Here is a 56,108-nt window from a genome sequence, read left to right on the forward strand (position 1 = left end):
GTCCAGGCGGCGAAGCGCTGTGCATCGCGCGAAGCCAGTTCCGCCTGCAGCGCGACGGCCGCCTTCGGCGCGTCCGACGCGGCTTGCACCAGGCGGTCGATTTCCGCGAGGGTCTGGCTGGCATGCGCCTGGGTCTGGGCCGAGATCTCGCGCACGCTCTGCGCCAGCGTCGTGCTGATCTCGTCCTGGCGGCTTACCGTATGCGCGTTCAGTTGCTCCCACTCCTGCCGCAACGCGGCCGTCATGGTGCCGAGCGTGTCGGTCCAGGCGGCGAAGCGCTGTGCATCGCGCGAAGCCAGTTCCGCCTGCAGCGCGACGGCCGCCTTCGGCGCGTCCGAAGCGGCTTGCACCAAGCGGTCGATCTCCGCAAGGGTCTGGCTGGCATGCGCCTGGGTCTGGGCCGAGATCTCGCGCACGCTCTGCGCCAGCGTCGTGCTGATCTCGTCCTGGCGGCTTACCGTGTGGGCGTTCAGTTGCTCCAACTCCTGGCGCAAGCCAGCCGTCATGGTGCCGAGAGTATCGGCCCAGGCCGACAGGCGCTGCGCGTCGTGCGCGGCCAGTTGCGTCTGCAGCCCGGCATGCGACTCGCCCACGGTGCGCACCAGTGTCGCAGCCTGTTCGCCGATCGCGACCGCGGCGGCCGTCAGGGCCTGCTGGTTGTCGCTGGCGAGCTTCTCGCCGGTACGCTCCTGGCGCGACAGCGCCTCGCGCCATGCGTCGGCAGCGCTGGCGGCAGCCGTGTCGAGACGGGTGGCGACACCGTCCAGCAGCCCGGCCGAACGTTGTTCGAAGGTCTGGGCAAAGCCGTCGAGGGACGTGCGCAGGTCCGCTGCCAGTGCCTCGCTCGCGCGTTGATGCCCGGCCAGCGCCTGGTTCCACGTATCCGCGACGCCCGCGGTGGCGCTCTCGAAGCGGCTCGATACCCCATCCAGATGCTGTTGCACGGCGTGGGTCACGGTGTCGCGCAAGGCCGTGGTTTCGCGTGCCAGGCCCGCCATGGTCGCGTCCACCGCAGGCTGGATCGCTGCGCTTGAGGCGCGGGCGCTGTCGGCAATGCTGTCCTTCAGCGATTGCTCCACCGAAGACGCCAGGCGCGTGTAGACCACTTCGGTCTTGCCGTGGAAGGCGTCCTGGCTGGCGGCCAGGCGCTCGGTCAGGGCCTGGTTCTGTTCCGCCATCGTGGTCATCATGGCCTGCATGCGCTCGACCAGTGCCGGCATCACGTCGGCTTGGCGCTGCAGCAGCCGGAACGCTTCATCACGCTGGTGGCCGCGCGAGTAGGGGCGCAGCGTGGTGGCGATGCGGGCGTCCAGCGCCTGCGCGGCCTGGATCCGCTCGCCCCGGCACAATGCCGACAACAGCCCCAGCATCGCGGACGTGGCCACGCCCGCGACCGAGGTGCCGAACGCAAAGCCCAGGCCCTTGACCGGTGCGGCCAGCGAGGCGCGGATGGCCTGCAGGTCGGTGGCGGTCTCCAGCGCGATGCCGGTGCCGCGCAGGGTCGCCACCATGCCCAGGAACGTGCCCAGCATGCCCAGCAGCACCAGCAGCCCGACCAGGTAGGGTGTCAGCGCGGGGCCGGGCAGGCCGACGCGCTCGCCTTCCACGCGCAGGCGGGCGCTGTCGCGCAGGCTGGGATGCAGCCGTTCCAGCCAGCTGCCAAGGCTGGCCGGCGCTTCGGACAGGCTGGCGACGGCTTGCGCCAGCGTGGCGGTGGCCTGCCGGTAGCGGTACAGCTCAAACGCCCCCGCCAGGTAGCAGCCGCCGATCAGCAGCGTCACGGCCAGCGCCAGGAAGTTCGTGCCTGCATAGCCGGCGGCGATCCAGCACACGATGGCCAGGCCCGCCAGGAAAGCGACAATATGGGTAAGGTATCGGGTCATGATGTTCTGGTTAGCTGTCTTGCAGCGCCGCCAGCAAGCCTTCAAGGGGCTGCCAGCGGATGTCGAGTTCGGCGAGCAATACGCTCTGCATATCCTTGCGGAATACCCCCAGCCATGCACCGGGCCTGGCCGTTGCGGGCTGTCCCGCGGCTTGGGCTTCGGCCAGCGCCGCGGCTTCGGCCTGGCGCAGGCGCTGGAAATGCGGCTCCAGCATCGTCGGCAAGGCGCCCAGCAGGCTCTGTTCGCGCGCGCCCAGCACGCGCTCCATCACGGCATCGACCATGGCCAGCTTGGCCATGCCGGGTGCGTGGCCGGACAACGCGCCGCGCAGGCGCCCGCGCAGGTCGCCGATCGCGGTCTCCATGGTCTGTTGCAGCGTCAGGTAGCGCTGGCGATAGACCGCGTAGTCGACCTGCGCATCCACGGGGTCGGGCAGCGCGGACGGCCGGGCCGGCCCGCGCCGCTTGCCGGCAAGCGTGGTGTCTTCCACGATGGCATCGGCAAGCGCGGCGCGCACGCGCGCGCATTCCCGTGCCTCAGTGCTGTCGGCAGCACGTGCGGCAGGCGGCGCTGCCGGCGCATTGGCCTTCAGCGCCGATGACAGCGCGATCGCATCCGCCCAGCCAAGCCATTGGCTCAGCTGGCTCGAGAGCGAGCTCGCAGGAGGAGGGGCATCGGCGTCAGTCAGGCGAGCCAGCAGGCGGACGAGCGTCGGGCCGCTGAAACCTGTGCGCCGGGGCACTTGTAACATTGCGCCGGATTCGAAAAATCCAGCAGTTTACACGCCCGGGCGGCGGCGCGGCCGATATCGGCCAGCGCTTGACTACCCGCATTTGAGGCATTGCCCTGCGCATGGACGGCAGGCAGTTGGTGTGCCGCCGGTGCGCCTACGGCGGTAGGGTGCCAATTGCAGGCATTCCGATGCAACATCAGTCCCCCTGTGAAACGCGATTTCAAGGGGAAGACATGAAGACCAAACTGCATCGCCTGAAAGTCCTGAGCGCAGTCCTCTGCGTGACCCTGGCCGCCTGCGGCGGGGGCGGTGACGGCAACGGCGGCGGCAGCGGCTCGTCGGGCGGCACTGGCAACAGCGGCAATACCAGCGGCACTGGTGGCACGGGTGGTACTGGTGGCACGGGCGGCACCGGCGGCAGCACCGCCACCAGGACGGTGATGTTCGAGGCCACGCCCGTGACCGGGACCAGCGCCGAGTTCCTGACCCAGCTGAATGGGCAGGGTGCACGTGGCTTCCGTTTCGTCAGCGGCTTCTATTTCCTCGGGAACCCGGCAGGTTCCGAGCAGAAAGGCGTCTACGTCAAGGACGCGCAGACAACCTATAGCTATGAGCTGCCGCAGGAACCGGGCGGCGCCGATGTCCAGGCGTGGGTCACCGCGTACGAGGCCTGGCTGAACAGCCATGGCGCGCGTGGCTTCGTCTGGGGCGGGCCCTACATGGTGGGCGGCCAGATCCATGCGCTGATGCGCAAGGACAACGGGTCGTCGTCGACTTTCTCGTACAAGGTTGTGGTGGTGGACACCAATGCCAGCCTGTCGGCCTTTGTGCAGAACCAGGCCAACCCGTTGGGCGCGGACGGCTACTACCTGGCGGTCCCCGCGTACCTGGGCCCGTTCGGCGTGAGCAGCACCGTAGCCATCTTCCGCAAGGACCTGCAGGGCAGCGCCCGCTATGGCTATGAGGTCCTGTCCAATCCGGCCAGCGACGGCGATCTCGTCGCCCAGATCAACACGGAGGGTGTGCGCGGCTATCGGTTCAAGGTGCCGTTCGTCAGCGGCGGCACGCAGGTCAACCTCTATGAGAAGGACCTGTCGCAGTCCAGCACCTTCCGCTTCTACGACTTCGCGTCGCAGCAGACCAGCGCGGGCTTCCTGACCCAGGCCAACGCCGAAGGGCAGAAGGGCTCTAGCCTGATGGGCGCCTATGGGTTGCCGAGCGGCACCATCCGGGACTTCTACTTCGAGCCGGCCAACTGCACCGGCTTCCTCTGCGATACGCGCAGCCTGTTCGGCCTGTAAGCGCCTGGCGCCGGGGTTTTCCCCCGGCACCGGCGTGCCCATGTGCAGTCAAGGTAATACAATCCACCTGACCAGGCGACGAGACCAATCGACAAGACCATACGCGCGAACCGGGGTGGGAAATCAATGACACGAAGTCAAGGCGCCGCAGAGAACAACAACGACGACAACATCGACGACAGCGGGTGCCGTAACTATGCCATCGTGGTGGATGACCACCCGCTGATGGCGCGCGGCATTGCCGGCTACCTTGCGGCGCATTGCGGGTTTGACGCTGCCCTGCATGCAGCCGATGCGAAGGAGTGCGCGGCGTTGACGGAGCGGGAGGGATGCCCGGCGCTGCTGGTGGTGGATTTCTGGCTGCCGGACGGCACCGCTGTCGGGGTGCTGCGTGAAGCCGCGGCGCGCCTGCCCGCCTGCAAGCTGCTGGTGATGAGCGCCGACGACGATGCGCGCGTTTGCATCAAGGCGCGCGAGGCCGGCGCGCACGGCTTTATCCTGAAGAACGAGCCCCCGGAGGTCTTCGCCACGGCGGTAGCGTCGCTGCGCCGGGGGCGGCGCTGGTTCCAGCAGGCGGGGCCGCCGTCGGCGCGGCGCGAGTTGCCGCTGGAGCCCAGCGAACTGGGCCTGACCGCGCGCCAGGCCGAGGTGCTTGGCATGATGCTGCGCGGCCTGCCGAACAAGCGCATCGCCCTGACCCTGTCGGTGTCGGAGCAGACCGTCAAGGAGCACGTCACCGCGATCCTCGGCAAGCTCGGCGTGCGCAACCGGATCGAGGCCATCGCCCTGCTGCACGGCCGCAGGCTGGAATCTTGAAGAAGGCCCTCGCCCGGCTGCTGGGCTTGTCGCGCCCGGATGCGGATGCCGACATCAGCCCGCGCGCGCGCGCGCGGCTGCTGGACATGACGTTCGGGCGCCTGGTGTTCAGCGTCAATGCGATTCCGTTCGTAGGGTTGCCTTTCGTCATTTGGCTGTATGTCCAGCAGCTGGACGGCGGCGCGCTGCTGGCCTGGACGCTGGGGTATGGCGTCGCGGCGGTGTGGATGCAGTTGCGGTTCCGTCGCTACAAGCAAGAGCGGGAAGACGATGACGCCCTGGTCCGGCGCTGGTTGCCGTTTGTGCAGCACGTGGCGCTGGTGCACGGCTTCTGCCTGTCGCTGGCCGCCGTCCTGACGGCCAGCCTGGGGGGCTTCGACTTCAAGCTGCTGCTGTATATCAGTATCGCCGCCATCGTGGCGGCCAATGCCACGCACCAGACGCCGATCCTCGGTGTATTCCAGCGCTTCTTCGTTGCCTGCTGGACCTTGCAGATCGTCAACACCCCGCGCAGCTTCCCCGAGCACTGGCCGTTCGTGCTGCCGCTGGCGCTGCTGTATGCGCTGGCCATCTACCGGCACGCGCTGATCGCCAACCAGTTTTTCCGGCAGCAGGTCCGGCTGGAGGATGACGGCATCCGCCTGGCCGAGCGCTACCGGCTGGCCAAGGAAGAGGCCGAGAAGGCCCTGCACGCCAAGAACCTGTTTCTCACCACCGCCAGCCACGACTTGCGCCAGCCCGTGCATGCCATGGGCTTCCTGATCGAAGCCATTGCGCGGCGCAACCGCGACCCGGCCCTGATCCCGCCGCTGGAAGACCTGCGGCGCAGCGTGCGCTCGGTGCACCTGATGTTCAATTCACTGCTCGATCTCTCCAGGATCGAAGGCGGCATTGCCAGCCCGCGCAATACCGCGGTGGCGTTTGCGCCGTTGGTCGAAGAGGTGGCGTCGCTGTTCCGGGAAGAGGCGCGCAGCCGCGGCCTGGACCTGCGCGTGCGCCTGCCCGCAGGCGCCGCCGCGGTGCTGGCCGATCCCGCACTGCTGCGCCAGTCGCTGGTCAACCTTGTGCACAACGCGCTGCGCTATACGAAGCGCGGCGGGGTGCTGGTGTCCGCGCGGCGGCGCGGCAGCCACTGGCTGCTGGAGGTCTGGGACACCGGCGTGGGAATTGCTAGCGAAGAGAAGGGGCGGGTCTACTCGCCGTTCTATCGCAACGAACATGCGTGGCGCATCGACAGCGCGGGCCATGGCCTGGGCCTGGCCGTGGTGGCGCGCTGCGCCACGCTGATGGGCGCCACCTACGGACTGGACTCGGTGGAGCGCCGCGGCTCCAGGTTCTGGCTGCGCTTTCCTGAAGCGAAGCCGCTGGCCCCGACGGCGATCGAACCGGTCTACGAGCCCGATGGCCTGTCGGCTTCCACCCTGCTGCAGGGCGTCTGCCTGATCGTCGAGGACGACCCGCTGGTGACCGCTGCGTGGACCAGCCTGATGGAGGCCTGGGGCGTGCAGGCGGCGTGCGCGGCGTCGGGGCAGGAAGCCCTGGCACTGGTCGATGCCGGCCTGCAGCCCCAGGCGATCCTGTGCGACCAGCGCCTGCGCTCCGGCGAGAGCGGCTTCGAGGTGCTCAAAGCGCTGTTCGAACGCTGCCCGGACGCAAGCGGCGCCATGGTCAGCGGCGAGTTCGATTCCGAGGCGCTCATGCAGGCCGAGCGCGAAGGCTACCTGGTCCTGCACAAGCCGCTGGAGCCATCGCAGCTGCATGCCTTGCTGTTCCAATGGCTCTGTGCTGCCTGACAGCATAGATGGATGGTTCTGCCTGCGGCTGTGGTGCCACTCAGGCATCTCTGGGGCGAAAGAAGTGTCCAGGTCGACTTTATTCAGATCACCTGAAGAATTTATTTAGTTCACTTTTTTCCACCTCTCAGCGACAGTCTAGCGACCGCAGATCGCGATACTGGAAAGAGAGGGCCCCATGTCTATCTCAAACCGCGCTGTCGCTGCCTCCATGCTGGCCGTTTCCATGTTGGCGGGCCTGGCCGGATGCCATAGCCCGTCGGCCGCGGCGTTGGCTGCGGCGTCGGCTGTCACGTCGCGCCCCGACCCGGCCGCGGTGTCGGAACAGGACATCAACGATGCCTACGTCTACCTGCTGGGCCGGCTGCTAGTCCTGCGCCAGCAGCAAATCGACTTCCAGAAGGAAGGCTTCCAGTGGAACCGGATCATTCATCGCGACGTCGGCGGTGTGTCGTGGGCCAACCCCAATCTGGATGTCGCCTACAGCGAGGCCTGGGTTGCAGTCGACGAAAAGACCTGCACGGTCTTCAGCGTGCCGGCCATCAAGGGGCGCTACTACACCATTCAGTTCCTGAACGGCTGGGGCGAAACCGTCGCCAATATCAACGAGCGCAACTATCCGGACCATCCAAGCGGCGAATTCGCGATGTGCCTGAAGGGCGCCACTGCGGCACTTTCGCCCAACGCCAGGCGCATCGACCTGCCGGCCAAGACCTCACGGGTGCTGGCCCGGGTGGAAATCGGTGCAGACAAGAAGCAGGCCATTGCGCTGCAGCATCAGATCACGACGCGGATCACTGGCACGCCGACGATTGCCCCGGTGCCTGCCACGCCCGCCTTCAGCAATGACAAGCTCCCCGGTGTCGAGGCCTTTGACTCGGCGGTCGTTGCGCTTCGCTCGGAGCCGGACATCAATCCGGGCATGGAGCCCATCCAGGCCAAGGTGCGCGCCGTGAGTGCCGCGGTGGCCAGCAGCCCCGCCGAACGCGCGCGGGTGGACAAGATCATCCGCGAGAAGACGCTGCCGGCGTTCTTCCAGTCGTTCTCCACCGCAGGTACCGTCAGGAACGGCTGGAACCGGCCCGCTACCATTGGCAAGTACGGCAGCGACTACCAGACCCGCACCCGCATCGACCTGGGCGGGATCTGGGCCAACAGCACGGATGAGGTCGTCTATTTCAAGACGGATACAGACGGGACCGGCACCAAGCTCGACGGCGGCAATGTCTACACCATCACCTTCCCGAAGGGCGAGCTGCCTGCCCGCCACGTCAAATACTTCTGGTCGGTGATCGCGGTGGATTCCAGGAACTTCCGCGTGATCCCGAATGCGAAGAACCGGTTCCTGATCAACAAACAGTCCAGGCTGAGCTATGGCACGGACGATTCGCTGACGCTGTACTTCGGGCCTGCCCGTCCGAAGGACGCGCCTGACGGCAACTGGCTGCCCACGCCCAAGGGAAAGAACTACAACCTGACGTTCCGTCTCTATGGGCCGGACCAGCCGGTCCTGTCCGGGGAGTGGTTCCCGGCGCCGCTGGTCAAGCGCAACTGAGCTGCAGGTGCGGACCTGGCGTCCCGTCCCGCAAACATACGGGACAGGACACTAATCCCCCGACACCTCGCAAAACCGCAGCCGGTTCCCGAACGGATCGGCCACCTGCAGCATCCGCCCCCAGCCCACATCCTCAACGCCGGGCCTGGCGTAAGGATAGGCCTTGGCAGACAGCTCCCGCTGCAGCGCATCGATATCCTCCACTGTCACGAACACCGTCGATCCGGGCGTGGCGTCGCCATGGTGCTCGCTCAGGTGCAGCGTCAGGCCGCTGCGCCTGACCTGCGCGTACAGCGGCAAGCCGTCCTCAAACCGATGCTCCCAGTCGAGCGTGAAGCCGAGGAAGTCCAGGTAGAACTCCTTGGCCTTGTCGACCGAGAAGATCCGGAGGATGGGGATGCCGGCAGACAGGTTCATTGTTTTCTGTTCGGTAGTTGCGCAGGAGTGCCAGATCATAACGCCGGCCAGCGGTGATTCGCGCAGCCGGCGCATAAGCATTCGCGACAATCTTCGTTGGCTTTGTGCGGGCCCATGACTAATCTGGCGCTCCTGATGAAATCCCGGAGTACCGTCATGAACCCGACCCACGACTCACGCCGCCGCCTGCTTCTGGCCGCAGCGGGCGCGGCAACTGCCGCCAGTGCGCTGCCAGGCGTCAGCTGGGGGCAGGGCCAGACCGCGCTGCGCATCGGCTACCAGAAGTCCTCCACGCTGATGATCCTGCTGAAATCGCGGCAGACGCTGGAGAAGGCGCTGCCGGCCAAGGGTGTGGCGGTGCAGTGGTACGAATTCACCTCGGGCTTGCCGCTGCTTGAAGCGCTGAACCTCGGCAATATCGACCTGAGCGCCGACGTGGCCGATGCGGTGCCGCCGTTTGCGCTGGCTGCGGGTGCCGCGCTGACCTACTACGCCAGCGAGACGCCTTCGCCGCAGGCACAGGCCATTGTCGTGCGCGGCGATTCGCCGATCCGCGAGGTGGCGCAACTCAAGGGGCAGCGGGTGGCGTTTGCCAAGGGCGCAGGCGCGCACTACCTGGTGCTGGAAGCGCTGGCGCGCGCGGGTCTGTCGATCCGCGATATTGAACCGGCATACCTGAGCCCGGCCGACGCGCGCGCGGCGTTCGAGCGCGGCAGCGTGGCCGCATGGGTGATCTGGGATCCGTTCCTCGCGGCGGTGCAGCGCCAGGCCAATGCGCGCGTGCTGCGCGATGGCGAGGGGCTGGCCAGCTATCGGCGCTTCTACCTGGCGGCGACGCCGTTCGCGCGCGCGCATGCCGAGGTGCTTGAGGTCGTGTTCGATGCGTTGCGCGACGCGGGCGACTGGGTCAAGCGCAATCCGGCCGAGGCAGCGCGCTGGCACGCGCCGCTGATCGGCCTGGATGCGGCCACGGTGGAAGCCGCGAATGCGCGGCGCAGCTACGCGGTGCGCACGGTCGACGCTGCCGCGCTGGCCGAGCAGCAGCGCATCGCCGATGCCTTCACCGCGCCGCAGATCCTGCCGCGCAAGGTAACGATCTCGGCGTCGCCGGTCTGGCGCAAGGCGTAGCCGGCGGGGCGCCGGCTACGCTTACGCGACTTGCTTCGCACAATCCGCCCGGGGGCTCAACGCGAGCCCCGGGGCATGCCGCATCAAACCACTCCCATCTCCGGATCGCTGACCGCGTCCTCGCCGGTCTCCATCCGCCCCGCAAAGCGCCGCGCGAACGACGGGCTGGCCTCGCAGGTCACGACGAAGTCGTACCAGTTGCCGCTGTCGGCCACCGGCCATTCCAGCGTTTCCACCTTGCCCCGCTTCACCCTTTGCGTCCACGGGCCGTCGTCGCGGTAGGCCAGCGCCGTGACGGTGAAGGTCACGTCGGCATCGCTGTCGTTATGCAGCTTCACCTGGATCGTGGGCTTCTTGCACGGGTTGTAGCAGACCTGGATTTCCGTCGACGTGGTCACCGCTTCGTTGATGTCGCCGGAGAACGCGCGGTGATAGCCGTTGGGCCCCAGCACCCACAGGTCGTACTTGCCGCCGTCGGCATTAATGTCCCACGCATCGTCCAGCGTCTTCCCGGCTTCAACCACGTAGCGGCGCGGAATGCGGTCGAGGTGCAGCTTGTCATAGACGTGGAACAGCGCGCCGGCCTGGTTGGTGCTGGCGTTGGCGAACAGCAGGCGCACGGCCTTGGATGCGGCATCGACGCGTGCACTGGTATGCAGTTCGTATGGCAGCTTGCGCGACGGACGCGTGCCGGTGTCCTGCTCCGGCAGCGCGGGCGTGGCCGGCACCGGGATCGCCGGCTGGGTCTGCTGCCAGGCGGTCAGGCTGGTGGCGTCGGCACGGGTGGTGCGGCCGGCCAGCGTGGGCAGGGTCTCGGTGTTGGGCGTGGCAAAGTTGAAGGCGCTGGTCAGGTCGCCGCAGATGGCACGACGGTAGGCACTGATCTGCGGCTCCATCACGCCGAAGCGCGCCTCCAGGAAGCGCAGCACCGAGGTGTGGTCGAACACTTCAGAGTTGACCCAGCCGCCGCGGCTCCACGGCGACACCACCCACATCGGCACGCGCGGGCCGGGGCCGAAGGGCTTGCCGTCCTGCGGCGGCTGCTTGGCCGTGGCGGGCTGGAAGTTGAAGTACTCGTACGCCATCTGCGCGTCGTCGAGGGTCGACTTGCCGGCTAGCGTACCGTCCAGGTTGCGCGACGGCGCGGTCGGCGGCGGGCTGTGGTCGAAGAAGCCGTCGTTCTCGTCGAAGTTAATCAGCAGCACGGTCTTGCTCCAGACCTCGGGCGATGCCGTCAGCGCGTCCAGGATGGCCTGCACGTACCAGCCGCCCTTGGCCGGGCTGGACGGGCCGGGGTGCTCGCTGAACTCGGCCGGCGGGATGATCCACGACACCTCAGGGAGCGTGCCGTTGAGCACGTCGTCACGCAGCGACTGCAGGAAGCCGCCGTCGGGCATGGTGTTGCAGAAGCCCTTGGCCAGCGGGCTGTACTGGTCGTCGATGTCCGGGTTGTAGGGCGGGTTGACGCCGGTGCCGGCGGTGTTGGAGAGCTTGCGCCCGACGGGCATCTTCTCCATCTCTGCGCGCCAGTACCGAAAGCTCATCATCTGGTTGCAGCCATAGTTGTCCGGCACGTTCTGGTAGACCTTCCAGCCCACGCCGGCGGCCTGCAGGCGGTCGGCGTAGGTCTTCCAGGTCCAGCCTTCGGTGGAGGGGCCCACATCCGCGCCCGCGTTGAACTCGTTAATCATCACCGCGACGTTGTCGCCGGTGGGACCATTGCTGCCGGTCCAGTAGAACAGGCGGTTGGGGATGGTGCCGGTGTGCATCGCGCAGTGGTAGGCATCGCACAACGTGAAGGCGTCAGCCAGCGCGCGCTGGAACGGGATCTCGGCGTCATCGTAGTAGCCCATCGACAGCGTCTTCTTGGCCACCGGCCAGCGGTCCATGCGGCCGTGGTCCCACGCGGCCTGCGCATCGGGCCAGGTGTGCGGCGTGCCGCCGGCACGCTGCGCGTTGCCCTGGGTTTCGTCGAGATGGTAGGGCGTCAGGAGATTGCCGTTGGCATCGGTCTGGTAGAACGCGTTCTTGCCATTGGGCAACGGGATCGCGAAGCGGTCACCGTAGCCGCGCACGCCCTTGAAGGTGCCGAAGTAGTTGTCGAACGAGCGGTTCTCCAGCATCACCATCACGACGTGCTTGACGTCCTGGATGGTGCCGGTGGCGTTGTTGGCCTCGATGGCGATCGCGCGGCGGATGCTGGGCGGAAAGCTGGCCAGCACCGCGGCGGCGGCGCCGGTGCCGAGGCTGGTCTTCAGGAACTGTCTTTTTGACGGGTTGAAGGTCATGGCTGTGGCTGGGTCGGTCTGTCGCTGGATCGAAAAAGGGCCCGCATCACGGGGCGCAACGCGTGGTGCAGGTGCCGGGCCGGTCAGGCTTGCCTGGCTGGTCCGGCTTGTTGCCATTGGCGGCGGTGGGCTGGAGGGTGCTGCCGCTCGCGCCCGGCGAGTCGTCGCCGCCGCAGGCGGTAAGCATCAGTGCGAGGGTGAGGGTGCCGGCCGCCAGCCATGGCCGGGCGGAACGCGACAGCAATGAAGGTCTCATTTGTGCATGCCCTGTAGTCGTTGAGGGGGATAACGATTGCCGAGCCCATGCGCCGACATCGGATGCAGGCCCATGGACGTCCGCCGCGCGGACGACAAGTGCGGGGAACTGGCCGGTTCGGGTGCGCTTGGCCTTGGCTTGTCGTGACAGTGAGCGATTGTTGATTGGTCAAATGTCAGATGTTTGACATCAAACACATTTGGCGATTTGGTTTTGTAACCAAAAGTGTCGCGCCGGTCATGTCGCCACGATCACGCTGCGCCGCCCGGAGGTGGCAAACCGCCTCGGGCCGGATGACCTGGCCGAGCCAACGGCATGTCGATGCCGTGAACGACAGCGACGTGCGCGTGCTGCGCCTGCGCGGCACCGGCAAGTACTTCTGCAGCGGCTTCGATATCGGCAGGCTCGCGGCCGGGCAGCGCGGTGCCGGCTTCGAGACCCTGGTCAACGCGGTGGAAGACTGCCGCGCGGTGACCATTGCCGAGATCCACGGCGGCGTCTATGGCGGCGGCACGGACCTGGCGCTGGCGTGCGATTTCCGGCTTGGCACCGCTGCGGTGGACATGTTCATGCCCGCGGCGCGGCTGGGGCTGCATTTCTACCAGCGCGGCATGGAACGCTATATCAGCCGGCTGGGCCTGAACCACGCCAAGCCCCTGTTCCTGACTGCGGAGCGCATCGACGCCGACGAGATGCTCCGCCGCGGCTTCCTGACCGAGCTGCTGCCGGCCGAGCGCCTGCGCGAGCGCGCCGACCAGCTCAGCGACACGGTGGCCGGGCTTGCACCGCTGGGGGTGCAAGGCATGAAGCGGCACCTGAACGCGATCGGGCGCGGCGCGCTGGATACTGAGGCGCTGGCTGGCGACATCAGCCGGGCTACCCAGTCGCAGGACATCCGCGAAGGCGCGCTGGCCTGGAAGGAAAAGCGCAGGCCGCAGTTCACCGGCACCTGATGCAGCTTACTGTCCCTGCCGCATCACCCATTCCACCACCCGCGCCAGGAACGGTGACGTGTCGCCTTCGCGATAGCTCATGATGACCGGCGACACGAAGCCCGGCGCGTCGATCGGGCAGTAGCGCACGTCGTCGCGATGCAGCCGCTGGATCGACGCTGGCACCAGCGTGATGCCTATGCCGGCCGCCACCAGCCCCAGCGCGGTCTGCAGTTCGTTGGCCTCCTGCGCCACACGCAATTGCAGGCCCTGCGCGCGGAACAGCGACAGCAGGTGGTCGGCATAGCTGGGCCGCGGCCGGGCCGGGTAAAGAATGAACGGCTGCGCCGCCAGCGCCTGTGGCGTCAGCGCCTTGCGGCGGGGCGCGGGCAGGCGTGCGGGCAGCGCTGCCACCAGTGGCTCGGCCATCACCACCTGCTGGCGGATGGCGGGATCATTCAGCGTGATGCGGCCGAAGCCCAGGTCGATGCGGCCGGCCTTGAGCGCCTCGATCTGCTCGACGGTGATCATCTCTGCCAGTCCTACCTCTACCTGCTGGTCGTGCCGGTCTGATTCACGCAGTTCGCGGATCAGTTCCGGCAGCACGCCATACAGCACCGACGGCACGAAGCCGATGCCGAACCAGCGCTTGTCCTGCCGCCCGATGCGGCGCGTGCCTTCGATGGTTTCTTCCAGCCGCTGCGTCAGCTGGGTGGACTGCTCCAGCAGGAAGCGGCCCGCCTCGGTCAGCCGCAGCCCGCGGCCGACGCGGTCGAACAGTGCCACGCCCACTTCCTCTTCCAACTGGCGGATCTGGCGCGACAGCGGCGGCTGCGCCATATGCAGCCGCTCGGCGGCGCGGGTGACGTTGAGTTCCTGGGCCACGACCTGGAAATAACGCAGGTGCCGGAGTTCCATTGGTGTCCTGCTCCCATACCTGTAGGGTATCGATTGAGACATCATCGGTCTTGGACGCCGGCAAAGTCAAGCCGCATACTTGACTTCAATTATCAATTTGCATCGACAAGGTATGACCACGACTATCACTTCAGTGGAAGCCATCCTGGTGGACCTGCCCACCATCCGGGCACACCAGCTGGCCATGGCCACCATGCAGCAGCAGACGCTGGTGATCGTGCGGCTGCGCTGCAGCGACGGCGTGGAGGGCATCGGCGAGGCCACCACCATCGGCGGCCTGTCCTATGGCGACGAAAGCCCGGAAGGCATCAAGCTGACCATCGACACCTACCTGGCCCCTGCGCTGGCCGGCCAGGATGCCACCAACGTGCATGGCGCGATGGCGCGCCTGGGCAAGGTCGCGCGCGGCAACCGCTTCGCCAAGTCCGCGCTGGAGACCGCGTTGCTGGATGCGCAGGGCAAGCGCCTGGGCGTGCCGCTGGCCACGCTGCTGGGGGGCGCGGTGCGGTCGACACTGCCGGTGCTGTGGACGCTTGCCAGCGGCGACACCGCCCGCGACATTGCCGAGGCCGAGCAACTGCTGGCCGAGCGCCGCCACCATACCTTCAAGCTGAAGATCGGCCGGCGCAGCGTGCGCGACGACGTGGCCCATGTGGCCGCGATCAAGCGCGCGCTGGGCGACCGGGCGCGCGTCACCGTCGACGTCAACCAGGCCTGGAACGAGGCCGACGCCGCCACCGGCATCGCCATGCTGGAAGCCGCGGGCATCGACCTGATCGAGCAGCCGACTCCGCGCGAGCAGCGCATGGCGCTGGCCCGGCTGGCCGCGCGCTTCGTGGTGCCGATCATGGCAGATGAAGCGGTGTGCGGCCCGGAAGACGCGATGGAACTGGCGCGCATCGGCGGTGCCGACGTGTTCGCGCTGAAGATCGCCAAGGCCGGCGGCATCTTCGGCATGCTGCGCACCGCCGCGGTGGGCGACGCCGCCGGCATCGCGCTGTACGGCGGCACCATGCTGGAGGGCAGCGTCGGCACCATTGCCGCGGCGCATGGCTTCTGCACGCTGCCGCAGCTGGCCTGGGGCACCGAGCTGTTCGGACCGCTGCTGCTCAAGGACGATATCGTGCAGCAGCGCCCCGAGTACCGCGACTTCAGCCTGCACCTGCCCGAAGGCCCCGGCCTGGGGCTGGCGCTGGACGAAGACAAGCTGGCGCACTACCGGCGCGGCTGAACTGGCAGGCAACTTCCCCGCATGACACGCCATATGCGCGGGGCGCATCAAGCAGTGAGGAGACTATGAAAACGTTATTCCAGCGGCTGGCAAGCACCGGCCGCGCAGGGGCGCTGGCACTGGCTGCCGGCCTGTCGTTCGCCGCGCCGGCCGCGCACGCGGCCTATCCCGACCATCCGATCCGCTGGATCGTGCCGTTCCCCGCGGGCGGTGCCATGGACAACATCGCGCGCACGCTGGGCGAAGACATGTCGCGCACGCTGGGCCAGGCCATCGTGGTCGAGAACCGGCCGGGCGCCGGCGGCAATATCGGCGCCGAACTGGTGGCGCGCGCGCCCGCCGACGGCTACACGCTGATCATCGTCGCCAACGGCATGGCCGTGAACCCGGCGCTGTACGGCCGGCTGAGCTACGACCCGGTCAAGGACTTCGCGCCGGTGTCGCTGCTGGCGGTGGTGCCCAACGTGCTGGTGGCCAGCAAGGCGCGGCGCCAGGAAAGCACCGTCAAGGATGTGGTGGCGCACGCCAAGGCGGCGCCGGGCAAGTACACCTATGCCTCCGCGGGCAACGGCACCTCGATCCACCTGGCGGGCGAGCTGTTCACCTCGATGGCTGGCGTCGACATGCTGCATATCCCCTACAAGGGCAGCGGCCCGGCGATGACGGACCTGCTGGGCGGCCAGGTCGACTACATGTTCGACAGCATCACCTCGGCCAGGCCGCATATCGAATCGGGCAAGCTGACGGCGATCGCGGTCACCACCAGCAAGCGCTCCAGTGCGCTGCCCAATGTGCCGACGGTGGCCGAAGCCGGCCTGCCGGGCTATGAACTGTCGCCGTGGTTCGCGGCCTTCGTGCCGGCGAAGACGCCGCAGCCGGTCATCGACACGCTCAACCGCGCCATGCTCGAGGCGCTGCGCAAGCCTGCGGTGCAGAAGCGGCTGGCGCAAATCGGCGCCGAGCCGATCGGCAGTTCGCCGGCGGTGCTGCGCGAGCACCTGGCGAAGGAAACCGAGAAGTGGGGTGTGCTGATCCGCCAGCGGGGTATCCGGGCGGATTGAGCGGCCTGGACCAGCGCGGTTCATAGGGGGAGTCCCCCCGAGATGCTCCGGGGGAATGTCATTACCCAGCCCCCCGTCTCCCTGGCACATAATGTGCGTAAGATGCCAGCCGAAAGGCACACTCGAGCGGATCACCCGCCGGCACTGAGGGGAGACAATGAGCAGTTCAACCGACAAGTTCTCGGCCACCATGCGCGATGGCCTGGCCGATCTTGCCCGCCGCCTGCGCTTTGCCATGGAGGAGGGCGCGATCTGGCTGGACGAGCAGCGCATGATCCTGATCCATACCGCCGCCCTGGGCGCGCTGCGCAAGGAACTGGTGGACACCCTGGGCATGGAGCGCGCGCGCGGCCTGTTCACCCGCATGGGCTTCCATTCGGGCATGCGCGATGCGGAGGTCGCGCGCAAGCTGCGCGCCGGCCACAGCGACTTCGGCCAGCTGGAGATCGGGCCCTGCCTGCATACCATCGAGGGGGTGGTGCGGGTCACGCCGGTCAAGGTCGACATCGATATCGCCGCCGGCATCTACGATGGCGAGTTCCTGTGGGAAGACTCCTTCGAGGGCGACGTCCACCGCCAGCTGTTCGGCATCGTCGACGAGCCTGCCTGCTGGATGCAGATCGGCTACGCCACCGGCTACACCTCGGCGCTGATGGGGCGCACCATCCTGTACCGCGAGGTCGAGTGCATCGCCTGCGGGCACCCGCACTGCCGCATCATCGGCAAGCCGGTGGAAGCCTGGGAAGACGGCGCGCAGGCACTGGCGCTGTACCAGCCCGATCCCGTGATCGAAACCATCATCGCCCTGCAGAGCGAGGTCGAGCACCTGCGCGCGCTGCAGGGCACCCCGGCCACGCCGGCCGACCTGGTCGGCACCTCGCCAGGCTTTCGCGCCGCCTGGAGCCTGCTGCAACGCGCCGCGGCCAGCAACGTGACGGTGCTGCTGCTGGGCGAGACCGGCGTGGGCAAGGAGCGGTTCGCGCAGGCATTGCACAGCGTGAGCGGGCGTGCCGACAAGCCCTTCATTGCCGTGAACTGCGCGGCGATTCCCGACGAGCTGATTGAGTCCGAGCTGTTCGGCGTGGAAAAGGGCGCCTTCACCGGCGCCAGCCAGTCGCGCCCCGGGCGCTTCGAGCGCGCGCACGGCGGCACCCTGTTCCTGGACGAGCTGGGCGAACTCTCCGCCTCGGCCCAGTCCAAGCTGCTGCGCGTGCTGCAGGAAGGCGAGGTCGAGCGCGTGGGCGGCACCGGCACGCGAAAGGTGGACGTGCGGCTGGTGGCCGCCACCAATGTCGACCTGGCCGAAGCCGTGAAGCAGGGCACTTTCCGCAAGGACCTGTACTACCGCCTCAATGTCTATCCGGTCACGATCCCGCCGCTGCGCGAGCGCCTGGACGATATCCGGCCGCTGGCCGAGCGCTTCGTGGCCCGCTACGGCGCGCGCCACGGCAAGCGCATCGTCGGCATCACCGACCGCGCGCTGGCCGAGCTGCGCCACTATGACTGGCCCGGCAACGTGCGCGAACTGGAGAACGTGATCGAGCGCGGCGTGATCCTGGCCAGCCAGGGCGGCCAGATCACCGCCGACCACCTGTTCCTGCCAGGCACCGTGGCACCGGTGGTGGATACCGCGCCGCGGCTGGGGGCGGGCGGCACCTTGCCAGACCTGCGCGAAGCCGCGGTCCATGCGCTGCTGGACCAGATGTCCGAGCAGCAGCTGGCGCTGGGCGAAGTCGAGACCGTGCTGATGGAGGCGGCCATGCAGCGCGCCGACGGCAATATGAGCCAGGCGGCGCGGTTGCTGGGTATTACGCGGCCGCAGCTGGCGTATCGGTGGAAGATGCGCGGCACGCGCGGGGGTAACGGCCACGGCAACGGTAACTGAGGCCGCTTCCAGGCTTCAAATGCCGAGGGTGTGCTCCCCTCTCGCGCAAGCGGGAGAGGGGAGCACACTCGCGTGGATCAAGCGCGTTCACACGATCCCCTGCGCCACCCATCTCCTCCGCTTCTCCCGGCCCCTCGCATTTCTCCACTTGATCATTTGATGCAGCCCCTCCGGGCCGCGCATCGGCCCGAAGTTGCCCGATGCTGCACCGCGCCAACGATTTTTCCCTGTCAGATCAAGTCTTCTCAACTAGGTTGCCCACGCACGCTGCTGCGCCGCAGGGCAATCCCATCCGCATCTGCTCGCTGCCCGCAAACGCCCGCCCGGCGCGGCTTTTGATCATTTGATCAAGGCCTGCGCGCAGCTTCATCAATTCATCGATGCGTTTCGCGCGGACCTTTCCGGGTTAACGCGCACGCTCGCCACCGCCAATTCCCCGCAACCCTTGTCCCACAACGCTTCGCGCTCGCTGGCACGGTCTTCGCAATAAGGCCTGCGTCCAGCCAACGCAATGGAGCGCGCCATGAACACCCCGTCGGTTCCCCTGTTCGAAGCCACGCCGCGCTATGTGCGGGTCGAGGGCCGCACCCCAGAAGGGTTTGTTCAGTTCGCCTTCAGCGTGGCCGACCCTGAGCTCAACGTCGAACTGATCATGCCGGAGCCGATGTTCGAAGCCTTCTGCTGCGTCAACCGCGTGCGCTTCCTGCCCCCGCTGGAAGCAGCGCCGCAGCCGCAAGCCGACGACTGACGCCGCAGCCACCGCATCACAAAGAGAGAAGGGATACAGGAGACCAAACGATGCAAGTCGATATCAAGACCCAGCAGATCCAGCCGCTGCGCCAGACCTACGGCCATGTCGCGCGCCGCTTCGGCGACAAGCCGGCGTCGCGCTACCAGGAGGCGACCTACGACGTGCAGTCGGAGGTGAACTTCCACTACCGCCCCACCTGGGACCCCAGCTTCGAGCTGTATGACAAGCGCCGCACGGCGATCGTGATGCAGGACTGGTACGCGCTGAAGGACCCGCGCCAGTTCTACTACGGCGCCTACGTTACCGCGCGCGGGCGCCAGCAGGATGCAACGGAGAAGAGCTTTGCCTTTGTCGAGAAGCGCGGGCTGCTGCAGGCGCTGCCGGCCGAATGGCAGGAACGCCTGGCCACAGGCCTGCTGCCGCTGCGCCATGTGGAGTGGGGCGCCAACATGAACAACTTCTACTGCGCCGACTATGGCTGGGGCACGGCCATCACGCAGGCCTGCACCTATTGCGCGATGGACCGCCTGGGTATCGCCCAATACCTGTCGCGCATCGGCATGCTGCTGGACGGCAATACCGGCGTGGCGCTGGAGCGGGCCAGGGTGGCGTGGCTGGAGAGCGCCGCATGGCAGCCGCTGCGCCGCTTTGTCGAGCATACCTTTGTCACCGAGGACTGGTTCGAGACCTTCATCGCCCAGAACCTGGTGCTCGACGGGCTGCTCTACCCGCTGGTCTACCAGCATGCCGACGCGGTGATCGCGCGCGCCTGCGGCACCGGGCTGGCGGTGCTGACCGAATTCATGAACGACTGGCGCGACGAGCACGCACGCTGGGTCGATGCCGTGATCCAGGCCGCCGCGGCCGAGTCCGAGGCCAACCGCGTGCTGCTGTCTGGCTGGGCGCGCGCCGCCTGCGCCGAGGTGGCGCAGGCGCTGGTGCCGGTGGCCGATGCGCTCACCGGCGAGGACGGCGCGCAGATGGTGGCGCTGTGCCGCGAGCAGTTCGAAGTCCGCCTGGGCAAGCTCGGCCTGGCTGCCTGATCCGCCCACAACGAACCCCACGGAGACACGCCATGTCAGCCACCCCAGCCAACGTCTACATCGCGCTGCAGAACAACGACGACACCCGACCCATCATCGACGCCATCACCGAGGCCAACCCGCATGCGGTGGTGTCGCAGTTTCCCGCCATGGTCAAGATTGACGCCCCCGGCCACCTGACCATCGTGCGCGAACTGGTGGCCGGCAAGCTCGGCCGCGACTGGGACCTGCAGGAGATCCAGCTGAACCTCATCTCGCTGTGCGGAAACATCGACGAAGACGAAGACGCCTTCACGCTGCGCTGGAATGCCTGACACCGCAGCGGCACACAGAACATCACGGAGACATCATGGACGCACGCAAGAAGCTCAACCTGCGCGAGAAGTACGCCTCGATGACGCGGGACCTGGCCTGGGAAACGACCTACGAGCCGATGGACAAGGTCTTCCCGTTCGACAAGTACGAGGGCATCCGCATCCACGACTGGGACAAATGGGAAGACCCGTTCCGCATGACCATGGATGCCTACTGGAAATACCAGTCGGAGAAGGAGCGCAAGCTGTACGCGATCATCGACTCGTTCGTGCAGAACAACGGCCACCTGAACGTATCCGATCCGCGCTACCTGAACGCGCTGCGGCTGTTCCTGACCGGCGTGACGCCGCTGGAATACGCTGCCCACCGCGGCTACGCGCACCTGGGCCGGCATTTCCGCGGCGCCGGCGCGCGCGTGGCGGCGCAGATGCAGTCGGTCGACGAACTGCGCCACGCCCAGACCCAGCTGCACACGCTGTCGGTCTACAACAAGTACTTCCACGGCTTTGGCGAATGGCGCCATATGCACGACCGGGTCTGGTACCTGTCGGTGCCCAAGTCCTACTTCGAGGACGCGATGAGCGCGGGGCCGTTCGAGTTCATCACCGCGATCTCGTTCTCGTTCGAGTATGTGCTGACCAACCTGCTGTTCATGCCGTTCATGTCGGGCGCCGCCTACAACGGCGACATGGCCACGGTGACCTTCGGCTTCTCCGCACAGTCCGACGAGTCGCGCCACATGACGCTGGGCCTGGAAGTGGTCAAGTTCCTGTGCGAGCAGGACCCCGGCAATATCCCGATCCTGCAGAAGTGGCTGGACAAGTGGTTCTGGCGCGGCTTCCGCCTGCTCACGCTGGTCGGCATGATGATGGACTACATGCTGCCCAAGCGCGTGATGTCGTGGGCCGAGGCCTGGGAGATGTACTTCGAGCAGGCGGGCGGGGCGCTGTTCAAGGACCTGGAGCGCTACGGCCTGCGCATGCCCAAGTACCACGAAGCGGCCACCAAGACCAAGGACCGCATCACGCACGAGGCCTGGGCCACCTTCTACAACTACGCGGGCGCGGCCGGCTTCCACACCTGGGTGCCCAAGGCGGACGAGATGGCGTGGCTGGCCGAGAAGTACCCGCAGACCTTCGAGCGCTACTACAAGCCGCGCCTGGACCACTGGCAGGAGCGCCAGCAGGCCGGCGACCGTTTCTACAACGCCACGCTGCCGATGCTGTGCCAGACCTGCCAGATCCCGATGGTGTTCTCGGAGCCGGACGATCCCACCCAGACCTGCTACCGCGAAAGCAGCTACCACGGCATGAAGTTCCATTTCTGCTCGGACGGCTGCAAGGACATCTTCGACGACGAGCCCGCCAAGTACGCGCAGGCCTGGCTGCCGGTGCACCAGATCTACCAGGGCAACTGCGGCGGCGCCACGCTGGAGGACGTGCTCAAGTGGTACCGGCTGAACCCGGGCGCTGACAACCTGGACTTCGATGGCTCGCAGGACCAGCGCAACTGGAACGCGTGGAAGGGCATCGGTCCTGCCGCCGACGCCGCCTGAAGCGGCCCCATCAAAAGACAAGGAGACAACCATGCCCGTCGTATCCATCGGCGACTACGCCTTCGAGGCGGCCGACCGCGAGGCCGTGTTCCACGGCAACCGCCTGCTCTATATCGGCTGGGACGGCCACCTGCTGTTCTGCGCCCCGCATTGCTTACCGTTCCCGCCGTCGATGCCGCTGCGCGAGGTGGTGGACAAGGTGCTGCCCGGCGTCTACGGCTACCACCCCGACTTTGCCCGCATCGACTGGGGCCAGGTGCAGTGGCTGCGCGGCGGCCAGCCCTGGCAGCCCGACCTGCACCGCTCGCTGGAAGAGAACGGCCTGGGCCACAAGGACGTGATCCGCTTCCGCACGCCGGGGCTGGACGGCATCGGCGGCAGCCGCAGTTGAGGCGCACGGGCGAACGCACCACCGGAAGGAGACCAAGATGTATTTGCTGACCATTGAACCGATCGGGCAGACCATCCCCATCGCTCCCGGGCAGACCGTGCTGGACGCCTGCCTGCGCAACGGCGTGTGGCTGCCCCATGCCTGTTGCCACGGCCTGTGCGCCACCTGCAAGGTGCAGGTGGTGGACGGCGAGGTCGAGCAGGGCGAGGCCTCCAGCTTCGCGCTGATGGACTTCGAGCGCGACAACGGCCAGTGCCTGGCCTGCTGCGCGACTGCGCAGTCGGACCTGGTGATCGAGGCCGACATTGAGGAAGATGCCGATGCGCTGGGCCTGCCGCTGGCCGACTATCGCGCCGAAGTTGTCGAGACGCGCGCCCTGACGCCCACCATCCTGGGCATCTGGCTGCGTGTGAAGGATGGCGGACGCACGGCATTCCAGGCCGGTCAGTACGTCAACCTGACCGTGCCGGGCTGCGATCAGCCGCGCGCGTTCTCGCTGGCCAACGCGCCGGGCGACGAGCTGGTCGAGCTGCACGTGCGCCGTGTGCCGGACGGGCAGGCCACTGGCTACCTGCACGACCAACTGGCGGTCGGCGATGAACTGTCGTTCTCAGCGCCCTATGGCCGCTTCTTCGTGCGCAAGTCGGCGCAGGTGCCGATGCTGTTCCTGGCGGGCGGCTCCGGCCTGTCCAGCCCGCGCGCGATGATCCTGGACCTGCTGGCCGCCGGCGAGACCCTGCCGATCACGCTGGTGCAGGGCGCACGCAACCGCGGCGAGCTGTACTACGGCGCCGAGTTCCAGGCGCTGGCGCAGGCCCACCCCAACTTCCGCTACGTGCCCGCGCTGTCGGACGAACCCGCCGACAGCGGCTGGAGCGGCGCGCGCGGCTACGTGCATGACGTGCTTCAGCAGCTCTACGCGCAGGACGGCAATGCCGACTTCCGCGGCCACAAGGCCTACCTGTGCGGGCCGCCGCCGATGATCGAGGCCTGCATCCGCACGCTGATGCAGGGCCGGCTGTTCGAGGCGGATATCCACACCGAGAAGTTCCTGTCCGCGGCCGATGCGCAGAACAGCGCGCGCAGTCCGCTGTTCAAGATCTGAGGAGGCCGGCCATGCATACCGTCGAGATCGCCGGCAGCGGGCTGCGCTACCCCTGCGCGCCGGAGCAGAACCTGCTGCGGGCCATGGAAGTGCTGGGCCAGCGCGGCATACCCGCCGGCTGCCGCGGCGGCGGCTGCGGCGTGTGCAAGGTCCGCATCGAGGCCGGCGACTACCACGCCGGCAAGATGAGCCGCGCCTGCCTGTCCGAAGCGGAGCAGCGCGACGGACTGGTGCTGGCCTGCAAGACCTACCCGGACAGCGATATCCGCCTGCGGCCGGTGGCCCTGCTGCAGCGCTGCCTGGAAAAGCAGCGGCAGCGCGAACAGGGCCGGTAGCAAGCGAACGAAGCACAAGCAAGGAAGGTGGCACCCACACAACGCCACCCCACCACACCAGGAGACCCACCATGGCATTGACAGGCGTATTGCGACCGGGGCACGTAGCCCTGCGCGTGCTGGAGCTGGAACCGGCGCTGAAACACTACACCGAGGTACTCGGCTTGATCGAAACCGCGCGCGATGCGCAGGGCCGGGTGTTCCTGAAGGCATGGGACGAGCACGACCACCACAGCGTGGTGCTGCGCGAGGCCGATAGTCCGGGCATGGACTACATGGGCTTCCGCGTCGACAGCGGCCACACGCTGGAGCGGCTGGCGCAGGAGGTGGAGCGATCCGGCCTGGCCATCGACTGCCAGTGGATCTCCGCCGGCGAGCACCCGCATACCGGCGCGCGCTTTCGCTTCACCATCCCCACCGGCCATGCGATCGAGCTCTTTGCCGACAAGGACAAGCCCGGCTGCAGGACCGGCGACCTCAACCCCGACCCCTGGCCGGACGACCTGCGCGGCATGGCGCCCAGCCGCTTCGACCACTGCCTGCTGTATGGCGATGATGTCGACGGCACCGTCAGGCTGTTCCGCGACGTGCTGGGCTTTTCCCTGGCCGAGCAGGTCGTGGCCGGCCCCGATGGCGAGATGCTGATCGGCGCCTTCCTGACCTGCTCGAACAAGGCGCACGACATCGCCTTTATCCGGCACCCGGAGAAGAACCGCTTCCACCATGCCTCGTTCCTGCTCGACAACTGGGGCGAGGTGCTGAAGGCGGCCGACATCATCTCCAAGAAGGATGTCTCGCTCGACATCGGCCCGACCCGCCACGGCATCACGCGCGGCGCGACGATCTACTTCTTCGATCCCTCGGGCAATCGCAACGAGGTCTTCTCCGGCGGCTATATCCACTACCCGGACAAGCCCACCATTACCTGGACCGACAACGAGCTGGGGCGCGCGATCTTCTATCACGACAGGAAGCTGAACGAAGCGTTTTTGAATGTGCTGACCTGAGCGCGAACACTCGCCTCCCGCTGATTTGCCCCCTCTCCCGCAAGCGGGAGAAGGGGCACCCAAACGATGAGCGGAGGATCGCAGTGCGCGATTGCTTCAACACCAGAGAACCAATATGAAAGACTTCAAGAACTTCATCAACGGCGAGTGGGTCGGCACCGCGCGGACCTTCGAGAACCGCAACCCGACCGACAACAGCCTGATCGGCCACGTGCACGAGGCCGGGCGGGCCGAGGTCGACGCCGCGGTGCAGGCCGCGCGCAGCGCGCTGCAGGGGCCGTGGGGCCGCATGACGGTGGCGCAGCGGGTCGAGCTGCTGCACGCGGTGGCTGACGGCATCAACCGCCACTTCGACGAATTCGTGCAGGCGGAGATCGCCGATACCGGCAAGCCCTTCGGGCTGGCCAGCCATATCGACATCCCGCGCGGCGCGGCCAACTTCAAGGTCTTTGCGGACCTGATCCGCAACGTGCCGACCGAAAGCTTTGCCATGGACACGCCCGATGGCGGCAAGGCCATCAACTACGCGGTGCGCAGCCCGCGCGGCGTGATCGGCGTGGTGTGCCCGTGGAACCTGCCACTGCTGCTGATGACGTGGAAGGTCGGGCCGGCGCTGGCCTGCGGCAATACGGTGGTGGTCAAGCCCTCGGAGGAGACCCCCGCCACCGCGACGCTGCTGGGCGAGGTGATGAACGAGGCCGGCGTGCCGCCCGGCGTCTACAACGTGGTGCATGGCTTTGGCCCGGATTCGGCCGGCGCCTTCCTGACCGCGCACCCGCAGGTCAACGGCATCACCTTCACCGGCGAGACCCGCACCGGCGAGGCCATCATGAAGGACGCGGCCAATGGCGTGCGGCCGGTGTCGTTCGAGCTGGGCGGCAAGAACGCGGGCATTGTGTTCGCCGATGCGGACTTCGACAAGGCCGTGGCCGGCATCACGCGCTCGGCGTTCGAGAACAGCGGGCAGGTGTGCCTGGGCACCGAGCGTGTCTATGTGCAGCGGCCGATCTTCGAGCGCTTTGTCGCCGCGCTGAAGGCGAAGGCCGAGGGCCTGAAGCTGGGGCGGCCCACCGAGCTCGGCGTGAACATGGGCCCACTGGTGTCGCACGAGCATCGCGACAAGGTGCTGTCCTACTACCGCAAGGCCGCCGAGGCCGGCGCCACCGTGGTCACCGGGGGCGGCGTGCCGCAGATGCCGGGGGCGCTGGCCGAAGGCGCCTGGGTGCAGCCCACCATCTGGACCGGCCTGCCGGAAAGCGCCGCCGTGATCCGCGAGGAGATCTTCGGGCCCTGCTGCCATATCGCCCCGTTCGACACCGAAGAGGAAGTCATCGCGCTGGCCAATGACACCCCGTACGGCCTGGCCGCCACGGTCTGGACCGGCGACCTCGGCACCGCGCACCGCATGGGCAGCGCGCTGGACGTTGGCATCTGCTGGATCAATGCCTGGTTCCTGCGCGACCTGCGCACCGCCTTTGGCGGCGCCAGGCAGTCCGGCATCGGCCGCGAGGGCGGTGTCCATTCGCTCGAGTTCTACACCGAGCTGCGCAACGTCTGCGTCCGCCTGTGAGGTCCCATCATGCATAGCGAACTTATCCTTGAGATCGGCGCCGGCCTGCACCATGCGCTGGCCTCCCGTCGCCCGGTGGCGCCGCTGACCGAATCGTGGCCGGAGTTGAGCATCGACGATGCCTACCGCATCCAGCTGGCGATGGTGCAGCACCGGCTCGATGCCGGCGAGCGCGTGGTCGGCAAGAAGATCGGCGTGACCAGCCGCGTGGTGATGGACATGCTCGACGTGCGCCAGCCCGACTTTGGCCACCTGCTGTCCGGCATGGTCTACCCCGACGGCGCGGCGATTCCCGCCGACACCCTGATCGCGCCCAAGGCCGAGGGTGAAATCGCCTTCGTGCTGAAGGAAGACCTGGAAGGGCCGGGCGTGACCAATGCCGACGTGCTGCGCGCCACCGCCTACGTGCTGCCTTGCTTCGAGATCGTCGACTCGCGCATCCGCGACTGGAAGATCCGCATCCAGGACACGGTGGCTGACAACGCATCGTCAGGCGTATTCGTGCTGGGCGACGCCGCGGTGGACCCGCGCAGCGTGGACCTGGGCACGGTCGGCATGACGCTGGAGAAAAACGGCGAGATCGTCGCCACCGGCGCCGGCGCGGCCGCGCTCGGGCATCCCGTCAACGCGGTGGCATGGCTGGCCAATACGCTTGGCCGGCTGGGCATTGGCCTGAAGCGGGGCGAGGTGATCCTGTCCGGCTCTCTTGCCGCGATGGTGCCCGTAACCGCTGGCGACCAGTTGCGCATCAGCCTGGGCGGTATCGGCTCGGCCGGCGTGTGCTTTGTCTGAGCCCGACCCCTTTTCCAATTCAGCGCAGGACAAGCCATGAACCTGACACAAGACACCATTGCCCGGCTCGCCGAGCACCTGGAGAACGCCGAGCTGCAGCGCGAGGCGGTGCGCAAGATCACCGATGAATACCCGGACATGGACTGGGACGACGCCTACGCCATCCAGGACGCCATCCGCGCGCGCAAGGAGGCGCGCGGCACCCGTATCGCCGGGCTCAAGATGGGCCTGACTTCGTTCGCCAAGATGCGCCAGATGGGCGTGAGCGACCCGGTGTACGGCTTCCTCACCGACTATGGCGCCTGCATGGACGGGGCCGCCATCGATACCGGCACGCTGATCCACCCCAAGGTGGAGGCCGAGATTGCCTTCGTGCTGAAGGCCCCGCTCAAGGGGCCTGGCTGCCATATCGGCGACGTGCTGGCCGCGACGGACTTCGTGGTGCCGGCGGTGGAGGTGATCGACTCGCGCTACGAGAACTTCCGCTTCGACCTGAAGAGCGTGATTGCCGACAACACTTCGTCGGCGCGCTTCGTCGTGGGCGGCACGCACCGCGGCGCCGAGGGGCTGGACCTGAAGAACCTGGGCGTTGTGCTTGAGAAGAACGGCGAGGTGGTGGCCACGGCGGCCGGCGCGGCGGTGCTGGGGCATCCGGCCAACAGCGTCGCCATGCTGGCCAACATGCTGGGGGCGCGCGGGCGCGAGCTGCCGGCGGGCACGTTCATCATGACCGGCGGCGTGACCGAGGCCATCGCGGTGGCGGCCGGCGACAACATCACCGTTCGCTACCAGCACCTGGGCACGGTATCGATGCGCTTCACCTGAACCGCGCACCAAGGAGACACACCATGCCAATCATGCAGGTCTTCCTGATCGAAGGCCGTACCGACGAACAGAAGGCGCGCCTGATCCGCGCCCTCACCGATGCCGCGGTCGAAGCGGTGGGCGCGCCGGTGGAAACCGTGCGCGTGATGATCACCGAGGTGCCGAAGGCGCAGTTCGGCATCGGCGGCAAGACCGCCAGGGAACTGGGCCGCTGACGCCCACGCGAAAAAGGACAACGACATGGACATGAAAGCAAGCGGCCGCCACAAGGTGGCCATCATCGGCTCCGGCAATATCGGCACCGACCTGATGATCAAGGTGATGCGCCACGGCCGGAGCCTGGAGATGGGCGCCATGGTGGGCATCGATGCCGCGTCGGACGGGCTGGCCCGCGCCGAGCGCCTGGGCGTGCCGACCACGGCCGAGGGCATCGACGGGCTGGTCGGCATGCCGGGCTTCGGCGATATCCGCATCGTCTTCGATGCCACCTCGGCCGGCGCCCATGCGTACCACAACCGCGTGCTGCAGCAGCACGGCGTGCGCGTGATCGACCTGACGCCGGCGTCGATCGGCCCGTACGTGGTGCCCGTGGTCAACCTGGACCAGCACCTGGACGCCCCCAACATCAATATGGTCACCTGCGGCGGCCAGGCCACCATTCCCATGGTGGCGGCGGTGTCGCGCGTGGCCAACGTGCACTACGCCGAGATCGTGGCGTCGATATCGAGCAGGTCGGCCGGGCCCGGCACGCGCGCCAATATCGACGAGTTCACCGAGACCACCAGCCAGGCGCTGTGCTCGGTGGGCGGCGCCGCGCGCGGCAAGGCCATCATCGTGCTCAACCCGGCGGAACCGCCGCTGATGATGCGCGACACGGTCTTCACCTTGTCGGAGGACGGTGATGAAGCGGAAATCGCGGCGAGCGTCGAAGCGATGGCGCAGGCAGTGCAGGGTTACGTACCGGGTTACCGGCTCAAGCAGCGCGTACAGTTCGAGCGTATCGCTGCGTCGGCGCCATTGAATATCCCCGGCCTGGGACCGATGAGCGGGATCAAGACCTCGATCTTCCTGGAAGTGGAGGGCGCCGCCCATTACCTGCCGGCCTATGCCGGCAACCTCGACATCATGACCAGCGCCGCACTGGCCTGCGCCGAGCGCCTGGCCGAGGCCCGGCTGTCCGCATGAGCCGCAGGGAGACAAAGATGACCGCACAACCTATCAGGAAGCTCTACATCTCCGACGTGACGCTGCGCGACGGCAGCCACGCCATCCGCCACCAGTACAGCCTGGACCACGTACGCCGCATCGCGGCCGCGCTCGACGCCGCGCGCGTGGATTCGATCGAGGTCGCGCACGGCGACGGGCTGTCGGGCTCCAGCTTCAACTATGGCTTTGGCGCCCATACCGACCTGGAATGGATCGCCGCCGTGGCCGAGACCGTGCGCCATGCCCGCGTGGCCACGCTGCTGCTGCCGGGCGTGGGCACCGTGCACGACCTGCGCGCCGCCTATGATGCCGGCGCGCGCGTGGTGCGCGTGGCCACGCACTGCACCGAAGCCGATGTCTCGCGCCAGCACATCGAATATGCGCGCGAACTCGGCATGGACACCGTCGGCTTCCTGATGATGAGCCACATGACCACGCCCGCGGCGCTGGCGCAGCAGGCGAAGCTGATGGAAAGCTACGGCGCCCAGTGCGTCTATGTGGTCGATTCCGGCGGCGCGCTGGGCATGCAGGACGTGCGCGAGCGCTTCCGCGCCTTCAAGGACGTGCTCAAGCCGGAAACCCAGACCGGCATGCACGCCCATCACAACCTGAGCCTGGGCGTGGCCAATTCCATCGTCGCGGCGGAAGAGGGCTGTGACCGCGTCGACGCCAGCCTGGCCGGCATGGGTGCCGGCGCCGGCAACGCCCCGCTGGAAGTCTTTATCGCCGCCGCCGAACGCCTGGGCTGGCAGCACGGCTGCGACCTCTACACGCTGATGGATGCCGCCGACGACATCGTGCGCCCGCTGCAGGACCGCCCGGTGCGCGTTGACCGCGAGACCCTGGCGCTGGGCTACGCGGGGGTCTATTCCAGCTTCCTGCGCCATGCCGAGGCCGCCGCGGCGCGCTACGGCCTGGGCACGGTCGACATCCTGGTCGAGCTGGGCCGGCGGCGCATGGTGGGCGGGCAGGAAGACATGATCGTGGATGTGGCGCTGGACTTGCTGGCGCGGCGCAGTGCGCAGGCGGAGCAGGGTGTGTCGTCGGCGGCGGTGGCCTGACCGTCGGCAGGCGCGGTCGGGGCGAGGCTCAGCACCTCGGCCGCGCCAGCGAGCGAAAATCGATCGCATCCGTGCTCACCGCGGCAATCTTCGGCCCGAAGCTCCTGATATTCGACAATGTCGCATTGTGATGCTCGCGAATGCGGGCCGCGTCGGCGTGCGGCTTGTCGTGCGTCGTGTGCGCGTCCGCGGCGATGGTCACCCCGTAGCCATTGGCTGCCGCGCGGCGCACTGTGGTGTCAACGCAGAACTCGGTGGCATAGCCGCACACGACCACATGCTTCACATCATGTTCAGCAAGGACCGTCTGGAGTTCAGTGCGCAGAAAGCTGTCGGGGGTGCGCTTGCCGATCCGGTAGTCACCCGGTTCGACCTGAAGTCCGGCGGACAGTTGCCACGCCGTTGAACCGTGCCGCAGGGCGTCCTCATTCTCGTGCTGGATGAAGATGACCGGCACGGCCGCCTGACGGGCTCGTGTACTCAGGGTGTTGATATTGGTGGCAACCGCGGCGGCATCGCCTGGCAACGGTGCGGAATCGAGCAGGCCGGCCTGGAAATCGATGATGAGCAGTGCGCAATTCATGTTGTGCTCCCGTGAAGGTGGTCGACTGTAGCTTGCCGGCGCTACGGCTGCACCCGCAATGCCAGGAACGTCCCGTTCGGCTGGAACAGCTTCAGTGCGTCCACGGCCTCTTGCGCCGGCGCGCGAAACTCCACGCGCCAGCCGGGCAGCTCCGCGATCTCGAAGGTCTGGCCCTCGGACGGCAGCAGGTGGTAGCGGGGTTGCCCCGTGATGGTCATGAGCAGGTGCCCGGCCGCATCCAGCGCGACTTCGATGCGCTGCACGCTGTGCCGGTACTCGCCGGCGCAGCGCGCGCGGAAGGCGGCCGTGGTCGCGTCGCCGCTTGCCATGCGGTGGAAGACAATATCGTCGACCAGCGGCTCCAGCGGTGCCGCAATGCTGTCGATGGTGCCTTCCCGGTTGTAGAGGAAGGTGAGGGCCAGGTTGTCGGGATGGATTTCGGCGGGCTTTTCGGCCGTGCTGAACACATCGTAGTGACGATGGGCGAGCTGGCCGGACATGCCGCGCCAGCGCCAGGAGAGTGCATCGCCATCCGCACCGATGGTGACTTGCCCGTAGGCGGGGTGCGAGTAGTCGCCTGCGTAATCGTGCAGCGGATGGCTGGGGCTGGTGCCGGTATGCTGCCGCGCTTGCCGTGCCGCCTGGTTGATCTGCAGTTGTGCGAGCATTTCGTGGCGCCGGGCCTGCATGCAGGTGAACCAGTCGATGGGCGGATGCCCGCACAACTGGTCCAGAGCCGCATAGGTCAGCAGCGCGGTCACCGCGCTGGGTGCCCGGTTGGTCAGCACCGCAATGCCGATACGCCTGGATGGCATCAGCGTCATCAGCGCCGCCCAGCCCAGCCAGCTGCCGGAGTGCGAGACCGTGCGCTCGCCGCGGTATTGCTCGACCGTGAGGCCAAGGCCGTAATGCTGATCGCCGACCTCCGGGAACTCCGACATGCCGATATGCACGCCCGGCGTCATCATGTCGCGCACGATCGCCGGCGATAGCAGCGCACGCCCGCCAACCTTGCCTTCATCCAGCAGGCAGCGCATCCATTTCGCCAGGTCCTCTACCGAGGTGGCGAGGCCACCGGCCGGCTTCACAATGGACGACAGGCTGGCTCGCAGGCGTTCGTCGCCAACCATCGTATGCGGGTGCGCGTGGTCGGGAGCGGCGGCCAGGGCCTCGGCGGAGAAACCGAAGCGTGAGAAGCCCAGCGGCCGCAGCAGGCGCTCCCCGGTGAAGTCCTCCCAGCGCTGGCCGCTGAGGCGCTCGGCCACATGGCCGGCGATTACGTAGCCAAGGTTCTGGTACTGCCAGCGTTCGCGCAGGTCACGGCTGGGCGCCAGGTAGCGCAGCCGTGCCAGCAGTTCGCTGGTATCAAGGTCGCCCGGTGTATGGAGCCAGTCGTGGCGCGGCATGCCGCTGTGGTGGCAGAGCAGGTCGCGCACCGTGATGCGCTCGGTGGTGACGGCATCGTGCAGCCGGAATCCCGGGATGAGGTCGCGCACGGGCGTGGTCCAGTTAAGCTTGCGCTCGTCCACCAGCAGGCCCAGGCCGGCGGCGGTGAAGGACTTGGTGATCGAGCACAGCATGAACTGCGTGGCGGTTGTCACCGGTGCTGATCCGACGCTGTCACGGACCCCGTAGCCCCGCATCAGGACGGGCTCGCCGTCGCGGATCACGGCCAGCGCAAGCCCGGGGATCTTCCAATCGGCCATCGACTCTTCGACCAGTGCATCGAATCCGTTCAGCATGAGGCGTTCCTGGGGGCATGGGCTCCGTATGCTGCCATGTCCTGGCGACGCAGTCGCCGCTTGCTCAAAGTGACTGTGCCTGGTTCGCGACATCTCCAGCGTTGTCACTGGCACATTTGTGATTATTGGTGCACTCCAGGCAGCCATTCCTCCTGCTGGCCAGGCCATGCCCCGCTCTCGTAGGGATCAGTTCGGCCCGTCGCAACCGTTAGCCAGCGCAATAAAGAGCACGGATACGCCAGAAAATCGCCAGGGCAAAGTACCCCGGCCGGATCGCGGACGCCGAGCCGACCAGCAGGAACGGGCGCGCAGTGTTGCATGCAGCAGTCGGGCATGCAGGGTTGGATTCAAAACAAACGAAGCGCATACGTCTTATTGGACGGTGAGGGGAGTGATCATGAATTTCAGGAGTCTGTCTATCCGCACGCGGCTGCTGGCCGGGTTCGGCACGCTGGCGGGCATGGTGCTGGTGGTGTCCGCGTATTCGCTGCATGCGCTCGGCGATGCGACCGCAGGTTTCAATGATTACCTGAACGGGCTGAATGCCCGCGCGGACATGGCCGCGCAAGTGCGCAGCGCGGTGGACCGGCGGGCCATCGCGGCGCGCAACCTGGTGCTGGTGACCGATGCGGCGGAACTGGAGCGCGAGAAGGCCGATGCCTTGCGCGCGCACCAGGACGTGCAGACCCGCCTGGCGCGGCTCAATGAGATGGTGCGCCAGCCCGGCATCAGCGATGAGGCGCGCAAGCTGGTGGAGGAGGTGGCGAAGGTCGAGGCGCAGTATGGCCCGGTCGCCACCGGCATCGTCGGCCTGGCGGTGGAGCGCAAGATCGAGGAAGCCGTCTCCCGTATCGACAAGCACTGCCGCCCGCTGCTGGCGGCGCTGATCAAGGCGACCGACGCCTATGCGGAGTTCACCAAGACGCGCCAGAAGGAGATGGAGCGCAGGCTGGAGGCGGATTATGAGCGCCAGCGCAACCTGCTGATCCTGATTTCCCTGGTATCGGCAGCGATCGCTATCGTTGGCGGGTTGCTGGTCACGCGTGCCATCACTCGGCCGATCCAGCGCGCCGTGGACGTGGCCGGCACCGTGGCCAGCGGCGACCTGGGCGCACGTATCGAGGTGGATCGCGATGACGAGACCGGTCGCCTGCTTGCCGCGCTGCGCGACATGAACGAGCGCCTCACCGCCACCGTCACCCAGGTGCGTGCAGGCAGCGGCAATATTGCCGTGAGCACCAGCGAGATCGCGCGCGGCAACGCTGACCTGAGCAGCCGCACCGAGGAACAGGCGGCGTCGCTGGAAGAAACCGCGGCGAGCATGGAAGAGCTGACCGAGACCGTGCGCCTGAATACCGACAACGCCCGCCAGGCCAGCGAGCTGGCGCGCAGCGCGGCCGACGTGGCGCAGCGCGGCAGCGCCACGGTGCAGCGCGTGGTCGGCACGATGCAGGACATCAGTGCCAGTTCGTCCAAGATCGCCGAGATTACCGGCATCATCGAAGGCATTGCCTTCCAGACCAACATCCTGGCGCTGAACGCGGCGGTGGAGGCGGCGCGTGCCGGTGAGCAGGGCCGCGGCTTTGCCGTGGTGGCCAGCGAGGTGCGCGGCCTGGCGCAGCGCTCCTCGAGCGCGGCCAAGGAGATCAAGGACCTGATCGAGGCGTCGGGACGCCAGGTGCACGACGGTGCGTCGCTGGCATCAGAGGCGGGCCAGACCATGGCCGAGGTGACCCAGGCGGTGGCGCGCGTGACCGGCATCGTGGAAGAGATTGCCACGGCGTCCGCCGAACAGACCCGCGGCATCGAGCAGGTCAGCCAGGCCATCGCGCAGATCGACCAGGTGACGCAGCAGAACGCGTCGCTGGTGAACGAAGCTGCCAACGCGTCGCGCGCGCTGGAAGAGCAGGGCCGCGAACTCACTGAGGTGGTGGCGTTCTTCCGCCTGCCGGGCGAAGGCGGCGCCTCGCACCTGGGTGCCGATACGCTGGCCACGCAGCGGCGCGCGGCGCACAGGCTGGCCGCGGCATAGCGCCACGCCGGGGCGGCGTGGCTGCAAGATGGCCCCGGGGCGGGTAAACTGGCCGGTCCCAGCCTCCTTGCCATCGCCATGACCGCCCTGCCTATCTCCTTCGACGACGTCGCCGCCGCCCACGAACGCATCCGCGCGGCGGCCCACCGCACCCCGGTGCTGACCTCCGCCACCGCGGACGCGGCCACCGGCGCGCAGCTGTTCTTCAAAGCCGAGAACTTCCAGCGCATCGGCGCCTTCAAGTTCCGCGGCGCCTACAACGCCATCGCCCAGTTCACGCCGCAGCAGAAGGCGGGCGGCGTGCTGGCGTTCTCTTCCGGCAACCATGCCCAGGCGATCGCGCTGTCGGCCCGGTTGCTGGGCGTGCAGGCGGTGATCGTGATGCCGCAGGACGCCCCCGCGATCAAGATCGAAGCCACGCGCGGCTATGGCGCCGAAGTGGTGCTGTATGACCGCTACCAGGACGATCGCGAGGCGCTGGGCCGGCGCATCGCCGCCGAGCGCGGCATGACGCTGATTCCGCCGTATGACCATCCGCATGTGATGGCGGGGCAGGGCACGGCCGCCAAGGAGCTGTTCGAGGAAACCGGCCCGCTGGACATGCTGGTGGTGTGCCTGGGCGGCGGCGGGCTGCTTTCTGGCTGCGCGGTGGCGGCCCAGGCGATGTCGCCCGGCTGCGCCGTGTACGGCGTCGAACCTGAGGCCGGCAACGATGGCCAGCGCAGCCTGCGCAGCGGCGAAATCGTCCGCATCGACACCCCGCGCACCATCGCCGACGGCGCGCAGACGCCGTTTCTGGGCAACCACACCTTTGCCGTGATCCGCGAGCTGGTGATGGACATCGCCACGGTGTCGGATGCCGAACTGGTCGACACCATGAAGTTCTTCGCCGGGCGCATGAAGATCGTGGTCGAGCCCACCGGCTGCCTGGCTGCCGCCGCGGTGCTGCACGGCAAGCTGGATGTGAAGGGCAAGCGCGTGGGGGTCATCATCTCGGGCGGCAATGTCGACCTGGGCGCCTTTGGCAGCTTCCTGCTGGGTTGAGTCGGGCGGCAGGGAATCCTGGACTGGCCCCGGCCGTCTAACCTGCAATCCGCGACGACAATGCCAGGAGTGGCCATGACGGACAAGCGCCACTATGACGTGCTGGACACCGGCGCCGGCAAGCCGGTCAAGCTGTGGACGCGCGGCGTCCCGGTGGAAAGCGCTGCCCGCGAGCAACTGCTGAACACGGCGCGGATGCCGTTTATCTTCCGCCATCTCGCGGTGATGCCGGATGTACATCTGGGCAAGGGCTCGACCATCGGCTCGGTGATCCCGACCGTGGGCGCGGTGATTCCCGCCGCGGTGGGCGTGGACATCGGCTGCGGCATGATGGCCGTGAAGACTTCGCTCACCGCCGCTGACCTGCCCGACAACCTCGGGCCGCTGCGCAGCGCGATCGAGCACGCCGTTCCGCACGGCCGCACCGCGCAAGGCGGACGGCGCGACCAGGGTGCCTGGGGCTCGGCCCCGGCGCCCGTTGACGCGGCATGGGCCGAAATGGCGCCGGGCTTTCGTCGCATCACCGACAAGTATCCGCACCTGGCGCGTACCAACCATCGCAATCACCTGGGCACGCTCGGCACCGGCAATCACTTTATCGAGGTGTGCCTGGACGAGGCCCAGTCAGTCTGGTTCATGCTGCACAGCGGCTCGCGCGGCGTCGGCAATGCCATCGGCACGACCTTCATTTCGCTGGCGCAGCAGGACATGCGCAAGCACCTCGCCAACCTGCCGGACCGCGACCTGGCCTACCTGGTCGAAGGCTCCGAGCATTATGAGGACTACATCTTCGCCGTGTCGTGGGCTCAGGCCTACGCGCGCCGCAACCGCGAGCTGATGATGGAGGCGGTGCTGGCAGCGGCGCAGCGCGTGCTGCGCAGGCCGTTCCAGGCGCGGCTGGAGGCGGTCAACTGCCATCACAACTACGTGCAGAAGGAACACCACTTCGGCGCCGAGGTGCTGGTCACGCGCAAGGGCGCGGTCAGCGCGCGCGTGGGCGAGCTGGGCATCATCCCGGGATCGATGGGCGCGCGCTCGTTCATCGTGCGCGGCAAGGGCAACCCGGAATCGTTCTGCTCATGCAGCCACGGCGCGGGCCGCACCATGAGCCGCAGCGAGGCCAAGCGCCGCTTCACCGTGGCCGATCAGGTGCATGCGACCGAGGGGGTCGAATGCCGCAAGGACGCCGCCGTGATCGACGAGATCCCGATGGCGTACAAGGACATCGACGCGGTGATGGCGGCGCAGGCTGACCTGGTGGAGATCGTGCACACGTTGCGGCAGGTGGTGTGCGTGAAGGGGTGAGTGGGCCGGTGCCCCAGGGGGGTCAGTCGACGAGCAGATTGATTTTCGTCGCGAATTTCTGCCAGCGATCGATGTCGGAACTCACCAGCTTCTGGAATTCAGCGGGCGTGCTTGTCGTCGTGGCAAAGCCGAGCTGCGTCAGCGATGCCTTGATCTCAGGCCTGGCGATGGCCCTGGCGATTTCCGTGTTCAGCCTTTGCACGATCTCGGGCGGCGTATTTGCCGGGGCGAGGATGCCGAACCACTGGTCGACGTCATAGCCGGCCACGCCAAGCTCGCTGACAGTTGGTACGTCGGGCAGGAACGGCGAGCGCGCCTTCGAGGTGACGGCCAGCGCGCGCAGCTTGTTGCTTTTCAGGTAGGGGATGGTGTTGGTCAGCGTGTTGACACTGACATCGGCCTGGTTGCCGAGCACGTCGGCGATGGCGGGAGCGCAACCCTTGTACGGCACGTGCAGCATATCCATCTTTGCCGAGACCTTCAGCAATTCGCCGGCCAGATGCTGCGGGGTGCCGTTACCGCACGACGCGTAGCTGGGGGGTGAGCCGCTCCTGCCGGCCGCCAGCAGGTCGCTGAAGGTGCGGAGCTTCGAGTGCGATGGCACGGCGATCACCGATGGCACCGACGCGAAGGTGATGACGGCGCTGAAATCGGACTTGGGATTGAACTGCAGCTTCTTGAAGACGCTCGGGTTGATGGCAAAGCTGCTGTTGACGATGAGCAGTGTATAGCCGTCGGCAGGGCTCTTGGCGACGAACTCGGCGCCAATATTGCCGCTGGCGCCGGGCCGGTTGTCGACGACCACGGGCTGCCCCAGCGACTTGCTGAGGTCATTCCCAATCAGGCGCGCAAGGGAATCGGTCCCCCCTCCGGCCGGGAACGTTACCACCACGCGGATCGGCTTTTGCGGGAAGGTACTGGCGATATTGGCTTCGGCGCGCCCGGGCAGGGTGCCCAGGCTGCCTGCGACAAACAGGAGCGATGCCAGACTTCTGACGACGGATAGGGGTCTCATTGATATGCCTCGTCGGTTAGGGTGAAGGAAGCGGAAAAGCCGGTCAATCGGGGTCTATACGCACCGCCTGGCAGTACTCGCCGCCAGCGCGCGCCAGTGCCGCAGCCGCCTCAAGCGCTTCCGCGGAGCCGGCGTGGATACGGTAGAGGGGTTGCCCTGGCGCTACCTTTGCACCGATCGTGCACAGCATGTCGACGCCTGCACCGCCATCGCGCGGCGCCCCGGCGGCGCGCGCCACGCCGGAAATCTGCAGGCCATCGATGCCCGTGACCCGGCCCTGCGTGGCGGCGGGAACGACCTGCGTATGCGTACCCGGCGCCACTGGATCGGCGCGAGCGCCCTGCGCAGCGGCGATGCGATCGAACGCGGCTCTGGCCTTGCCTTCATGCAGCAGCGCGGTCGCAATTTGCATGCCGTGTTCGGGGGAGTCCACGCGGGGATCGAATGCGATGATTTCGCCGGCAAAGCGCAGGGCCTTTTCACGCAGGTCGGCGGGTGCATCGGGCGCGTTGTCGAGCACGAGGCGGACGTCGCGCACTTCCAGTGCGGGGCCGATGCCGCGCCCGATCGGGCGGCTGCCGTCAGTGACCAGTGCGCGTACGTGCAGGCCCAGTCCCTTGCCGACGTGTTCGAACAGCGCGCCCAGCGCCTCGGCGTCGGCGCGCGTTGCCAGCTTGGTTTGCGGCCCATAGGGCAGGTCGACGATGACGTGGGTGGCGCCGGCGGTGTACTTCTTCGACAGGATCGACGCCACTGACCAGCGCCGCGAATCCAGGCGCAGCGGCCGCGTGATGGCGTTCATCACATCGTCGACCACGGAATGGTTCAGCCGTCCGTTCCAGGCAATGCATGCGCGCGCTTGGGCCACGCATCGGCGCACGTCTTCATGCGCCAGGTCGACCCGTGCGATGGTCTCCATGGCATCGGCGGTGCCGGCGGCAGAGGTGATCGCGCGCGACGATGTCTTGGGCATCGCCAGCCCGTAGGCGGCGACGATCGGCACCACGATCAGCGTGATGCGGCTGCCGGGAACGCCCCCCATCGAATGCTTGTCGACGACTACCGGTTCGTCCCAGTCGATGCGGGGTGTGAAGGCGGTACGCGCGCGTGCCAGTGCCACCACTTCCTCGTCTGTGAGCGTGCGGGTGGCGGCAACGAGGAACTCGGTCAACTCTGCCTCGGTGTACCGCCCGGCGATGGCGTCCTGCAGCACGGCGACGTAGGCAGCTTCGTCGAGCGGATCGCCGCGCAGCTTGGCCATCAGGTTGGTTCGGCTGGCCGGCCGTTCGGCGGCGGATGCCCCGGTGCCGTTGCGCAAGGCTTCGACAAAGCGTGCCGTGCCCGCTTCCAGCGTGCTGTCGTTCGACACCGTGATACACGGGACGTGTGGCGGCACCGGAGCCCCTGCGCGTGCCACGCGGCTGGCAACCTGGTCGCCAGATTCCCGCCCACGCGCGGCAATGCGCTGCGCAAGCACGTCATGCGGTGCCGTCACCACGATCACGACGAAGCGGGGCAGGCGGGCCGCAAGTTCGGCGATGACGCCTCGCGAGCCATTGGCCACGACGTTGCGGCCGCGTTCGAGTTCGAGCATCAGGGAGCGGGGCAATCCGTAGCACAGGTCGTGCGCGTCCCAGGTCACCAAGAACTCTCCGCTTCGCTGGCGCCGCGCGAACTCGGCCTCCGTGACACCTTCGTGCGCTTCGCCAGCAGAGCCGTCAGGGCGGGTAATGACGCGCCGCGCAAAAACGTAATCGTCATCGAGCGCGGCACGTGCACCGTCGATCAGGGAGTCCTTGCCAGCGCCACTGGGCCCCACAACAAAGAAGAATGTGCCGGTCGCCTTCATGAGAATTACCTTAGATGTCGAAGTTATGTGGCTATGCTAGCACCGGCCAAGGGGGTGTCAAGATAAGTTCGATGTCTAAGTTAATGCAAGCAACGAGCCAGCGCCCGCAAATCCAGTGTGTACGCGGGATTCGCGGGCTTATAGGGGAAAACACGGGGAGCAGGGTGCGCGGTGACGGTGCCCCGTGCATGGGTTGCGGGCATGGTGCACTGATGGAGTGAACGCTACATGGAGAGGCGTTGCCGATGAAGCGGTGGTGTCGGCGTGCCAGCGCCGGAGGCGCTATCATGTGCGCTGTCGCTGGCGCCGGGCCGTCCGGTGCCGCATGCATACGCTCTACTTTCCCTCACGACTATGGCCACAAAGAAGCCGGATGCTCCGGTCCCGATCACGCCTGCGGATGAAGCCGATGAAGAACGGCTTGCCCACCTGGTGAAGGATGCCGCCCGGGCCTATATCCGGGCGCTGCAGTTGCGCCTGGCGGAGCATTCGGTTTCGTATGGGCACTGGACCATCCTGCGCATCCTGTGGCGCCATGACGGCGTGTCGCAGCGAGAGTTGAGTGAACGGGCCGGCGTGACCGAGCCGACGACGTTTGCGGCAGTCAAGGCGCTGGAGGCGCTGGGCTACGTGGAACGCACGCATCTTCCCGGCAACAAGAAGAAGGTGCATGTGTTCCTGAGCAAGACCGGACGCGCGCTGCGCCGCAAGCTTGAACCGCTGGCGACCGAGGTGAACGAACTCAGCGTGGAAGGTGTGAGCGAAGAAGACGTGCTGACCACGCGTCGCGTGCTGATCACGATTGCGAAGCGGCTGGTCGCCGACGAAGTCGCGTCGGCAGAACATGGGCGGCGGGTCCCGTCCACACAGGAGGTAGGGCGCCTGCTCTCGGATCTGTAGACGACCCGCAACGGAAAAGACCCTCGCCGGGCGAGACCGGCAAGGGTGAATGCCTTGGGTAGAAGGCGTGAATCGGTCAGAGCGATTGGGGGGCTGTTCCCCCCGGTGTCAGGCTTCGTCGAGCCCGATGTCGACGGCAGGGGCGGACTGGGTGATCTTGCTCGTGGAGATGTAGTCCACGCCCGTTTCCGCCACGGCCCGGATCGTTTCCAGGCGGATGCCGCCTGAGGCCTCGACCTTGGTCCGGCCATTGACGATCTGCACGGCTTCCTTCATGTCGGGCACCGACATGTTGTCCAGCATGATCACGTCGACACCGGCTGCCAGGGCTTCGTGCACCTGTTCCAGCCGGTCGCATTCCACTTCCAGCTTGGTCAGCACGGGCAGCTTGCGGCGCACGCGTGCCACGGCGGCAGCGATACTGCCGCACACGGCGATGTGGTTGTCCTTGATCATCACGCCGTTGTCCAGGCTCAGCCGGTGGTTCAGGCCGCCGCCGCAGGTCACCGCGTGCTTTTCCAGCGCTCGCAGGCCCGGCGTGGTCTTGCGGCTGTCGATCAGGCGCGCCCTGGTATGGGCGATGGCCTGGGCATAGGTTGCCGTATGGTTGGCGATGCCGCACAGCCGCTGCATGATGTTCAGCGCGGTGCGCTCGGCCGTCAGGACGCTGCGTGCATTGCCGCTCACGTTAAGCAGCACCGCGCCTTTTTCAACCTTGTCGCCGTCGGCGACGCGCACATCGACCGACAGCGTCGGATCGTAGCGCGCGAAGATGCGTGCCGCCACGTCGATGCCGGCGATGAGCATCGGCTCGCGGGCGTTCATGCAGAAGGTGCCGGTCTCTCCCGGTTCAATCATGGTCTGGACGGTCAAGTCGCAGATGCCGATGTCTTCGGTCAGCCAGAGATCGATCAGCTTGTCGGTGGCGAAAATGTCGTACATGAAGGGCTCCTGAACGGTGGTTGCGGTACCTCATAAATCTTAGAGATCGAAGTACATAGCGCAATACTAGCCCTTCCGTGCGCCATGTCAAGTAATATTCGAGATCTAAGATAAAGCGCAAACCTACCGCGCAAACTGCCCCAGCACCGTCCCGACCGCCTCCAGCCCCGCCTCGATCATGTGCTGCATGTAGGTGCCCATCTGCGGCATCACCAGCATCAGCACCAGCAGCCCGCCCGACAGCGTGACCGGGAAGCCGACCGCAAAGATCGACAGTTGCGGCGAGGCGCGGTTCAGGATGCCCATCGCCAGGTTCAGCGTCAGCAGCGCCGCGATCATCGGCAGCGCCAGCAGCAGGCCGGACGAGAACACCATGCCGCCGGCGCGGGCCACGGCCATGGCGCCGCCGGCGGACAGCGGCGTGCCGCCGATGGGCAGGCCGTTGAAGCTGTCGACCAGCGTGCCCAGCATCAGCAGGTGGCCGTCCAGCGCCAGGAACAGCAGCATCGCGATCAGATTCAGGAAGCGCGACAGCACCATGGTCTGGCCGCCTGCGGCGCGGTCGAAGAACGAGGCAAAGGACAGGCCCATCTGCAGGCCGATGATTTCGCCGGCCTGCTGCACGGTGGCAAAGACCAGCCGCATGGCGAAGCCGGTGGCCAGGCCGATGCCGATCTCGTTGAGAATAATCATCAGACCGCCGAAGGAGTACACCGGCACCACCGGCAGCTGCGCGATGGTGGGCGACACCACCATCGCAATCATCGCCGACAGTGCGATCTTGGCGCGCCGCGGGATGGTGGACTCACCGAACAGCGGCGCGGTGCCGATCAGGGCCAGGAGCCGGAAAAAGGGCCACAGGAACGCCACGAGCCAGCTGTAGAGCTGGGCTGAGGTGAATTCGACCACGGCGGGGAGTCAGCGGGCAGGGAGGGCGAGGGGGTGACGACAGCGAGCGCGGCCGCAGTCAGTGCGCCAGCGCGGGAATGCTCTGGAACACTTCGCGCATGTAGTCGACCATGGAGTTGATCATCCACGGCCCGGCCAGCACCATGGTGGCGAACAGCGCGATCAGCTTGGGGATGAAGCTCAGCGTCATCTCGTTGATCTGCGTCGCGGCCTGGAACAGGCTGACCACCAGGCCGGCGGCCAGCGCCACCAGCAGCAGCGGGGCGGCCAGCAGCAGGGTCATCTTCATCGCCTGGGTGGCGATGGTCATTACGGTCTCGGGTGTCATGGCTCGGAGTCTGCGGTGTGTGGCGGGAGCTGGGGCTGCCTCAGTTCATGAAGCTCTGTGCCAGCGAACCCAGCAGCAGCTGCCAGCCGTCGACCAGCACGAACAGCATCAGCTTGAACGGCAGCGAGATGGTGGCCGGCGGCACCATCATCATCCCCATCGCCATCAGCACGCTGGCAACGACCAGGTCGATGATCAGGAACGGGATGAAGATGGTGAAGCCGATCTGGAACGCGGTCTTCAGCTCGCTGGTGACGAAGGCCGGCACCAGGATGCTGAGCGGCACTTCCTCGGGGCCCTGCATCTCCGGCGCCTTGGCCATCTGCGCGAACATGGCCAGGTCTTTCTCGCGGGTCTGGCGCAGCATGAAGGCCTTGAGCGGCTCCGCGGCCTTGGCCGCGGCGGCCTCCAGGCTGATCTTGTTTTCCGACAGCGGCTTGTAGGCGTCGTTGTAGACGCGGTCGAACACCGGTGCCATCACGAAGAAGGTCAGGAACAGCGACAGGCCCACCAGCACCTGGTTAGGCGGCGAGCTGGCGGTGCCCAGTGCGCTGCGCAGCAGGCCCAGCACGATGATGACGCGGGTGAAGCCGGTCATCATCAGCATCGCCGCCGGCAGGAACGACAGCGAGGTCAGCAGCAGCAGCGTCTGCACCGGCAGCGACCAGATCTGGCCGCCGCCCGGGGCGGGCTTGCTGACGACGCCGGGCAGTGTCTGGGCCCAGGCCTGTGCGGGCACCAGCGCGGCAACGGCCAGCATCAGCGCGAGCAGGGACAGCAGCGGGCCCGGCAGCGGGCGCCGCAGCGCGGCACGCGGGAAATTCATGACTTGAGGTGATCCTGCATCGAGCGCAGCAGCTTTTCGGCAAAGGTGCCGCCACCCGGCTGTTGCGAAGGGCCTGCACCGCCGGTGGCGGCGAGGGGATTGGCTGCGGTGGTGCCCGCAGGCAGGGTATGCAGCGGCCGGATTTCGCCGGGGCTCACGCCCAGCACCAGCCAGGTATCGCCCACCTCGACCAGCACCAGGCGCTGGCGTGCGCCCAGCATGGTGCTGCCGACCACCTTCATCGCGCCGCCGGTGGCGTGACGCACCAGGCCGGCGCGCCGGGCCACCCAGGCCATGCCCAGGATCAGCGCGACGATGGCGAACAGCCCCAGCCCGGCCTGCGCCAGGCTGGCCGCGCCGCTGATGGCCGGCACATGCGTGCCGTCGGCGGCCATGGCGGCCCCCGGCAGCGCCGCAAGCACGGCCAGGCTGGCGCGCGTCTGTATGGTCATTTGTTCAGCTTCCGGATGCGTTCGGACGGCGTGATGATGTCCGTCAGGCGGATGCCGAACTTGTCGTTCACCACCACCACCTCGCCCTGCGCGATCAGGTAGCCGTTGACCAGCACGTCCATCGGCTCGCCGGCCAGGCCGTCCAGCTCCACCACCGAGCCCTGCGCCAGCTGCAGCAGGTTCTTGATGGGCACCTTGGTGCGGCCCAGTTCCACGGTCAGCTGCACCGGGATATCGAGAATCATCTCGATATCGTTGCGGAAGCCGCTCGGCGCTTCCTTCGCCAGCGGCTGGAACACGGTGGCGGCGGCCGGGGTGGCCGCGGGTTGGGCCGCCGGTGCGGCAGCTGCGGGGGTTGCGGCGGATGTGGCGCTGGTCTGCTCGGCCAGCGCGCTGGCCCAGTCGTCCATCGGATCGACGGGCTTGTCCTCGATGCCGTCACTCATAATCGCTGTCCTCGGTGTCCAGGTGGGAATCGCCGTCCTGGTGATTGATCATTCGTTCTACCCGCAGCGCGTACTGGCCGTTCATCGTGCCGAAGCCGCATTGCATGACGGGCACGCCGTCCACCTTGCCAAATACCTTCTCCGGCAGCTCGATCGGCAGCACGTCGCCGGCGCGCATCGCCAGCACTTCGGCCACGGTGCTTTGCAGGTGCGCGAACTCGGCCACCAGCTCCACCTCGGCCGCGCGCAGCTGCGTGGACAGTTGCGTGACCCAGCCCTTGTCGACTTCCTTCTCATCCTGCAGCGGATTCATCAGCAGGTCTTTGAGCGGCTCGATCATCGAGTACGGCAGGCAGACATGAAGCTGCCCGCCGACGGCGCCCAGTTCGATATGGAAGGCGGTGGTCACCACGGCCTCGTTGTGGGTGGCGACGTTGGCAAACTTGGGGTGCATCTCCGAGCGGATGTACTCAGTCTCGATCGGGTGCACGGTGCGCCAGGCGTTGCCGTAGCTGGCCAGCGTCAGCTCCAGCATGCGCTGGATGATGCGCTGCTCGGTCTGGGTGAAGTCGCGGCCTTCCACGCGGGTGTGGAAGCGGCCGTCGCCGCCGAACAGGTTGTCCACCACCAGAAACACCAGGTTCGGGTCGTAGACGAACAGCGCCGTGCCGCGCAGCGGCTTCAGGTGGACCAGGTTCAGGTTGGTCGGCATCGGCAGGTTGCGCGCGAAGTCGCCGAATTTCTCGATCCTGATGCTGCCTACGGTGATGTCAGCGCCGCGGCGAATGAAATTGAACAGCGCCGTGCGCATCGAGCGCGCAAAACGCTCGTTGATGATCTCCAGCGTGTGCAGGCGGCCGCGGATGATGCGTTCCTGCGTGGCCAGGTTGTAGGGGCGCACACCGCCCTCGTCGAGCGCAGGCTCGCTGGCCTTGGGCGTATCGGCTTCGCCGGATACGCCCTTGAGCAGCTCGTCGACCTCGTCTTGCGAGAGGAACTTGTCGTAGGCCATCTAGTGTCCTGCCCCTTGTGCGGCGTTATGGATGAATCCGGTGCGGCCCTGGCTTGCGCTTACTGCACCACGAAAGAGGTGAAGAGCACGTCCAGCACCCGCTGCGCCGGCAGGCCGCTGGCAAACGGCTTGCTGATGGTGTCGCGGATGTCGTCGGCCAGCTTGCGCTTGCCTTCGACGGTGGCCAGGTCGGCCGGCTGCCTGGCCGACAGCAGCAGCAGGATGCGGCTGCGTGCCTCGGGCAGGTACTGCGCCAAGCGTGCCTGGGTTTCGGCATCGGCCACCTTCAGCGACAGGCCGGTGTGCAGGAAGCGGTCGCCGTCGTCGCTGCGCAGGTTGACGGTGAACGCGTCCAGCGGCACGAAGATCGGCGGCGGTACGACCGGGGCGGCGGGCGCAGCGGGCGCCGCCGGCTGGCGGTTGCTCAGCACGCTGCCCAGCACGAAGCCTCCGGCGCCCAGTGCCACCACCAGCACGCCGGCGCCGATCAGCAGCAGCCGGCCGCGCTTGCCTGTGTTGCCAGTCCGGGGAGGGGAAGCCGTGTTCGCCATGAGAAGCCTGTATCGGAATGCCTGCCATTCTTCCGGAATCGCAGGCCAGCAAAGGGCCGAAAAAAAGGGGGAAACCCTTTCAGCTTGGCCATTTGAGCGGAAAGGGAGCAGGCACGGCTACGCGAGCGGGCGCCCTGTGATGCGCGCCTGCAGGCTGGTTAACGCTTGATGTCGTGTGAACTTGAGTGCTGGTGCAAGCTGCCGCGATTCCTGGCCGGGCCGCGGGGCCGGTCGCGGGAGCGCCGTCATGCATTCCCTACTACGCTAGTCGGGTAGTGATTCATGTGGATTCGTAGGCAATTAAGTTTCCAGTGCCTTGATTTTCATGGTATTTTTTGTTTTCACTCTTATATAAGATATAAGACATTTGACCAAGGAGCGGCTTCGGACTACAATCGCGACGTAACGAGATTTTCTAAACCTAATTACTCAGCAGGTTCCCATGCTTGAAAACTATCGCGCACATGTGGCCGAGCGCGCCGCGCTTGGCATCCCCCCTCTGCCCCTGACCGCCAAGCAGACGGCCGAGCTGGTCGAACTGCTGAAGAACCCGCCCGCCGGTGAAGAGCAGAACCTGGTCGAGCTGATCACCTACCGCGTGCCGGCCGGCGTGGATGACGCCGCCAAGGTCAAGGCCTCGTACCTGGCCGCCGTGGCGCTGGGTAAAGAGAAGTGCGCGCTGATCTCGCGCGCCAAGGCGACCGAGCTGCTGGGCACAATGCTGGGCGGCTACAACATCTCGCCGCTGATCGAGCTGCTGGACGATGCCGAGGTCGGCACCGTCGCCGCCGAGGCGCTGAAGAAGACCCTGCTGATGTTCGACGCCTTCCACGACGTGAAGGAAAAGGCGGACAAGGGTAATGCCAATGCCAAGGCCGTGCTGCAAAGCTGGGCCGACGCCGAGTGGTTCACCAGCCGCCCGGAAGTGCCGCAAAGCCTGACCATCACCGTGTTCAAGGTGCCGGGCGAAACCAACACCGACGACCTCTCGCCGGCCCCGGACGCCACCACCCGCCCGGACATCCCGATGCACGCGCTCGCCATGCTGAAGAACAAGCGCGAAGGCGCGGCGTTCCAGCCGGAAGAAGACGGCAAGCGCGGCCCGGTCAAGTTCATCGAGTCGCTGAAGGAAAAGGGCCACCTGGTCGCCTACGTGGGCGACGTGGTCGGTACCGGCTCGAGCCGCAAGTCCGCCACCAACTCGGTGCTGTGGTTCACCGGCGAAGACATCCCGTTCATCCCGAACAAGCGCTTCGGCGGCGTGTGCCTGGGCAACAAGATCGCCCCGATCTTCTACAACACCATGGAAGACGCCGGCGCGCTGCCGATCGAGCTGGACGTGTCGAAGATGGAAATGGGCGACGTGGTCGAACTGCGCCCGTACGAAGGCAAGGCCCTGAAGGACGGCGCAGTGATCGCCGAGTTCAAGGTCAAGTCCGACGTGCTGTTTGACGAAGTCCGCGCCGGCGGCCGTATTCCGCTGATCGTCGGCCGTGGCCTGACCGCCAAGGCGCGCGAGGCGCTGGGCCTGGCCCCGTCGACGCTGTTCCGCCTGCCGCAGAACCCGGCCGATACCGGCAAGGGCTTCACGCTGGCGCAGAAGATGGTTGGCCGCGCCTGCGGCCTGGCCGAAGGCAAGGGCATTCGCCCGGGCACGTACTGCGAACCGAAGATGACCTCGGTGGGCTCGCAGGACACCACCGGCCCGATGACCCGCGACGAGCTGAAGGACCTGGCCTGCCTGGGCTTCTCGGCCGACCTGGTGATGCAGTCGTTCTGCCACACCGCCGCGTATCCGAAGCCGGTCGACGTCAAGACCCACCACACCCTGCCTGAGTTCATCAGCACCCGCGGCGGCATCTCGCTGCGCCCGGGCGACGGCGTGATCCACTCGTGGCTGAACCGCATGCTGCTGCCCGACACCGTCGGCACCGGCGGCGACTCGCACACCCGCTTCCCGATCGGCATCAGCTTCCCGGCAGGTTCGGGCCTGGTGGCCTTTGCCGCCGCCACTGGCGTGATGCCGCTGGACATGCCGGAATCGGTGCTGGTCCGCTTCAAGGGCAAGATGCAGCCGGGTGTGACCCTGCGCGACCTGGTCAACGCGATTCCGCTGTACGCGATCAAGCAAGGCCTGCTGACCGTGGCCAAGCAAGGCAAGCAGAACATCTTCTCGGGCCGCGTCCTGGAAATCGAAGGCTTGCCCGACCTGAAGGTCGAGCAAGCGTTTGAACTGTCGGACGCCTCGGCGGAACGTTCGGCCGCCGGTTGCACGGTGCGCCTGAACAAGGACCCGATCATCGAATACATCAACAGCAACATCACGCTGCTGAAGTGGATGATCGCCCAGGGCTACCAGGACCCGCGCAGCCTGCAGCGCCGCATCAAGGCCATGGAAGCGTGGCTGGCCGATCCCAAGCTGCTGGAGCCGGACGCCGACGCCGAGTACGCCGCCGTGATCGAGATCGACCTGGCCGACGTGCATGAGCCGATCGTGGCTTGCCCGAACGACCCGGACGACGTCAAGACCCTGTCGGAAGTTGCCGGCGCCAAGATCGATGAAGTGTTCATCGGTTCGTGCATGACCAACATCGGCCACTTCCGCGCAGCTTCCAAGCTGCTGGAAGGCAAGCGCGACATCCCGGTCAAGCTGTGGGTGGCTCCGCCGACCAAGATGGACCAGAAGCAGCTGACCGAGGAAGGCCACTACGGCGTGTTCGGCACCGCCGGTGCCCGCACCGAAATGCCGGGCTGCTCGCTGTGCATGGGCAACCAGGCACAGGTGCGCGAAGGTGCCACGGTGATGTCGACCAGCACGCGTAACTTCCCGAACCGCCTGGGCAAGAACACCAACGTGTACCTGGGTTCCGCCGAACTGGCGGCGATCTGCTCGCGCCTGGGCCGCATCCCGACCAAGGAAGAGTACATGGCCGACATGGGCGTGCTCAATGCCAACGGCGACAAGATCTACAAGTACATGAACTTCGACCAGATCGAGGACTTCAAGGAAGTGGCCGACGGCGTGACGGTGTAAGCCGCGCAGTCAGGCTGGCATGAAGAAGGGGCCCCCGCTTGCGGGGCCCCTTTTTTGCTTTCAGCGACACGCCGCGGCGCAGGCGGATGGTTCAGTCCAGCGGAACGCCGTGGCGCGCGGCGTACGCCACCACTTCGGCCGTGTTGTGCAGGTCGAGCTTGCGCATCAGGTTCTCGCGGTGCTTGCGCGCGGCCCTGCATCGCGCGGTGCAGCCGGCCGAGACCGCCTGAGGCCCTGCGCTGCATGCATGGCACGGGCGGTTTATGATCGGGTTTTTCCAACGTCCGGCGCCTTCTTGCGCAGTGCGCAAGCGCCTGAACCAGGAGCCAGTGTGCCCGATTTGTCCGCTTTCCCCATCACCCGCAAATGGCCGGCGCAGCATCCCGACCGCATCCAGCTGTATTCCCTGCCCACGCCCAACGGGGTCAAGGTGTCGATCATGCTGGAGGAGACCGGCCTGCCGTATGAACCGCACCTGGTACGCTTCGACGCCCACGACCAGATGTCGCCGGAGTTCCTGTCGCTGAGCCCGAACAACAAGATTCCCGCCATCCTCGATCCCAACGGCCCGCGCGGCAAGCCGCTGGCGCTGTTCGAGTCGGGCGCGATCCTGCTCTACCTGGCCGACAAGTCGGGCAAGCTGATCCCGGCCGACCCCGCGCGCCGCTACGAAACCATCCAGTGGGTGATGTTCCAGATGGGCGGCATCGGGCCGATGTTCGGGCAGGTGGGCTTTTTCCACAAGTTCGCCGGCAAGGAGTACGAGGACAAGCGCCCGCGCGACCGCTACGTGGCCGAAAGCCGGCGCCTGCTGAATGTGCTGAACCAGCGGCTGGAAGGGCGCGACTGGATCATGGGTGACGAATACACCATCGCCGACATCGCCACCTTTCCGTGGGTGCGCAACCTGGTTGGCTTCTATGAGGCGGGCGAACTGGTCGGCATCCAGGACTTCCCGCATGTCAGGCGCGTGCTGGAGGCGTTCGTCAAGCGCCCGGCCGTGGTGAAGGGGCTCGATACGCCGCACCGCGGCTGAGGCAGCCGCGGCGTGCGTGGCCATCGTCCTGCACGGTGGCTTCCCCGGCGTCTACAGAGGGGCGGGTGGCCCGCATCCTATAGTCCAGGGACAGGCGCGCCGCCCCGCGTTGCCTGAGGAGCCCGGATCATGCCGATGCCCACCGCCATCTCCCTGTTGCGTGTCGTCCTGCTGGCGGGCGCCACCGCTGCGCTCGCCGCCTGCGGCGAATCGGCCAAGCTGCCTTCCGAAGCGGGCTTTGGCCCCGTGCCGCAGCTGCCGCCACCCAACCAGACCGCGATCCCCACCGTCAAGATCGCGCCGGCCATCGGCTGGGCAGCGGGCCAGCGCCCGGTGCCGGCCGCAGGCATGGCGGTTACGGCCTTCGCCGACAAGCTGGACCATCCGCGCTGGGTCTACGTGCTGCCCAACGGCGACGTGCTGGTGGCCGAGAGCAATGCCCCGCCCAAGCCCGACGATGGCAAGGGCATCCGCGGCTGGATCATGAAGAAGCTGATGAAGCGCGCCGGCGCCGGCACCCCCAGCGCCAACCGCATCACGCTGCTGCGCGACACCAACGGCGACGGCGTGGCCGACCAGCGCTCGGTGTTCCTGAAGGACCTGAACTCGCCGTTCGGCATGGCCCTGGTCGGCAACGACTTCTACGTGGCCGCCACCGACGCGGTGCTGCGCTTCCCGTACCAGCCCGGACAGACCCAGATCACTGCCGCGCCGCAGAAGGTGGTGGACCTGCCCGGCGGGCCGCTCAACCATCACTGGACCAAGAGCCTGATCGCCAGCCGCGACGGCAGCAAGCTGTACGTGACGGTGGGTTCCAACAGCAACGTGGGCGAGCACGGCATGGACAGGGAGGTCGGCCGCGCCGCCATCTGGGAGGTCGACCCCAAGACCGGCACGCACCGGATCTTTGCCAGCGGCCTGCGCAATCCCAACGGCATGGCGTGGGAGCCGGTCACCGGCATGCTCTGGACTGCTGTCAACGAGCGCGACGAGATCGGCAGTGACCTGGTGCCGGACTACATCACCTCGGTGCGCGACGGCGGCTTCTATGGCTGGCCCTACAGTTACTACGGCCAGCATGTCGACGCACGCGTGAAGCCGCCGGCGCCGGACCTGGTGGCCAGGGCCATCGTGCCGGACTATGCCGTGGGGGCACACACCGCATCGCTCGGGCTGGCCGCCGCCGGCGGCAACAGCTTGCCGGCGCGCTTCAGCGAAGGCATGTTCGTCGGCCAGCACGGGTCGTGGAACCGCAGGCCGCTGGCGGGCTACAAGGTGATCTTCGTGCCGTTCAGCAAGGGCCGGCCCAACGGCGCTCCGTTCGACGTGCTGACCGGCTTTCTCGATGAGGACGGCAACGCGCGCGGGCGGCCGGTGGGCGTGGCGATCGACCCGCGCGGCGGACTGCTGGTGGCCGATGACGTCGGCAATACGGTGTGGCGGGTCAGCGGCGCGAAGTAGGCGGACCATGGCGCGGCAGCGGCGGCACTGCGCCGCTAGAATGACGGCGCCCCCCCGAGTCCGCTGCCGCCCATGTCTCTCACTGTCTTCGCAGTCGTCCTGCTCGCCGCGTTCCTGCATGCCGCCTGGAACGCGGTGGTCAAGGGTGGCGGCGACAAGATGCTGTCGACGGTGATGGTGGCGGTGAGCGCCGGCCTGATGGGCGCCGTGGCGCTGCCGGCGTTGCCGCAGCCGGCGCCGGCGAGCTGGCCTTTCATCGCCGCGTCAGTGGGCGTGCACGTGGTGTATTTCGCGCTGGTGGCACGCATCTACCACACCGCGGACATGAGCCAGACCTACCCCCTGATGCGCGGCACCGCGCCGCTGCTGGTGGCGGTGGCCAGCGTGGGCTGGCTGGGCGAGCACCTTTCGGGGCTGGCGTGGGGCGGCATCGCCGTGGTCAGCCTGGGCATCCTGGCCATGGCGGGCGGCGGTCACGGTGCCCGCGCTGCCGCTGGCAGCCGTGAAGGCATGTGGCTGGCCCTGCTGAACGCGCTGGTGATCGCCGCTTATACGCTGATCGACGGCACCGGCGTGCGCCGCTCCGGCGCGCCGGTAGCGTATGCGTTCTGGATCTTCGTGCTGACCGCGGTGCCGCTGGCGGCGTGGGCGCTGGTGGCGCGCCGGCCGGCACTGGCCGGCTACGTGCGGCGCAACCTGGTGTTCGCATTGGTTGGGGGCGGCGGCACGCTGGCGTCCTACGGGCTGTCGCTGTGGGCGATGACACGCGCGCCGGTGGCTCCGGTGGCGGCCCTGCGCGAGTCCTCGATCCTGTTCGGCGCGCTGATCTCCGGACTGCTGCTCAAGGAGCGGGTGGGCGTCGCCCGCCTGGGCGCGGCGTGCCTGATCGCCGCCGGCGTGGCCACGCTGCGCTTTGCCTGAGGGCAATCCGGGTGACGGCCAGGGCGCCCGGCCGCTGCGCGCCGCCGGCGCTGTCTATACTTGGCTTTACCGGGGTCAGACGGCGGAGGGGCACTGCGTCCGCGCAAACCGGCAGCCTGGCATCGACGCCGAGGAGAGGGCATGGACCACACCGCAGATTCGTTTCGGGCCTTTGAGCTGGCCGGCTGGGAAGATCCCGAGGTCGTCAGCCAGTACCAGGAGCATCTGTCGCACGTGACCCGGCAATCGGTCGAGTCCCTGCTGGATGACGCCCATGTGGCCAGCGGGCTGCGCGTGCTGGACGTGGCCACCGGCTCCGGCCATGTCGCGGCTGGGGCGGTGCGGCGCGGCGCCGAGTCCGTCGGCATCGATTTCTCGCTGGCGCAGGTGCAGCTGGCGCGCAAGCTCCATCCGGATGTCCACTACGAGCAGGCCGATGCGCAGGCGCTGCCGTTCGGCGATGCCAGCTTCGATGCCGTGGTCAATGGCTTCGGCATGTGCCACCTGTCCGACCCGGAGGCCGCGCTGGCCGAAGCGTTCCGCGTGCTGCGCCCGGGCGGGCGCATCGCCTTCACCGTGTGGGACACGCCCGAGCGCGCGGTCGGCTTCGGCGCGGTCTATGCCGCGATCCGCGCCTGCGGCTCGATGGAGGTCGATCTCCCCGTGGGGCCGAACTTCTTCCTGTTCAGCGATCCGGGCCATTGCCGCACCGCGTTGCAGCAGGCCGGCTTTGTCTCGCCCACATGCCGCAGCGTGCCGCAGGTATGGCGCTTCTCCACGCCCGACCAGCTGTTCGATGCGCTGGCCCAGGGCACCGTGCGAGCCGCCGCCACGCTGCGCGCGCAGACCCCCAGGGCCCGCGATGAGATCCGCGCCGTGCTGCGCGGCACCGTCGCCGCCTATATGCGCGGCAGCGGCTTCGAGGTGCCGATGCCGGCGGTGCTGGCGGCGGCGGTCAAGCCCTGAGGGCGGCACCCACGCGCCCGTCGTGGAGCGGATGCCGCCGGGAGTGTTGGAGATCGACCGACATCCCCGTTGCCAGCGTTGGCCTGGCCCCACCATTCCGTCCCCGGAAAGTGCCGTAATCCACGCCGCAACCAGCCTTGCGGCGGTGGCACGGTCATTGCGCAATGGACAGCGAGCGCGGCGCCGCGGCTCGTTGTGCCACCTGCCAGCAATGGCTTCCCGGAGAACCCCGATGAACACCCGATCCCAATGCCAGACAGGGCAGGCCGCGCCGCGCCCGCCCGCAATCCTGCACCGCTCGCGCCAGGCCATGGCGCTGCTGCGCGTGCTGGGCTTATGCATCAACAGCGTCGCCTGCGCCCAGTCCGAGGCGCCGCAGGCTGCAGCGCCGGCCGTGCAGGCCGTGACGCCGGAACAGAAGTTTGCCCCCGGATACCTGGAGGCCGTTGCCACTGGCTATGACAATGGGTTGGCCTTGCGGGAGCCGGAAGGCCTCGCGCCGCTGAGGCCGCCGCGCGAGGCGCGCAGCGCGCCGGCGGCAGGCGCCGTGCCGGTTGCGATGCCAGCGGCGGTGCGGCCGCAGCCGGCGCGCTGACCCGGCGGGGCCCATCCGAACAAGACAGCATAGTTGCAGTACCGTCGGCGGGGCATGTGACGGCAATTGCGGAATATTCGCCCTCAATTGCCTACAATTCGTCACACCGGTTAATCCCCCGCCCCATGGACATCGAACTCGCCCGCACCTTCCTGCAAGTCGTTCGCACCGGCAGCCTGCTGGCCGCGGCCGACAAGCTGCATGTCACGCAGACCGCCGTGACCGCGCGCATCAAGAGCCTGGAATCGCAACTGAACTGCCGCCTGTTCGATCGCAACAAGGCGGGCGCACGGCTGACGCCCGATGGCCAGCGCTTTCTCGGCTACGCCAGCCAGCTGGTGCAGACCTGGGAGGCGGCCTGCCGCGAACTGCCGTTGCCGGCCGGGCTGGCCAGCCTGTTTCGTTTCGGCACGGAAATCAGCCTGGGCAATCCGCTGGTGCTGCTGTGGACCACGCGCCTGCGCCAGCTGATGCCGGCGCAGGCGGTGCGGGCGGAAGTGGGGGAAGGGGCGGAACTGCAGCGCAAGCTGCAGTCAGGCACGCTGGACGCGGCGCTGGTCTACCAGCCGGAGTATGCGCCCGGCATGCATGTCGAGGCGCTGATGGAAGAGAAGCTGATCCTGATCCGCTCGACGCAGCGCGATGGCGGCTATGTCTATGTCGACTGGGGGCCGGAATTCCGCCGCCAGCATGACAGCGCGCTGCCGGAGCATGCGCGCGCCTCGCTGTACTTCAACCTGGGGCCGCTGGCGCTGCAGTACATCCTGCAGTTCGGCGGCAGCGGCTATTTCCGGACACGCGTGGTGCAGAGCTACCTGGACAGCGGGGTGTTGGCGCGCGTGGAAGGCGCCTCAGAGTTCTCTTATCCAGTGTTCCTCGTCTGCGCCAGGACCCCAACAGGCGCGGCGCAGGACGCGGTGCGCATCCTGCGTGACATCGTGCGCGAAGAATCCGACTGGTCGCAGCGCTGGGATTTCCCGCAGTAGCGCAAAGCGGTCAGATCCGGACCGGCACCAGTTGGCCCATCGGGCCGGGCACGGCCACCAGGCGCCATTGCCGCACGCGCCGCACCCGGCGCCCGCGTCCGCCGCCGCGCGGCGGGCGGGGTTCCAGCCCGGCAAAGCGGCCATGCAGTTGCGCGCGTTCGAACACCGGCTCGGGCACCCGCGTCCCGATCAGCCAGGTGACGCTGCCTCCCAGTGCCACCAGTGCCAGTGCCAGGGCAATCCAGAGGACGGCTTCCATGTTCCCGCTCCATCGAATAGGTATCTGTGATTCCAGTATTGGCGCAAACCGTTGCGGCGGGTAAATGAAAGTTATTTCCACTTCATATCAATAAAATTGCATTCAAGCTGGCTTCTCCTTCAAACCTGTCCGTTCGGCTGCGGTAGGAAAAATCATCCTTTCGGACGAATCTCATAGCCGCTGCACGGCAGACACTCAGGCGGTCACTCTCAAAAACACCAGGAGACCCCGCCATGCAACGCCTGATCTTCGAAGCTGAACACGACGCCTTTCGCGAATCCGCCCGCCGCTTCTACCAGCGCGAGGTGGGGCCGCACGGCGAGCGCTGGCGCGAACAGGGCTGCGTGGACCGCGAGGTGTTCCGCAAGGCCGGCGAGCAGGGCTACCTGCTGATATGGGCCGATGAGAAATACGGCGGCGCCGGCGTGGAGGATTTCCGCTATGAGCAGATCCTGATCGAGGAAAACGCGCGCCACGGCGACTCGGGATTTTTCGGCACGCTGCACTCGCGGCTGGTGGCTCCGTATATCGGCCGTATCGGCAATGAGGAGCAACGCCAGCGCCTGCTGCCGGCGGCCGCGCGCGGCGAGTCGATCTTTGCCATCGCCATGACCGAGCCGCAGGCCGGCTCCGACCTGGCCGGCATGCGCACGCGTGCCGAGGACCACGGCGACCACTGGGTGCTGAACGGCGCCAAGACCTATATCTCGAACGGCCAGCTGGCCGACTTTGTGGTGGTGGTCGCGCGCACCGATCCGGAG

The 56,108-nt window shown here is 67.2% G+C and carries 53 protein-coding genes and 1 pseudogene (1 of these 54 cut by a window edge); 35 read left to right on the top strand and 19 right to left on the bottom strand.

Annotated features, from left to right (window positions below):
- Both AC3WL8_RS22585 and AC3WL8_RS22590 read right to left on the bottom strand, forming a co-directional pair.
- Positions 1–1,883: DUF802 domain-containing protein (locus AC3WL8_RS22585; protein WP_492378880.1), on the bottom strand; the 1,883-nt coding region annotated here is incomplete at its 3' end.
- A gap of 10 nt (positions 1,884–1,893) precedes the next feature.
- Positions 1,894–2,634, bottom strand: coding sequence for a DUF3348 domain-containing protein (locus tag AC3WL8_RS22590; protein ID WP_013952167.1), 741 nt, complete (start codon positions 2,632–2,634; stop codon positions 1,894–1,896).
- Positions 2,635–2,849: 215 nt separating this feature from the next.
- Here AC3WL8_RS22590 and AC3WL8_RS22595 point away from each other — a divergent pair, with 215 nt between their 5' ends.
- The 4 genes from AC3WL8_RS22595 (at position 2,850) to AC3WL8_RS22610 (ending at position 8,081) form a co-directional block, all read left to right on the top strand.
- Positions 2,850–3,917, top strand: a complete 1,068-nt coding sequence (locus tag AC3WL8_RS22595) for a hypothetical protein (protein WP_211979667.1) — start codon at positions 2,850–2,852, stop codon at positions 3,915–3,917.
- A 126-nt stretch (positions 3,918–4,043) separates the two neighbouring features.
- Positions 4,044–4,733, top strand: a complete 690-nt coding sequence (locus AC3WL8_RS22600; RefSeq protein ID WP_013952169.1) for a response regulator transcription factor — start codon at positions 4,044–4,046, stop codon at positions 4,731–4,733.
- Entirely contained in the window at positions 4,730–6,526 is a 1,797-nt protein-coding gene (locus tag AC3WL8_RS22605) for a hybrid sensor histidine kinase/response regulator (RefSeq protein WP_013952170.1), read from the top strand. The genes AC3WL8_RS22600 and AC3WL8_RS22605 overlap by 4 nt, the downstream gene beginning before the upstream one ends.
- Positions 6,527–6,704: 178 nt before the next feature.
- Positions 6,705–8,081, top strand: a complete 1,377-nt coding sequence (locus tag AC3WL8_RS22610) for a DUF1214 domain-containing protein (RefSeq protein ID WP_013952171.1) — start codon at positions 6,705–6,707, stop codon at positions 8,079–8,081.
- 51 nt (positions 8,082–8,132) lie between these two features.
- Here AC3WL8_RS22610 and AC3WL8_RS22615 read toward each other — a convergent pair whose 3' ends face one another.
- Positions 8,133–8,498, bottom strand: a complete 366-nt coding sequence (locus AC3WL8_RS22615; protein ID WP_035816304.1) for a glyoxalase superfamily protein — start codon at positions 8,496–8,498, stop codon at positions 8,133–8,135.
- Positions 8,499–8,654: 156 nt separating this feature from the next.
- On the opposite strand from AC3WL8_RS22615, the gene AC3WL8_RS22620 reads away from it, so the two are divergent.
- The gene (locus AC3WL8_RS22620; protein WP_211979668.1) at positions 8,655–9,626 is read left to right on the top strand and encodes an aliphatic sulfonate ABC transporter substrate-binding protein; all 972 of its coding nucleotides are present in this window, start codon (positions 8,655–8,657) and stop codon (positions 9,624–9,626) included.
- 83 nt (positions 9,627–9,709) lie between these two features.
- Here AC3WL8_RS22620 and AC3WL8_RS22625 read toward each other — a convergent pair whose 3' ends face one another.
- The gene (locus tag AC3WL8_RS22625; RefSeq protein ID WP_211979669.1) at positions 9,710–11,914 is read right to left on the bottom strand and encodes a phosphocholine-specific phospholipase C; all 2,205 of its coding nucleotides are present in this window, start codon (positions 11,912–11,914) and stop codon (positions 9,710–9,712) included.
- A gap of 46 nt (positions 11,915–11,960) precedes the next feature.
- Entirely contained in the window at positions 11,961–12,158 is a 198-nt protein-coding gene (locus tag AC3WL8_RS22630) for a hypothetical protein (protein WP_148271645.1), read from the bottom strand.
- A gap of 211 nt (positions 12,159–12,369) precedes the next feature.
- Between AC3WL8_RS22630 and AC3WL8_RS22635 the strand changes: the two are divergent.
- A pseudogene (locus AC3WL8_RS22635) lies at positions 12,370–13,123 on the top strand (enoyl-CoA hydratase/isomerase family protein).
- Between the two features lie 6 nt (positions 13,124–13,129).
- Here AC3WL8_RS22635 and AC3WL8_RS22640 read toward each other — a convergent pair.
- Positions 13,130–14,020: a LysR family transcriptional regulator gene (locus AC3WL8_RS22640; RefSeq protein WP_211979670.1), complete on the bottom strand. Its 891-nt coding sequence runs from the start codon at positions 14,018–14,020 to the stop codon at positions 13,130–13,132.
- A 112-nt stretch (positions 14,021–14,132) separates the two neighbouring features.
- On the opposite strand from AC3WL8_RS22640, the gene AC3WL8_RS22645 reads away from it, so the two are divergent.
- The 17 genes from AC3WL8_RS22645 (at position 14,133) to dmpG (ending at position 30,153) form a co-directional block, all read left to right on the top strand.
- Positions 14,133–15,251: a muconate/chloromuconate family cycloisomerase gene (locus tag AC3WL8_RS22645; protein WP_013952182.1), complete on the top strand. Its 1,119-nt coding sequence runs from the start codon at positions 14,133–14,135 to the stop codon at positions 15,249–15,251.
- A 65-nt stretch (positions 15,252–15,316) separates the two neighbouring features.
- The gene (locus tag AC3WL8_RS22650; RefSeq protein WP_153953885.1) at positions 15,317–16,312 is read left to right on the top strand and encodes a tripartite tricarboxylate transporter substrate binding protein; all 996 of its coding nucleotides are present in this window, start codon (positions 15,317–15,319) and stop codon (positions 16,310–16,312) included.
- Positions 16,313–16,469: 157 nt separating this feature from the next.
- Positions 16,470–18,197, top strand: a complete 1,728-nt coding sequence (poxR, locus tag AC3WL8_RS22655; RefSeq protein ID WP_013952184.1) for a phenol degradation transcriptional regulator PoxR — start codon at positions 16,470–16,472, stop codon at positions 18,195–18,197.
- Between the two features lie 523 nt (positions 18,198–18,720).
- Positions 18,721–18,945 carry a phenol hydroxylase subunit gene (locus tag AC3WL8_RS22660; RefSeq protein WP_013952185.1) on the top strand — a complete coding sequence of 75 codons (225 nt, stop codon included), beginning with the start codon at positions 18,721–18,723 and terminating at the stop codon, positions 18,943–18,945.
- A gap of 50 nt (positions 18,946–18,995) precedes the next feature.
- Complete coding sequence (locus AC3WL8_RS22665; protein WP_211979671.1) at positions 18,996–19,991, top strand: aromatic/alkene monooxygenase hydroxylase subunit beta; 996 nt, start codon at positions 18,996–18,998, stop codon at positions 19,989–19,991.
- Between the two features lie 32 nt (positions 19,992–20,023).
- Positions 20,024–20,305, top strand: a complete 282-nt coding sequence (locus AC3WL8_RS22670) for an MmoB/DmpM family protein (protein ID WP_492378881.1) — start codon at positions 20,024–20,026, stop codon at positions 20,303–20,305.
- Positions 20,306–20,340: 35 nt separating this feature from the next.
- Positions 20,341–21,861, top strand: coding sequence for an aromatic/alkene/methane monooxygenase hydroxylase/oxygenase subunit alpha (locus tag AC3WL8_RS22675; protein ID WP_492378882.1), 1,521 nt, complete (start codon positions 20,341–20,343; stop codon positions 21,859–21,861).
- Positions 21,862–21,892: 31 nt separating this feature from the next.
- Positions 21,893–22,252 (top strand): phenol hydroxylase subunit P4, encoded by a 360-nt coding sequence (locus AC3WL8_RS22680; protein WP_153953883.1) that lies wholly within the window; start codon positions 21,893–21,895, stop codon positions 22,250–22,252.
- 37 nt (positions 22,253–22,289) lie between these two features.
- On the top strand, positions 22,290–23,357 hold the full coding sequence (locus AC3WL8_RS22685) for an NADH:ubiquinone reductase (Na(+)-transporting) subunit F (RefSeq protein ID WP_492378883.1): 1,068 nt from the start codon (positions 22,290–22,292) through the stop codon (positions 23,355–23,357).
- Between the two features lie 11 nt (positions 23,358–23,368).
- A complete protein-coding gene (locus AC3WL8_RS22690; RefSeq protein WP_153953881.1) occupies positions 23,369–23,692 on the top strand; it encodes a 2Fe-2S iron-sulfur cluster binding domain-containing protein in 324 nt (107 codons plus the stop codon).
- A 71-nt stretch (positions 23,693–23,763) separates the two neighbouring features.
- A complete protein-coding gene (locus tag AC3WL8_RS22695) occupies positions 23,764–24,699 on the top strand; it encodes a catechol 2,3-dioxygenase (RefSeq protein WP_153953880.1) in 936 nt (311 codons plus the stop codon).
- A gap of 115 nt (positions 24,700–24,814) precedes the next feature.
- The gene (locus AC3WL8_RS22700; protein ID WP_153953879.1) at positions 24,815–26,269 is read left to right on the top strand and encodes a 2-hydroxymuconic semialdehyde dehydrogenase; all 1,455 of its coding nucleotides are present in this window, start codon (positions 24,815–24,817) and stop codon (positions 26,267–26,269) included.
- Between the two features lie 9 nt (positions 26,270–26,278).
- Positions 26,279–27,061, top strand: a complete 783-nt coding sequence (gene dmpE, locus AC3WL8_RS22705) for a 2-oxopent-4-enoate hydratase (RefSeq protein ID WP_492378884.1) — start codon at positions 26,279–26,281, stop codon at positions 27,059–27,061.
- Between the two features lie 36 nt (positions 27,062–27,097).
- Complete coding sequence (gene dmpH, locus AC3WL8_RS22710) at positions 27,098–27,886, top strand: 2-oxo-3-hexenedioate decarboxylase (RefSeq protein WP_035816275.1); 789 nt, start codon at positions 27,098–27,100, stop codon at positions 27,884–27,886.
- Entirely contained in the window at positions 27,883–28,101 is a 219-nt protein-coding gene (thmT, locus tag AC3WL8_RS22715) for a 2-hydroxymuconate tautomerase (RefSeq protein WP_256449333.1), read from the top strand. The genes dmpH and thmT overlap by 4 nt, the downstream gene beginning before the upstream one ends.
- A gap of 25 nt (positions 28,102–28,126) precedes the next feature.
- Entirely contained in the window at positions 28,127–29,071 is a 945-nt protein-coding gene (locus AC3WL8_RS22720) for an acetaldehyde dehydrogenase (acetylating) (RefSeq protein WP_153953876.1), read from the top strand.
- A gap of 17 nt (positions 29,072–29,088) precedes the next feature.
- Entirely contained in the window at positions 29,089–30,153 is a 1,065-nt protein-coding gene (gene dmpG, locus AC3WL8_RS22725) for a 4-hydroxy-2-oxovalerate aldolase (protein WP_211979673.1), read from the top strand.
- A 28-nt stretch (positions 30,154–30,181) separates the two neighbouring features.
- Here the strand turns inward: dmpG and AC3WL8_RS22730 are convergent, their stop codons facing one another.
- Together AC3WL8_RS22730 and AC3WL8_RS22735 are read right to left on the bottom strand one after the other, a co-directional pair.
- Positions 30,182–30,736: a cysteine hydrolase family protein gene (locus tag AC3WL8_RS22730; protein WP_153953874.1), complete on the bottom strand. Its 555-nt coding sequence runs from the start codon at positions 30,734–30,736 to the stop codon at positions 30,182–30,184.
- A 41-nt stretch (positions 30,737–30,777) separates the two neighbouring features.
- Complete coding sequence (locus tag AC3WL8_RS22735) at positions 30,778–32,478, bottom strand: serine hydrolase (protein WP_492378885.1); 1,701 nt, start codon at positions 32,476–32,478, stop codon at positions 30,778–30,780.
- A 397-nt stretch (positions 32,479–32,875) separates the two neighbouring features.
- On the opposite strand from AC3WL8_RS22735, the gene AC3WL8_RS22740 reads away from it, so the two are divergent.
- The 3 genes from AC3WL8_RS22740 to AC3WL8_RS22750 all read left to right on the top strand — a co-directional run bounded on the left by AC3WL8_RS22740 (position 32,876) and on the right by AC3WL8_RS22750 (position 36,859).
- Complete coding sequence (locus tag AC3WL8_RS22740) at positions 32,876–34,510, top strand: methyl-accepting chemotaxis protein (protein ID WP_492378886.1); 1,635 nt, start codon at positions 32,876–32,878, stop codon at positions 34,508–34,510.
- A 78-nt stretch (positions 34,511–34,588) separates the two neighbouring features.
- Positions 34,589–35,554, top strand: a complete 966-nt coding sequence (locus AC3WL8_RS22745; protein WP_013952202.1) for a threo-3-hydroxy-L-aspartate ammonia-lyase — start codon at positions 34,589–34,591, stop codon at positions 35,552–35,554.
- A 75-nt stretch (positions 35,555–35,629) separates the two neighbouring features.
- On the top strand, positions 35,630–36,859 hold the full coding sequence (locus AC3WL8_RS22750; RefSeq protein WP_013952203.1) for an RtcB family protein: 1,230 nt from the start codon (positions 35,630–35,632) through the stop codon (positions 36,857–36,859).
- A gap of 22 nt (positions 36,860–36,881) precedes the next feature.
- Here the strand turns inward: AC3WL8_RS22750 and AC3WL8_RS22755 are convergent, their stop codons facing one another.
- Positions 36,882–37,874: a tripartite tricarboxylate transporter substrate binding protein gene (locus AC3WL8_RS22755; RefSeq protein ID WP_153953871.1), complete on the bottom strand. Its 993-nt coding sequence runs from the start codon at positions 37,872–37,874 to the stop codon at positions 36,882–36,884.
- 43 nt (positions 37,875–37,917) lie between these two features.
- Positions 37,918–39,723: a phosphonate metabolism protein/1,5-bisphosphokinase (PRPP-forming) PhnN gene (phnN, locus tag AC3WL8_RS22760; RefSeq protein ID WP_013952205.1), complete on the bottom strand. Its 1,806-nt coding sequence runs from the start codon at positions 39,721–39,723 to the stop codon at positions 37,918–37,920.
- Positions 39,724–40,077: 354 nt separating this feature from the next.
- Here phnN and AC3WL8_RS22765 point away from each other — a divergent pair, with 354 nt between their 5' ends.
- On the top strand, positions 40,078–40,623 hold the full coding sequence (locus tag AC3WL8_RS22765) for a MarR family winged helix-turn-helix transcriptional regulator (protein ID WP_041228799.1): 546 nt from the start codon (positions 40,078–40,080) through the stop codon (positions 40,621–40,623).
- A gap of 108 nt (positions 40,624–40,731) precedes the next feature.
- Here AC3WL8_RS22765 and nadC read toward each other — a convergent pair whose 3' ends face one another.
- The 8 genes from nadC to fliL all read right to left on the bottom strand — a co-directional run bounded on the left by nadC (position 40,732) and on the right by fliL (position 46,089).
- A complete protein-coding gene (gene nadC / locus AC3WL8_RS22770; RefSeq protein WP_013952207.1) occupies positions 40,732–41,565 on the bottom strand; it encodes a carboxylating nicotinate-nucleotide diphosphorylase in 834 nt (277 codons plus the stop codon).
- Between the two features lie 123 nt (positions 41,566–41,688).
- Positions 41,689–42,474: a flagellar biosynthetic protein FliR gene (gene fliR / locus AC3WL8_RS22775; protein ID WP_013952208.1), complete on the bottom strand. Its 786-nt coding sequence runs from the start codon at positions 42,472–42,474 to the stop codon at positions 41,689–41,691.
- 58 nt (positions 42,475–42,532) lie between these two features.
- Positions 42,533–42,802 (bottom strand): flagellar biosynthesis protein FliQ, encoded by a 270-nt coding sequence (gene fliQ, locus AC3WL8_RS22780; RefSeq protein ID WP_010810398.1) that lies wholly within the window; start codon positions 42,800–42,802, stop codon positions 42,533–42,535.
- Between the two features lie 40 nt (positions 42,803–42,842).
- Positions 42,843–43,628, bottom strand: coding sequence for a flagellar type III secretion system pore protein FliP (gene fliP, locus AC3WL8_RS22785; RefSeq protein ID WP_013952209.1), 786 nt, complete (start codon positions 43,626–43,628; stop codon positions 42,843–42,845).
- Entirely contained in the window at positions 43,625–44,080 is a 456-nt protein-coding gene (gene fliO / locus AC3WL8_RS22790; protein WP_013952210.1) for a flagellar biosynthetic protein FliO, read from the bottom strand. Before fliO ends, fliP begins: the two co-directional genes overlap by 4 nt.
- Complete coding sequence (fliN, locus tag AC3WL8_RS22795; protein ID WP_013952211.1) at positions 44,077–44,526, bottom strand: flagellar motor switch protein FliN; 450 nt, start codon at positions 44,524–44,526, stop codon at positions 44,077–44,079. Before fliN ends, fliO begins: the two co-directional genes overlap by 4 nt.
- On the bottom strand, positions 44,519–45,538 hold the full coding sequence (gene fliM / locus AC3WL8_RS22800; protein WP_013952212.1) for a flagellar motor switch protein FliM: 1,020 nt from the start codon (positions 45,536–45,538) through the stop codon (positions 44,519–44,521). Before fliM ends, fliN begins: the two co-directional genes overlap by 8 nt.
- A gap of 59 nt (positions 45,539–45,597) precedes the next feature.
- Positions 45,598–46,089 (bottom strand): flagellar basal body-associated protein FliL, encoded by a 492-nt coding sequence (gene fliL / locus AC3WL8_RS22805; protein WP_011616679.1) that lies wholly within the window; start codon positions 46,087–46,089, stop codon positions 45,598–45,600.
- A gap of 442 nt (positions 46,090–46,531) precedes the next feature.
- Here fliL and acnB point away from each other — a divergent pair, with 442 nt between their 5' ends.
- The 7 genes from acnB to AC3WL8_RS22840 all read left to right on the top strand — a co-directional run bounded on the left by acnB (position 46,532) and on the right by AC3WL8_RS22840 (position 55,088).
- The gene (acnB, locus tag AC3WL8_RS22810) at positions 46,532–49,123 is read left to right on the top strand and encodes a bifunctional aconitate hydratase 2/2-methylisocitrate dehydratase (RefSeq protein ID WP_013952213.1); all 2,592 of its coding nucleotides are present in this window, start codon (positions 46,532–46,534) and stop codon (positions 49,121–49,123) included.
- Positions 49,124–49,454: 331 nt separating this feature from the next.
- On the top strand, positions 49,455–50,159 hold the full coding sequence (locus AC3WL8_RS22815) for a glutathione binding-like protein (RefSeq protein WP_211979675.1): 705 nt from the start codon (positions 49,455–49,457) through the stop codon (positions 50,157–50,159).
- A 129-nt stretch (positions 50,160–50,288) separates the two neighbouring features.
- On the top strand, positions 50,289–51,620 hold the full coding sequence (locus AC3WL8_RS22820; protein WP_013952215.1) for a PQQ-dependent sugar dehydrogenase: 1,332 nt from the start codon (positions 50,289–50,291) through the stop codon (positions 51,618–51,620).
- 72 nt (positions 51,621–51,692) lie between these two features.
- Positions 51,693–52,541 (top strand): EamA family transporter, encoded by an 849-nt coding sequence (locus tag AC3WL8_RS22825; protein ID WP_211979676.1) that lies wholly within the window; start codon positions 51,693–51,695, stop codon positions 52,539–52,541.
- 141 nt (positions 52,542–52,682) lie between these two features.
- On the top strand, positions 52,683–53,507 hold the full coding sequence (locus AC3WL8_RS22830; protein WP_013952217.1) for a class I SAM-dependent methyltransferase: 825 nt from the start codon (positions 52,683–52,685) through the stop codon (positions 53,505–53,507).
- A 232-nt stretch (positions 53,508–53,739) separates the two neighbouring features.
- Positions 53,740–54,102: a hypothetical protein gene (locus AC3WL8_RS22835; protein ID WP_153953867.1), complete on the top strand. Its 363-nt coding sequence runs from the start codon at positions 53,740–53,742 to the stop codon at positions 54,100–54,102.
- 125 nt (positions 54,103–54,227) lie between these two features.
- The gene (locus AC3WL8_RS22840) at positions 54,228–55,088 is read left to right on the top strand and encodes a LysR family transcriptional regulator (RefSeq protein ID WP_013952219.1); all 861 of its coding nucleotides are present in this window, start codon (positions 54,228–54,230) and stop codon (positions 55,086–55,088) included.
- Positions 55,089–55,098: 10 nt separating this feature from the next.
- Here AC3WL8_RS22840 and AC3WL8_RS22845 read toward each other — a convergent pair whose 3' ends face one another.
- The gene (locus AC3WL8_RS22845; protein WP_153953866.1) at positions 55,099–55,347 is read right to left on the bottom strand and encodes a hypothetical protein; all 249 of its coding nucleotides are present in this window, start codon (positions 55,345–55,347) and stop codon (positions 55,099–55,101) included.
- A 233-nt stretch (positions 55,348–55,580) separates the two neighbouring features.
- Between AC3WL8_RS22845 and AC3WL8_RS22850 the strand changes: the two genes are divergently transcribed.
- Positions 55,581–56,108, top strand: partial view of an acyl-CoA dehydrogenase family protein gene (locus tag AC3WL8_RS22850; protein WP_153953865.1) — the beginning only. The gene runs 630 nt beyond the window's last position; 528 of the gene's 1,158 nt are visible here — the first part of the coding sequence; its start codon is at positions 55,581–55,583; its stop codon lies beyond the right edge, outside the window.

The sequence above is a fragment of the Cupriavidus sp. FW305-F7 genome (assembly GCF_058782875.1).

Bases quoted from the DNA above. Each gene is read 5' to 3' on its own strand.
- AC3WL8_RS22740 (WP_492378886.1), top strand. From the start codon at position 32,876: ATGAATTTCAGGAGTCTGTCTATCCGCACGCGGCTGCTGGCCGGGTTC.
- poxR (WP_013952184.1), top strand. From the start codon at position 16,470: ATGAGCAGTTCAACCGACAAGTTCTCGGCCACCATGCGCGATGGCCTG.
- AC3WL8_RS22660 (WP_013952185.1), top strand. From the start codon at position 18,721: ATGAACACCCCGTCGGTTCCCCTGTTCGAAGCCACGCCGCGCTATGTG.
- fliL (WP_011616679.1), bottom strand. From the start codon at position 46,089: ATGGCGAACACGGCTTCCCCTCCCCGGACTGGCAACACAGGCAAGCGC.
- dmpG (WP_211979673.1), top strand. From the start codon at position 29,089: ATGACCGCACAACCTATCAGGAAGCTCTACATCTCCGACGTGACGCTG.
- AC3WL8_RS22755 (WP_153953871.1), bottom strand. From the start codon at position 37,874: ATGAGACCCCTATCCGTCGTCAGAAGTCTGGCATCGCTCCTGTTTGTC.
- AC3WL8_RS22845 (WP_153953866.1), bottom strand. From the start codon at position 55,347: ATGGAAGCCGTCCTCTGGATTGCCCTGGCACTGGCACTGGTGGCACTG.
- AC3WL8_RS22700 (WP_153953879.1), top strand. From the start codon at position 24,815: ATGAAAGACTTCAAGAACTTCATCAACGGCGAGTGGGTCGGCACCGCG.
- AC3WL8_RS22745 (WP_013952202.1), top strand. From the start codon at position 34,589: ATGACCGCCCTGCCTATCTCCTTCGACGACGTCGCCGCCGCCCACGAA.
- AC3WL8_RS22835 (WP_153953867.1), top strand. From the start codon at position 53,740: ATGAACACCCGATCCCAATGCCAGACAGGGCAGGCCGCGCCGCGCCCG.
- AC3WL8_RS22665 (WP_211979671.1), top strand. From the start codon at position 18,996: ATGCAAGTCGATATCAAGACCCAGCAGATCCAGCCGCTGCGCCAGACC.
- AC3WL8_RS22680 (WP_153953883.1), top strand. From the start codon at position 21,893: ATGCCCGTCGTATCCATCGGCGACTACGCCTTCGAGGCGGCCGACCGC.
- nadC (WP_013952207.1), bottom strand. From the start codon at position 41,565: ATGTACGACATTTTCGCCACCGACAAGCTGATCGATCTCTGGCTGACC.
- AC3WL8_RS22600 (WP_013952169.1), top strand. From the start codon at position 4,044: ATGACACGAAGTCAAGGCGCCGCAGAGAACAACAACGACGACAACATC.
- AC3WL8_RS22840 (WP_013952219.1), top strand. From the start codon at position 54,228: ATGGACATCGAACTCGCCCGCACCTTCCTGCAAGTCGTTCGCACCGGC.
- AC3WL8_RS22675 (WP_492378882.1), top strand. From the start codon at position 20,341: ATGGACGCACGCAAGAAGCTCAACCTGCGCGAGAAGTACGCCTCGATG.
- phnN (WP_013952205.1), bottom strand. From the start codon at position 39,723: ATGAAGGCGACCGGCACATTCTTCTTTGTTGTGGGGCCCAGTGGCGCT.
- AC3WL8_RS22720 (WP_153953876.1), top strand. From the start codon at position 28,127: ATGGACATGAAAGCAAGCGGCCGCCACAAGGTGGCCATCATCGGCTCC.
- AC3WL8_RS22830 (WP_013952217.1), top strand. From the start codon at position 52,683: ATGGACCACACCGCAGATTCGTTTCGGGCCTTTGAGCTGGCCGGCTGG.
- AC3WL8_RS22695 (WP_153953880.1), top strand. From the start codon at position 23,764: ATGGCATTGACAGGCGTATTGCGACCGGGGCACGTAGCCCTGCGCGTG.
- AC3WL8_RS22640 (WP_211979670.1), bottom strand. From the start codon at position 14,020: ATGGAACTCCGGCACCTGCGTTATTTCCAGGTCGTGGCCCAGGAACTC.
- AC3WL8_RS22610 (WP_013952171.1), top strand. From the start codon at position 6,705: ATGTCTATCTCAAACCGCGCTGTCGCTGCCTCCATGCTGGCCGTTTCC.
- dmpE (WP_492378884.1), top strand. From the start codon at position 26,279: ATGCATAGCGAACTTATCCTTGAGATCGGCGCCGGCCTGCACCATGCG.
- fliM (WP_013952212.1), bottom strand. From the start codon at position 45,538: ATGGCCTACGACAAGTTCCTCTCGCAAGACGAGGTCGACGAGCTGCTC.
- dmpH (WP_035816275.1), top strand. From the start codon at position 27,098: ATGAACCTGACACAAGACACCATTGCCCGGCTCGCCGAGCACCTGGAG.
- AC3WL8_RS22595 (WP_211979667.1), top strand. From the start codon at position 2,850: ATGAAGACCAAACTGCATCGCCTGAAAGTCCTGAGCGCAGTCCTCTGC.
- AC3WL8_RS22750 (WP_013952203.1), top strand. From the start codon at position 35,630: ATGACGGACAAGCGCCACTATGACGTGCTGGACACCGGCGCCGGCAAG.
- AC3WL8_RS22625 (WP_211979669.1), bottom strand. From the start codon at position 11,914: ATGACCTTCAACCCGTCAAAAAGACAGTTCCTGAAGACCAGCCTCGGC.
- fliN (WP_013952211.1), bottom strand. From the start codon at position 44,526: ATGAGTGACGGCATCGAGGACAAGCCCGTCGATCCGATGGACGACTGG.
- AC3WL8_RS22765 (WP_041228799.1), top strand. From the start codon at position 40,078: ATGGCCACAAAGAAGCCGGATGCTCCGGTCCCGATCACGCCTGCGGAT.
- AC3WL8_RS22685 (WP_492378883.1), top strand. From the start codon at position 22,290: ATGTATTTGCTGACCATTGAACCGATCGGGCAGACCATCCCCATCGCT.
- AC3WL8_RS22645 (WP_013952182.1), top strand. From the start codon at position 14,133: ATGACCACGACTATCACTTCAGTGGAAGCCATCCTGGTGGACCTGCCC.
- AC3WL8_RS22590 (WP_013952167.1), bottom strand. From the start codon at position 2,634: ATGTTACAAGTGCCCCGGCGCACAGGTTTCAGCGGCCCGACGCTCGTC.
- AC3WL8_RS22825 (WP_211979676.1), top strand. From the start codon at position 51,693: ATGTCTCTCACTGTCTTCGCAGTCGTCCTGCTCGCCGCGTTCCTGCAT.
- AC3WL8_RS22730 (WP_153953874.1), bottom strand. From the start codon at position 30,736: ATGAATTGCGCACTGCTCATCATCGATTTCCAGGCCGGCCTGCTCGAT.
- fliO (WP_013952210.1), bottom strand. From the start codon at position 44,080: ATGACCATACAGACGCGCGCCAGCCTGGCCGTGCTTGCGGCGCTGCCG.
- acnB (WP_013952213.1), top strand. From the start codon at position 46,532: ATGCTTGAAAACTATCGCGCACATGTGGCCGAGCGCGCCGCGCTTGGC.
- AC3WL8_RS22620 (WP_211979668.1), top strand. From the start codon at position 8,655: ATGAACCCGACCCACGACTCACGCCGCCGCCTGCTTCTGGCCGCAGCG.
- AC3WL8_RS22670 (WP_492378881.1), top strand. From the start codon at position 20,024: ATGTCAGCCACCCCAGCCAACGTCTACATCGCGCTGCAGAACAACGAC.
- AC3WL8_RS22820 (WP_013952215.1), top strand. From the start codon at position 50,289: ATGCCGATGCCCACCGCCATCTCCCTGTTGCGTGTCGTCCTGCTGGCG.
- AC3WL8_RS22650 (WP_153953885.1), top strand. From the start codon at position 15,317: ATGAAAACGTTATTCCAGCGGCTGGCAAGCACCGGCCGCGCAGGGGCG.
- fliP (WP_013952209.1), bottom strand. From the start codon at position 43,628: ATGAATTTCCCGCGTGCCGCGCTGCGGCGCCCGCTGCCGGGCCCGCTG.
- AC3WL8_RS22735 (WP_492378885.1), bottom strand. From the start codon at position 32,478: ATGCTGAACGGATTCGATGCACTGGTCGAAGAGTCGATGGCCGATTGG.
- AC3WL8_RS22615 (WP_035816304.1), bottom strand. From the start codon at position 8,498: ATGAACCTGTCTGCCGGCATCCCCATCCTCCGGATCTTCTCGGTCGAC.
- fliQ (WP_010810398.1), bottom strand. From the start codon at position 42,802: ATGACACCCGAGACCGTAATGACCATCGCCACCCAGGCGATGAAGATG.
- AC3WL8_RS22690 (WP_153953881.1), top strand. From the start codon at position 23,369: ATGCATACCGTCGAGATCGCCGGCAGCGGGCTGCGCTACCCCTGCGCG.